At 42.8% G+C, this 57671-nt stretch carries 62 protein-coding genes (1 of these 62 running past the window's edge); 14 read left to right on the forward strand and 48 right to left on the reverse strand.

All coding sequences use genetic code 11. The annotated features are described in order from the left end of the window. Positions 1-3: 3 nt before the first annotated feature. The 4 genes from rplT to I6N95_RS20915 all read right to left on the reverse strand — a co-directional run bounded on the left by rplT (position 4) and on the right by I6N95_RS20915 (position 2137). Entirely contained in the window at positions 4-363 is a 360-nt protein-coding gene (rplT, locus tag I6N95_RS20900) for a 50S ribosomal protein L20 (protein ID WP_209531304.1), read from the reverse strand. A gap of 113 nt (positions 364-476) precedes the next feature. Further along, the gene (gene rpmI, locus I6N95_RS20905; RefSeq protein WP_209531305.1) at positions 477-677 is read right to left on the reverse strand and encodes a 50S ribosomal protein L35; all 201 of its coding nucleotides are present in this window, start codon (positions 675-677) and stop codon (positions 477-479) included. A gap of 30 nt (positions 678-707) precedes the next feature. After that, positions 708-1232 (reverse strand): translation initiation factor IF-3, encoded by a 525-nt coding sequence (infC, locus tag I6N95_RS20910; protein ID WP_209531306.1) that lies wholly within the window; start codon positions 1230-1232, stop codon positions 708-710. Between the two features lie 377 nt (positions 1233-1609). Continuing rightward, positions 1610-2137 (reverse strand): hypothetical protein, encoded by a 528-nt coding sequence (locus I6N95_RS20915; protein ID WP_209531307.1) that lies wholly within the window; start codon positions 2135-2137, stop codon positions 1610-1612. 171 nt (positions 2138-2308) lie between these two features. Here I6N95_RS20915 and I6N95_RS20920 point away from each other — a divergent pair, with 171 nt between their 5' ends. After that, a complete protein-coding gene (locus I6N95_RS20920; RefSeq protein ID WP_209531308.1) occupies positions 2309-2956 on the forward strand; it encodes a pentapeptide repeat-containing protein in 648 nt (215 codons plus the stop codon). A 39-nt stretch (positions 2957-2995) separates the two neighbouring features. Here I6N95_RS20920 and icd read toward each other — a convergent pair whose 3' ends face one another. The 6 genes from icd to rpsO all read right to left on the reverse strand — a co-directional run bounded on the left by icd (position 2996) and on the right by rpsO (position 13580). Continuing rightward, a complete protein-coding gene (gene icd / locus I6N95_RS20925) occupies positions 2996-4258 on the reverse strand; it encodes an NADP-dependent isocitrate dehydrogenase (RefSeq protein ID WP_347340590.1) in 1263 nt (420 codons plus the stop codon). Next, positions 4259-5398 (reverse strand): citrate synthase, encoded by a 1140-nt coding sequence (locus I6N95_RS20930; protein WP_209531309.1) that lies wholly within the window; start codon positions 5396-5398, stop codon positions 4259-4261. 143 nt (positions 5399-5541) lie between these two features. Continuing rightward, a complete protein-coding gene (acnA, locus tag I6N95_RS20935) occupies positions 5542-8241 on the reverse strand; it encodes an aconitate hydratase AcnA (protein WP_209531310.1) in 2700 nt (899 codons plus the stop codon). A 192-nt stretch (positions 8242-8433) separates the two neighbouring features. Continuing rightward, positions 8434-10926, reverse strand: coding sequence for a DEAD/DEAH box helicase family protein (locus I6N95_RS20940; RefSeq protein WP_209531311.1), 2493 nt, complete (start codon positions 10924-10926; stop codon positions 8434-8436). A gap of 59 nt (positions 10927-10985) precedes the next feature. After that, entirely contained in the window at positions 10986-13106 is a 2121-nt protein-coding gene (gene pnp, locus I6N95_RS20945) for a polyribonucleotide nucleotidyltransferase (RefSeq protein ID WP_209531312.1), read from the reverse strand. Positions 13107-13310: 204 nt separating this feature from the next. Then, positions 13311-13580, reverse strand: a complete 270-nt coding sequence (rpsO, locus tag I6N95_RS20950; RefSeq protein WP_209531423.1) for a 30S ribosomal protein S15 — start codon at positions 13578-13580, stop codon at positions 13311-13313. 305 nt (positions 13581-13885) lie between these two features. Between rpsO and I6N95_RS20955 the strand changes: the two genes are divergently transcribed. The 4 genes from I6N95_RS20955 to def all read left to right on the forward strand — a co-directional run bounded on the left by I6N95_RS20955 (position 13886) and on the right by def (position 16794). Continuing rightward, positions 13886-14596: an ABC transporter ATP-binding protein gene (locus I6N95_RS20955; protein WP_209531313.1), complete on the forward strand. Its 711-nt coding sequence runs from the start codon at positions 13886-13888 to the stop codon at positions 14594-14596. Further along, positions 14580-15848 carry a putative ABC exporter domain-containing protein gene (locus tag I6N95_RS20960; RefSeq protein ID WP_209531314.1) on the forward strand — a complete coding sequence of 423 codons (1269 nt, stop codon included), beginning with the start codon at positions 14580-14582 and terminating at the stop codon, positions 15846-15848. Before I6N95_RS20955 ends, I6N95_RS20960 begins: the two co-directional genes overlap by 17 nt. Before the next feature lie 71 nt (positions 15849-15919). After that, a complete protein-coding gene (locus I6N95_RS27910; RefSeq protein WP_488225872.1) occupies positions 15920-16132 on the forward strand; it encodes a hypothetical protein in 213 nt (70 codons plus the stop codon). Between the two features lie 98 nt (positions 16133-16230). Continuing rightward, positions 16231-16794 (forward strand): peptide deformylase, encoded by a 564-nt coding sequence (gene def, locus I6N95_RS20970; protein WP_209531316.1) that lies wholly within the window; start codon positions 16231-16233, stop codon positions 16792-16794. Between the two features lie 42 nt (positions 16795-16836). Here the strand turns inward: def and I6N95_RS20975 are convergent, their stop codons facing one another. From I6N95_RS20975 to ulaG, 7 genes are all read right to left on the reverse strand, one after another. Continuing rightward, positions 16837-17547: an L-ribulose-5-phosphate 4-epimerase gene (locus I6N95_RS20975; RefSeq protein WP_209531317.1), complete on the reverse strand. Its 711-nt coding sequence runs from the start codon at positions 17545-17547 to the stop codon at positions 16837-16839. Beyond that, a complete protein-coding gene (locus I6N95_RS20980) occupies positions 17540-18397 on the reverse strand; it encodes an L-ribulose-5-phosphate 3-epimerase (protein WP_209531318.1) in 858 nt (285 codons plus the stop codon). The genes I6N95_RS20975 and I6N95_RS20980 overlap by 8 nt, the downstream gene beginning before the upstream one ends. Positions 18398-18402: 5 nt before the next feature. Then, positions 18403-19041 (reverse strand): 3-keto-L-gulonate-6-phosphate decarboxylase UlaD, encoded by a 639-nt coding sequence (locus I6N95_RS20985; protein ID WP_209531319.1) that lies wholly within the window; start codon positions 19039-19041, stop codon positions 18403-18405. Positions 19042-19059: 18 nt separating this feature from the next. Continuing rightward, positions 19060-19359 (reverse strand): PTS sugar transporter subunit IIB, encoded by a 300-nt coding sequence (locus tag I6N95_RS20990; RefSeq protein ID WP_209531320.1) that lies wholly within the window; start codon positions 19357-19359, stop codon positions 19060-19062. A 106-nt stretch (positions 19360-19465) separates the two neighbouring features. Then, entirely contained in the window at positions 19466-20938 is a 1473-nt protein-coding gene (gene ulaA, locus I6N95_RS20995; protein WP_209531321.1) for a PTS ascorbate transporter subunit IIC, read from the reverse strand. A 93-nt stretch (positions 20939-21031) separates the two neighbouring features. Continuing rightward, positions 21032-21487: a PTS sugar transporter subunit IIA gene (locus I6N95_RS21000; RefSeq protein ID WP_209531322.1), complete on the reverse strand. Its 456-nt coding sequence runs from the start codon at positions 21485-21487 to the stop codon at positions 21032-21034. A gap of 42 nt (positions 21488-21529) precedes the next feature. Continuing rightward, on the reverse strand, positions 21530-22594 hold the full coding sequence (ulaG, locus tag I6N95_RS21005; protein WP_209531323.1) for an L-ascorbate 6-phosphate lactonase: 1065 nt from the start codon (positions 22592-22594) through the stop codon (positions 21530-21532). Between the two features lie 232 nt (positions 22595-22826). On the opposite strand from ulaG, the gene I6N95_RS21010 reads away from it, so the two are divergent. Together I6N95_RS21010 and I6N95_RS21015 are read left to right on the forward strand one after the other, a co-directional pair. After that, positions 22827-23642 (forward strand): hypothetical protein, encoded by an 816-nt coding sequence (locus tag I6N95_RS21010; RefSeq protein WP_209531324.1) that lies wholly within the window; start codon positions 22827-22829, stop codon positions 23640-23642. Next, positions 23626-24396, forward strand: coding sequence for a DeoR/GlpR family DNA-binding transcription regulator (locus I6N95_RS21015; RefSeq protein ID WP_209531325.1), 771 nt, complete (start codon positions 23626-23628; stop codon positions 24394-24396). Before I6N95_RS21010 ends, I6N95_RS21015 begins: the two co-directional genes overlap by 17 nt. Positions 24397-24432: 36 nt before the next feature. On the opposite strand, the gene I6N95_RS21020 is transcribed toward I6N95_RS21015, so the two are convergent. Genes I6N95_RS21020 through I6N95_RS21035 form a run of 4 tightly spaced genes read right to left on the reverse strand, consistent with a single transcriptional unit; the run spans position 24433 to position 26985 of the window. Beyond that, positions 24433-25209, reverse strand: a complete 777-nt coding sequence (locus I6N95_RS21020) for an HAD family hydrolase (protein WP_209531326.1) — start codon at positions 25207-25209, stop codon at positions 24433-24435. Between the two features lie 26 nt (positions 25210-25235). After that, positions 25236-25877: a DNA alkylation repair protein gene (locus I6N95_RS21025; protein ID WP_347340591.1), complete on the reverse strand. Its 642-nt coding sequence runs from the start codon at positions 25875-25877 to the stop codon at positions 25236-25238. Positions 25878-25895: 18 nt separating this feature from the next. Then, positions 25896-26600 (reverse strand): LrgB family protein, encoded by a 705-nt coding sequence (locus I6N95_RS21030; RefSeq protein ID WP_209531327.1) that lies wholly within the window; start codon positions 26598-26600, stop codon positions 25896-25898. Next, entirely contained in the window at positions 26578-26985 is a 408-nt protein-coding gene (locus tag I6N95_RS21035; RefSeq protein ID WP_209531328.1) for a CidA/LrgA family protein, read from the reverse strand. Before I6N95_RS21035 ends, I6N95_RS21030 begins: the two co-directional genes overlap by 23 nt. Positions 26986-27328: 343 nt before the next feature. Between I6N95_RS21035 and rpsD the strand changes: the two genes are divergently transcribed. Beyond that, the gene (gene rpsD, locus I6N95_RS21040) at positions 27329-27940 is read left to right on the forward strand and encodes a 30S ribosomal protein S4 (RefSeq protein ID WP_209531329.1); all 612 of its coding nucleotides are present in this window, start codon (positions 27329-27331) and stop codon (positions 27938-27940) included. A 66-nt stretch (positions 27941-28006) separates the two neighbouring features. Here the strand turns inward: rpsD and I6N95_RS21045 are convergent, their stop codons facing one another. The 11 genes from I6N95_RS21045 to I6N95_RS21090 form a co-directional block, all read right to left on the reverse strand. Beyond that, positions 28007-28150: a hypothetical protein gene (locus tag I6N95_RS21045; protein ID WP_209531330.1), complete on the reverse strand. Its 144-nt coding sequence runs from the start codon at positions 28148-28150 to the stop codon at positions 28007-28009. 2 nt (positions 28151-28152) lie between these two features. Beyond that, positions 28153-28524, reverse strand: coding sequence for a competence type IV pilus minor pilin ComGG (comGG, locus tag I6N95_RS21050; RefSeq protein ID WP_209531331.1), 372 nt, complete (start codon positions 28522-28524; stop codon positions 28153-28155). Next, positions 28478-28876, reverse strand: a complete 399-nt coding sequence (locus I6N95_RS21055) for a ComGF family competence protein (RefSeq protein WP_209531332.1) — start codon at positions 28874-28876, stop codon at positions 28478-28480. The genes comGG and I6N95_RS21055 overlap by 47 nt, the downstream gene beginning before the upstream one ends. 40 nt (positions 28877-28916) lie before the next feature. Further along, positions 28917-29261, reverse strand: coding sequence for a hypothetical protein (locus I6N95_RS21060; protein ID WP_209531333.1), 345 nt, complete (start codon positions 29259-29261; stop codon positions 28917-28919). Further along, positions 29242-29703 carry a competence type IV pilus minor pilin ComGD gene (gene comGD, locus I6N95_RS21065; RefSeq protein ID WP_209531334.1) on the reverse strand — a complete coding sequence of 154 codons (462 nt, stop codon included), beginning with the start codon at positions 29701-29703 and terminating at the stop codon, positions 29242-29244. The genes I6N95_RS21060 and comGD overlap by 20 nt, the downstream gene beginning before the upstream one ends. Continuing rightward, entirely contained in the window at positions 29684-29998 is a 315-nt protein-coding gene (gene comGC / locus I6N95_RS21070) for a competence type IV pilus major pilin ComGC (protein ID WP_209531335.1), read from the reverse strand. The genes comGD and comGC overlap by 20 nt, the downstream gene beginning before the upstream one ends. Next, complete coding sequence (gene comGB, locus I6N95_RS21075; RefSeq protein ID WP_347340593.1) at positions 29995-31044, reverse strand: competence type IV pilus assembly protein ComGB; 1050 nt, start codon at positions 31042-31044, stop codon at positions 29995-29997. The genes comGC and comGB overlap by 4 nt, the downstream gene beginning before the upstream one ends. Next, positions 31010-32017, reverse strand: coding sequence for a competence type IV pilus ATPase ComGA (gene comGA / locus I6N95_RS27205; protein WP_245249776.1), 1008 nt, complete (start codon positions 32015-32017; stop codon positions 31010-31012). The genes comGB and comGA overlap by 35 nt, the downstream gene beginning before the upstream one ends. Positions 32018-32122: 105 nt before the next feature. Continuing rightward, positions 32123-32470: a DUF6176 family protein gene (locus I6N95_RS21080; protein WP_209531337.1), complete on the reverse strand. Its 348-nt coding sequence runs from the start codon at positions 32468-32470 to the stop codon at positions 32123-32125. A gap of 4 nt (positions 32471-32474) precedes the next feature. After that, positions 32475-33200 carry a YebC/PmpR family DNA-binding transcriptional regulator gene (locus I6N95_RS21085; protein ID WP_209531338.1) on the reverse strand — a complete coding sequence of 242 codons (726 nt, stop codon included), beginning with the start codon at positions 33198-33200 and terminating at the stop codon, positions 32475-32477. A 139-nt stretch (positions 33201-33339) separates the two neighbouring features. After that, on the reverse strand, positions 33340-33852 hold the full coding sequence (locus I6N95_RS21090) for a VanZ family protein (RefSeq protein WP_430727555.1): 513 nt from the start codon (positions 33850-33852) through the stop codon (positions 33340-33342). Positions 33853-33982: 130 nt separating this feature from the next. On the opposite strand from I6N95_RS21090, the gene I6N95_RS21095 reads away from it, so the two are divergent. After that, entirely contained in the window at positions 33983-35785 is a 1803-nt protein-coding gene (locus I6N95_RS21095) for a M3 family oligoendopeptidase (RefSeq protein ID WP_209531340.1), read from the forward strand. Between the two features lie 111 nt (positions 35786-35896). Here the strand turns inward: I6N95_RS21095 and I6N95_RS21100 are convergent, their stop codons facing one another. The 10 genes from I6N95_RS21100 to purC all read right to left on the reverse strand — a co-directional run bounded on the left by I6N95_RS21100 (position 35897) and on the right by purC (position 46952). Further along, positions 35897-36934, reverse strand: coding sequence for an FUSC family protein (locus I6N95_RS21100; RefSeq protein WP_209531341.1), 1038 nt, complete (start codon positions 36932-36934; stop codon positions 35897-35899). Positions 36935-37147: 213 nt separating this feature from the next. Then, positions 37148-38401: a phosphoribosylamine--glycine ligase gene (purD, locus tag I6N95_RS21105; protein ID WP_209531342.1), complete on the reverse strand. Its 1254-nt coding sequence runs from the start codon at positions 38399-38401 to the stop codon at positions 37148-37150. Between the two features lie 13 nt (positions 38402-38414). Beyond that, positions 38415-39962: a bifunctional phosphoribosylaminoimidazolecarboxamide formyltransferase/IMP cyclohydrolase gene (gene purH / locus I6N95_RS21110; protein WP_209531343.1), complete on the reverse strand. Its 1548-nt coding sequence runs from the start codon at positions 39960-39962 to the stop codon at positions 38415-38417. A 52-nt stretch (positions 39963-40014) separates the two neighbouring features. Continuing rightward, complete coding sequence (purN, locus tag I6N95_RS21115; RefSeq protein WP_209531344.1) at positions 40015-40569, reverse strand: phosphoribosylglycinamide formyltransferase; 555 nt, start codon at positions 40567-40569, stop codon at positions 40015-40017. Further along, positions 40566-41600 (reverse strand): phosphoribosylformylglycinamidine cyclo-ligase, encoded by a 1035-nt coding sequence (purM, locus tag I6N95_RS21120; protein WP_209531425.1) that lies wholly within the window; start codon positions 41598-41600, stop codon positions 40566-40568. The genes purN and purM overlap by 4 nt, the downstream gene beginning before the upstream one ends. Further along, positions 41594-43081: an amidophosphoribosyltransferase gene (purF, locus tag I6N95_RS21125; protein WP_209531345.1), complete on the reverse strand. Its 1488-nt coding sequence runs from the start codon at positions 43079-43081 to the stop codon at positions 41594-41596. The genes purM and purF overlap by 7 nt, the downstream gene beginning before the upstream one ends. Further along, on the reverse strand, positions 43057-45282 hold the full coding sequence (gene purL, locus I6N95_RS21130; RefSeq protein WP_209531346.1) for a phosphoribosylformylglycinamidine synthase subunit PurL: 2226 nt from the start codon (positions 45280-45282) through the stop codon (positions 43057-43059). The genes purF and purL overlap by 25 nt, the downstream gene beginning before the upstream one ends. 1 nt (position 45283) lies before the next feature. Continuing rightward, on the reverse strand, positions 45284-45961 hold the full coding sequence (gene purQ / locus I6N95_RS21135; RefSeq protein ID WP_209531347.1) for a phosphoribosylformylglycinamidine synthase subunit PurQ: 678 nt from the start codon (positions 45959-45961) through the stop codon (positions 45284-45286). Between the two features lie 2 nt (positions 45962-45963). Then, positions 45964-46212, reverse strand: coding sequence for a phosphoribosylformylglycinamidine synthase subunit PurS (gene purS / locus I6N95_RS21140; RefSeq protein ID WP_209531348.1), 249 nt, complete (start codon positions 46210-46212; stop codon positions 45964-45966). Positions 46213-46229: 17 nt separating this feature from the next. Further along, positions 46230-46952 carry a phosphoribosylaminoimidazolesuccinocarboxamide synthase gene (gene purC, locus I6N95_RS21145; RefSeq protein ID WP_209531349.1) on the reverse strand — a complete coding sequence of 241 codons (723 nt, stop codon included), beginning with the start codon at positions 46950-46952 and terminating at the stop codon, positions 46230-46232. Between the two features lie 384 nt (positions 46953-47336). On the opposite strand from purC, the gene I6N95_RS21150 reads away from it, so the two are divergent. Further along, the gene (locus I6N95_RS21150) at positions 47337-48368 is read left to right on the forward strand and encodes a CPBP family intramembrane glutamic endopeptidase (protein ID WP_209531350.1); all 1032 of its coding nucleotides are present in this window, start codon (positions 47337-47339) and stop codon (positions 48366-48368) included. A gap of 109 nt (positions 48369-48477) precedes the next feature. On the opposite strand, the gene purK is transcribed toward I6N95_RS21150, so the two are convergent. Beyond that, positions 48478-49599 (reverse strand): 5-(carboxyamino)imidazole ribonucleotide synthase, encoded by a 1122-nt coding sequence (gene purK / locus I6N95_RS21155; RefSeq protein ID WP_209531351.1) that lies wholly within the window; start codon positions 49597-49599, stop codon positions 48478-48480. Continuing rightward, positions 49586-50074: a 5-(carboxyamino)imidazole ribonucleotide mutase gene (purE, locus tag I6N95_RS21160; protein ID WP_209531352.1), complete on the reverse strand. Its 489-nt coding sequence runs from the start codon at positions 50072-50074 to the stop codon at positions 49586-49588. Before purE ends, purK begins: the two co-directional genes overlap by 14 nt. A gap of 311 nt (positions 50075-50385) precedes the next feature. On the opposite strand from purE, the gene I6N95_RS21165 reads away from it, so the two are divergent. From I6N95_RS21165 to I6N95_RS21180, 4 genes are all read left to right on the forward strand, one after another. Continuing rightward, entirely contained in the window at positions 50386-51054 is a 669-nt protein-coding gene (locus I6N95_RS21165) for a response regulator transcription factor (protein WP_209531353.1), read from the forward strand. A gap of 86 nt (positions 51055-51140) precedes the next feature. Further along, positions 51141-52052: an ABC transporter ATP-binding protein gene (locus I6N95_RS21170; RefSeq protein WP_209531354.1), complete on the forward strand. Its 912-nt coding sequence runs from the start codon at positions 51141-51143 to the stop codon at positions 52050-52052. Then, positions 52045-52788: an ABC transporter permease gene (locus I6N95_RS21175; RefSeq protein ID WP_209531355.1), complete on the forward strand. Its 744-nt coding sequence runs from the start codon at positions 52045-52047 to the stop codon at positions 52786-52788. The genes I6N95_RS21170 and I6N95_RS21175 overlap by 8 nt, the downstream gene beginning before the upstream one ends. 54 nt (positions 52789-52842) lie before the next feature. After that, a complete protein-coding gene (locus tag I6N95_RS21180; protein ID WP_209531356.1) occupies positions 52843-53727 on the forward strand; it encodes a sensor histidine kinase in 885 nt (294 codons plus the stop codon). 93 nt (positions 53728-53820) lie between these two features. Here I6N95_RS21180 and lpdA read toward each other — a convergent pair whose 3' ends face one another. From lpdA to I6N95_RS21200, 4 genes are all read right to left on the reverse strand, one after another. Further along, positions 53821-55212 carry a dihydrolipoyl dehydrogenase gene (gene lpdA, locus I6N95_RS21185; protein WP_209531357.1) on the reverse strand — a complete coding sequence of 464 codons (1392 nt, stop codon included), beginning with the start codon at positions 55210-55212 and terminating at the stop codon, positions 53821-53823. A 22-nt stretch (positions 55213-55234) separates the two neighbouring features. Further along, complete coding sequence (locus I6N95_RS21190) at positions 55235-56422, reverse strand: dihydrolipoamide acetyltransferase family protein (RefSeq protein WP_209531358.1); 1188 nt, start codon at positions 56420-56422, stop codon at positions 55235-55237. A gap of 99 nt (positions 56423-56521) precedes the next feature. Then, positions 56522-57505: an alpha-ketoacid dehydrogenase subunit beta gene (locus I6N95_RS21195; RefSeq protein WP_209531359.1), complete on the reverse strand. Its 984-nt coding sequence runs from the start codon at positions 57503-57505 to the stop codon at positions 56522-56524. A gap of 39 nt (positions 57506-57544) precedes the next feature. Continuing rightward, positions 57545-57671, reverse strand: the 3' portion of a protein-coding gene (locus I6N95_RS21200) for a thiamine pyrophosphate-dependent dehydrogenase E1 component subunit alpha (protein ID WP_209531360.1). 863 nt of this gene lie beyond the right edge of the window; 127 of the gene's 990 nt are visible here — the last part of the coding sequence; its start codon lies beyond the right edge, outside the window; its stop codon occupies positions 57545-57547.

Genomic DNA, 57671 nt, shown 5'->3' on the forward strand with positions numbered 1-57671 from the left:
TAATTATTTAGCTAATGCATCTTTAGCTTGGTCAGCTAATGCAGTAAATGCAGGAGCGTCGCTAATTGCTAATTCTGATAACATTTTGCGGTTGATGTCGATTTCAGCTAATTTCAAACCGTGCATCATTTTGCTGTAGTTTAAGCCGTTCATACGAGCAGCAGCGTTGATCCGTGCAATCCATAATTTACGGAAATCACGTTTCTTTTGGCGACGATCTCTGTAAGCGTAGCTGTAAGATTTCATCACTTGTTCTTTTGCTGTTTTGAATAATGTATGTTTTGAGCCGTAGTAGCCTTTCGCTAACTTCAGCACCTTTTTACGACGTTGACGGGTTGTTGAACCACCTTTAACACGTGCCATGATAAATTCCTCCTTGAGTTCTGTTCATCATTTCGGAGTCTTCCTACGAAATGTTCTAATTATAACGTTGTCTCACGTTGCAGCGAGAATCGATTTCAATTGATGTGGCTTGCTTATTTCAAGTAAGCTAACATTTGGCGTACGCGTTTGTAATCGCCTTTTGAAACCATGCTTGGTCGACGTAATTGACGACGTTGTTTCTTAGTTTTTCCGTGGAAACGGTGACTTGTAAATGCGCGGTATCGTTTTAATCCGCCACCACCTGTACGTTTGACACGTTTAGCTAGTCCGCGGTGTGTTTTTTGTTTTGGCATCTTAATTTCCTCCTCAGATCATCTTGCTTGTTACTTACTATCGTTTTTTGGTGCTAACATTAGAAACATGCTTCTACCGTCCATTTTAGGACGTTGCTCGATATCAGCGATATCTTTTGTTTCATCTGCAAATCTCATCAAGACATCCTGACCAATTTGTTTATGAGTAATTGCCCGGCCTCTGAAGCGGATTGACGCTTTAACTTTGTCACCTTTTTCAAGAAACTTCCGTGCATGACGCAATTTTGTATTAAAATCGTTATCGTCAATTGTTGGACTTAATCTTACCTCTTTAACACTGATCACTTTTTGATTCTTGCGAGCTTCACGAGTTTTCTTTTGTTGCTCAAAACGATGCTTTCCGTAGTCCATAATACGGGCTACTGGTGGCTTCGCTGTTGGGGCAACCACTACCAAATCCAACTGGGCGTCTTCGGCGATTTTCAAAGCTTCCGCCTTAGTTTTAACGCCTAACTGCTCGCCTGTTTCTGAGATTAATCGTAGTTCACGTGCACGAATACCGTCGTTTACCATCATATCCTTTGCTATGGTCATTCACCTCTCTGTAATTATTTACGAGTTTTAAGGCAGAAAAAAAGAGTCTTTTGATTTAAAGACCCCGCAAAAATTTCACAAAAATAGCCACGCTATATTTGTAAAAAACTATCTAGCCCAGAGACATGGTCTGCTAAGGCGAGAAGCGGGTGCTTCTGCTTAATTCTCAACTTTATTAGTATAACAAGGTTTTAAAAATAAGTCAAGCCTTTCTTAAAAAGATTAACGTTTTAAATATATACATCCTGTTAAATAATCAAACATATAGTTCCATGGGATAATGCGCATAATCATCCGCCAAGAGTGGTACTTTCAGCTTTTTTCTGGCTGAAAGTTTAACGGGAAAGGATGATTATTTAATGGGAACTAGATAGCAGTTATTCCTTAGGATTTGGACGCAAATGACTGACCTCTGAGAGCTTTATCACATTATTTTTTGACACTCGTTTAGCGGGATTCAACGGATCATTTTCGTCTAGATTAAGCTCTTCAAACACTTCTGGAAACTCATCGTCAAGACTTTGAGAGACCCACGCCAATTTTTGGAAGAAAGGATACATGTTCCCTTGGAAAAACAACAACATCTCCACATATTCTTCTTTAGTCAACAGCTTTTCCGTGTACAGAAAGTCATAATACGACAATAAAGAGACATAGATTTGCGATCCAACATCAGACTGAAAGAAAAACTGAAAGGGAAACTTATCCAAGAGAATCGTTTTTATGACAGCCTTATTCGTAAACCCAACAAATTCACTTTCATTTGCCTGAATTAAACAATTATTTAAGAAAGAAATGACCTCTTGATGGTAGTCATTCTCTAAAACCATTTCCTCACTAATCAACTGATTCAGCTTCAAACTAAAATATTTCCGCTCTAGTAACTTCAATTTTTTGTTGTTCATCGCTTCCTCACCTACTTTAATTTGATAATTGTAGTATATCATTTAACATTAGAGAACAGTAGCGTTGCCATCAAAAAGACTGAAAATTTGTGCTTTTTTTTAACCAGCTATGGTAAACTTAAGCTAGTCATGATTCGTTAATTTTTTCATCAGTTTAATGTGAGGTGTCATATGAGTAAAATAAAAAAACCGATTCAACCAAAGCTGTCAGCGGCTAATTTAAGCCCCTTTTCTGGCTATTTACAAACAGAAGAACTAATCGTCAATCAACTGATCTTGGAACAGGATTTTTCTGATGAAGAAGTGGGCGCTACTGGCTTCCAAGCTTGTCAGATTAGCAAAACCAATTTTAGCGGGTGCCAACTAACCAGCTTTGAAGCCCAAGATGTCATCTTTGAGCATTGTGATTTTTCAAATGCTGTGATGATCGGCGGTTCGTTCCACCGAGTTATTTTTAAAAATTGTAAGCTCACTGGTACAAACTTCGCTGAGTCCTTACTAAAGGATTGTCAATTTATCGAATGTGTCAACGATTTTTCTTCCTATAGCTACAGCAATCTAAAGATCGTTCATTTCCAGGAATGCTCCCTGAAAGACAGTGATTTGCACGAGCTACGCTGGCAGCATCTCCAGCTGACAAACTGCGGGTTAACTGGCTCCAGTTGGTTCAATACTGAGTTGGCCGGACTTAATTTAGCGACTTGTCACTTTGATAAAATCGCCTTATCCCAAGAGCTTATTAGGGGGTTAGTGGTCAATCAGGAGCAAGCCATCGTCATCGCCTTAGGATTTGGCCTGATCATCGATGAACCTTTTTAATAGAAAAACTGCGACTGTCAAAGAACAGTCGCAGTTTTTTTACATATTCGCTATCAGTAAGTCGGCAAATCCTGAGCAACTCACTTTTTCTGCTCCATCCATTAGACGGGCAAAATCGTAAGTGACGGTTTTGTTTTCAATGGTTTTCTCTAAAGAGTTAACAATCAAATCAGCAGCTTCTTGCCAGCCAATGTGCTCTAACATCAAGGTACCTGATAAGATCACAGATGAAGGATTGACTTTGTCTTGACCAGCGTACTTAGGCGCGGTGCCGTGAGTGGCTTCAAAAATGGCGTGACCTGTCTGATAATTGATGTTAGCTCCTGGCGCAATGCCAATACCGCCAACTTGAGCTGCCAAGGCATCTGAAATATAGTCGCCATTTAAGTTCATGGTTGCAACCACGTCAAACTCAGCGGGACGGGTTAAAATTTGTTGCAAGAAAATATCAGCAATTGAATCTTTAATAATAATTTTGCCAGCAGCTTCTGCTGCAGCTTGGGCTTCATTAGCGGCTTCAACACCCTTTGTTTCTTTAAGTTGATCATACTGATTCCATGTAAAGACTTGATCTGCAAATTCACTTTCGGCTAACTGATAACCCCAGTTTTTAAAAGCACCTTCAGTATATTTCATAATATTGCCCTTATGGACCAGTGTCACAGAGCTTTTTTGATGTTCAATGGCGTATTCGATGGCGGAGCGAACCAAGCGTTCGGTCCCTTCTTTGGAAATTGGTTTAACGCCAATCCCACTGGTTTCAGGGAAACGAATGCTGGTAACACCTAGCTCATTTTGGAGAAAGGCGATCAGTTTAGCGGCTTCTGGACTGCCTTCAGCAAATTCAATCCCAGCATAGATATCTTCCGTGTTTTCACGAAAGATAACCATATCCGTTTTTTCAGGATGTTTCACTGGCGAAGGCACGCCGTTAAAATAACGAACAGGTCGCAGACACACATATAAATCAAGCTCTTGGCGCAATGCCACGTTCAATGACCGAATGCCGCCGCCGATGGGTGTTGTCAAAGGCCCTTTAATGGCGATTAAATATTCAGAAATTGTGTCTAAGGTCGCTTGAGGTAGCCATTCGCCCGTCGCTTTAAAGGCTTTTTCTCCTGCTAGGACCTCTAACCACTCAACTTGACGCTGGCCACCATAAGCTTTTTCAATGGCGGCGTCAAATACCCGTTGTGACGCTTGCCAAATATCTGGTCCAATGCCATCTCCTTCAATAAAAGGAATCACTGGTTTATCTGGTGTGATGACGCTGCCGTTCACCATTGTTATTTTATCTGTCACTTATATTACCTCCCGAGTGTCTTGTCGTGCTTCTATTGGCACATATACTAAACCGAGTTCGCCAACGTAATTAGAGCGTGGACGCATTAAACGGCTGTTGTTTTTTTGTTCATAGGTATGAGCTAACCAGCCTGAGACGCGGCTCATGGCGAAAATCATCGTAAAGAGATCGGAATCAATTCCCAAACAGTGGTAGACGGTTGCGGAATAGAAATCGACATTGGGGATTAGCCCCTTTTTTTCACGAATAAACGTCTCAACTTCTACCGATATGTTGTACCACTTGGCTTTATCAGTGCCTTCTGTTAACTCTTTGGCCATGGCTTTCAAATACTGTTGACGAGGGTCAACAGTGGTGTATACCCGGTGACCAAAGCCCATGATTTTTTCTTTTGAATCTAGTTTGGCTTGTAAATATTCTTCCGCATTGCCATGTTCATCAATAGCAACTAACATTTCAAAAACCCGTTCGTTAGCGCCTCCGTGAAGCGATCCTTTTAAGGTGCCGATGGCCGTGGTAATCGTCGAATAAACGTCGGTCAACGTGGAGGCACATACCCGTGCAGCAAAGGTTGAGGCGTTTAATTCGTGATCTGCATGTAAGACTAAAGCCATATCCAATATTTTAATCTCTGTCTCCGTCGGTTCATGGCCGTCTAGCATGTACAAAAAGTTTGCCGTAAAGGAGAGATCATGTCGCGGTGGAATTGGGTCTAAGCCTTGACGCAAGCGTGAAAAAGCGGCGACAATTGTCGGCATTTTGGCTTGTAGCTTAATGTTTTGCAAATAGGTACTGGCGTTATCTGTTAACTCTGCATCTTTATCAAACACCCCGAGTAAGGAAACAGTGCTCCGTAAGACACTCATCGGGTGTAAATTCTCGCGACATTGAATTCGTAAACAAGTTTCCACAGCTGCATCAATGGCCATATGGCTCCTTAAATCAGCTGAGAAATCCGCTAATTCAGCTGCCGTTGGTAAACGTAGATGCCACAGTAAAAAGATGACTTCCTCAAATGAGGCCTCATTATCAACTAACTCCTTAATCGTATAGCCCGCATAGGACAACGTTTCATCGATGATTGAACTAATTCGCGTGTCACACGCAATGGTATCTTGTAACCCACCTTTGATTTCCATCCGTATTACCTCTTTTCCTGTATATAGGTGTGGTGACCAAAGTTGCTACTACAACCATGGTCACCGATCAATCGTGATATGCTATTGGATCACTACAGTAAATCAACCCTTCATTTGGTCAACTGTTCTCTGCTAATTTGTTCTTAGGTGGTTTGCATTTTTTTGCGGATGACCATTGGCAAAATTCCTTGATGTTTGTAATAGCGAATATCTGCCTCTGCGTCAAAGCGCACCACTGCTTTAAATTCTGTAACATTGCCACGGTCGTCTGTTGCTCTGACCGTGACTAACTCTTTGATTCCCGCATCTTTTGGCAAGTCGATGACGATGGTTTCCGAGCCCGTTAAGCCTAGGCTATCGGCATCTTCGCCTGGTTGGAATTGGAGTGGCAAGACGCCCATCATGACTAAGTTAGAACGGTGAATCCGCTCGTAGCTCTTAGCGATGACTGCTTTAACTCCTAACAGACGAGCTCCTTTAGCAGCCCAGTCACGGGATGATCCCATGCCGTAGTCATTGCCGGCAAAAACCACGGAACCGATTTTTTGTGCTTGATAGTTCATGGCTGCCTCATAAATCGATTGGACCTCACCTGTCGGCCAGAATGTCGTATAGCCACCTTCAGTTCCTGCAGCAATTTGATTACGGATGCGAATATTGCCAAAAGTGCCTCGCATCATCACTTCATGATTGCCACGGCGTGAACCATAAGAATTAAAGTCCTTTGGAGCCACCCCTTCTTCTTGTAAATAACTGCCCGCCGGTGAGCGCATGGCAATGGCGCCAGCCGGTGAAATATGATCGGTCGTCACGGAATCACCAAATTTGGCTAAAACCCGCAAACCTTCCAATGCTTCTAACTCCCCAGCTGATTCGCTCATTTCTGCGAAAAATGGCGGATTGGCAATATAAGTAGAGTCTTCTTGCCAAGCATAATTCGCCTCAGTGGTCGTTTCAATGGCGTTCCATTCATCATTTGAACTAAAGACCCCTGCGTAATACTCTTTGAATAGCTCTGGTGTCACGTATTTTTGGATGTAAGCTTTGACTTCATCGTCTTCTGGCCAAATGTCTTTCAAGAAAACTGCTTGCCCTTCTTTGTCAACACCAAGAGGTTCGTTGACTAAGTCAACCATTACATTTCCTGCTAACGCGTAAGCCACTACTAATGGAGGTGACGCTAAATAATTAGCTTTAACTAAAGGATGAATCCGTCCTTCAAAGTTACGGTTTCCACTTAAGACCGACCCGACCAATAAATCATTTTCCGTAATGGCGTCTGAAATCTCTTGTTTAAAGGGACCGGAATTTCCGATACAGGTTGTACAGCCATAACCGACGACATCAAAGCCTAATTTAGCCAAATCTGGTAACAAACCGGCATCATTTAAATAACCTGTCACAACCTTTGACCCTGGTGCCAATGATGTTTTAACCGTAGGCCCTACTGTCAACCCACGTTTAACGGCATTTCGTGCTAATAAACCGGCCGAGAGCATCACAAACGGATTGGAGGTGTTGGTACAACTGGTAATGGCGGCAATCGTAACATCACCAGTTCCCAAGGTGGTAGCTGCGCCTTCAACTGTTAAGTCAACTCGTTTGTCTAGTTCCGCCTGAGCTAAGCCAAATCCTTGGTTGCCTTCTGGTGCGGTAACAGCAGTTTTGAAGCTTTCCTTCATATCTGATAGGGGAATTAAATCTTGCGGGCGTTTTGGTCCGGCTAAATTGGATTCGACTTGACTTAAATCAAGCTCAATCACTGTTGTATAGTCCGCTTCAACGGTCACATCATAAAATAGCGAATTGGCTTTTAAATAGGTCTCAGTTAATTCAATCAGTTCAGGTGAACGACCTGTTAAACTCATGTAGTTTAAGGTCTCTTGATCCACTGGGAAAAAGCCACAGGTCGCCCCGTATTCTGGTGCCATATTGGCAATGGTTGCCCGGTCGGCTAAGGTCAACTCTTGAATGCCTGTTCCAAAAAACTCGACAAACTTGCCGACGACATTGGCTTGGCGCAAGACTTGCGTGACCTTTAAGGCTAAGTCAGTAGCCGTTGCCCCTAGTTGCAAGCGATTCGTTAAACGGACGCCAATGACTTCTGGTGTTGGAAAGTATGAAGGTTCGCCAAGCATGCTGGCCTCAGCTTCGATACCACCAACGCCCCAGCCAAGCACCCCTAAGCCATTGATCATCGTCGTGTGAGAATCAGTTCCCACTAAGCTATCAGGATAGACCAGCTTTTCACCGGCCACTTCCTTCGTCAAAACCACATCTGACAAGTATTCAATGTTAACTTGGTGAACAATTCCGGTAGCTGGCGGTACTACTTTGTAGTTGTCAAAGGCATGTTGCGCCCATTTCAAAAATTCATAGCGCTCTTTGTTGCGTTCAAACTCAATTTTCATATTGGCTTCCAAAGCTTCTGGGCTGCCATATCGGTCCACTTGAACGGAGTGATCGATGACTAAATCAACGGGAATCTCAGGGTTAATTTGTTCTGCTTTTCCTCCCAGTTTTACCACGGCTTCCCTCATTGACGCTAAATCCACGACTGCTGGTACACCTGTAAAATCTTGTAAAATAACCCGTGATGGTTTAAAAGGGATTTCCCCGCTGCTTTGACTCGGGTTCCAATGTGCTAAGGAGCGAATGTGTTCTTCCGTAATATCAATTTGATCTTCTTGACGAAGTAATGACTCCAATAAAATGCGAATCGTGTACGGTACGTTGTCTAAAGAAACACCAAGTTCATCAGCAACCGTTGCTAAATGGAAATAAGTATAAGGTTGTTGATTAATGATAATCCCCTTTTGACTTTTTTCACGAAATGTTTTCATTTCTTTTCACTACTCCTTTCGAAAGTTAGGCTGTGCCTCGATTGTTATCGTCTAATTTACGTCTAATAGGCTTAGTATACACTCTTTCCTTCTAATTGTAAATTAATCGTTTCCTCACTTTTCTTTCCATTTACTCATAAAGGAAGGTTAAAAAAAAGAAGCAAAAGTACCTTGACTTTGCTTCTTTGCGCCTTAATTTGACCATAAGTCCTTGCGAATGATCTCACTTGTTTGGCCGTTTGTTAAGGCTTTTAGTTTATGTTGAATCAATAAGCGTCTTCCTTGCTGACTTTTGGTATAACTAAGGGTGACCTTTTGCTTAAACTGTTTTTGCCAATTCGCCATAAAGACCTGAGCCGCTTGTTTATTTTGTCCAAAAATTGCTGGAACTGGCCAACACTGCTGATCATCATGCAACAAATAGCGAGGCATGGCCAGCTCTTGGAACAATTCTTCCACGCCACGATTAAAGAGTGCTTCTTCTTTTTTTAAGCCGCCTTCCAATGTGCAACTAATTTCCTGGGAGGTACTAACTACCTTCACTTTAGCAGATGATGTGACAAGATGCAGGTCAACTAACGTATCATAAACGCTCTTTGCTCCTAAGTGCCATGTTTTAATGGTCTTTTGCCACTCTCTCTCAGCTTGGAATCGACTCCACCGTTGCTGAATTTTCTCCCTTTGTGCCAAGGCGCCCCCTAGAGCACTACTGACAACAGCGCCGCCTAATGCCGCTAAAGGTGAAATCACCAAAAAACTTACCGGTAAAGCGACTAAGGCGAAGGTCGCCACTACTGAGAAACGGGCATCTTTCTGAAAAGTGCGCTTTTTCTTTAGGCTTTTAGGCTTGCCTTCAAAACGCGTCATCACAACCTGTCGCAAGTGACTTCCTTTGCCTAAAGCTTTTTGCCATTGGGCACTTAACTCGGCTTTTTGACTACTCCAAAAAAGCATTTTCTCATTGTAATTTTCAATGGTCTGCGCTTGATAGTCAAGGGGAAACTCAAATCGTTCCGCGCCTGTTTCAATCACCCCATCTTGTTCAAAGGTAATGCCCGCAATATGGGCCAAACGTTTTGACAAGCGCTTTAGGCCTACTTGCTTTTCAGCCTCGACTTCCACTAAAACCATCCCTAAATGCCAAATCGTTGACGCTTCTTTCCCAGCTGCTTTTCGTAAACTGCGTCCTCTTAATTGTTGGGTTTGAACAAAACCATGACCTTGATTGCCCAAAATTAAACAATTAACTGCTGGGCAATCCCAGCCTTCTCCAAGAAGTGCTACTGTGCCGATTAACACTTGAATTTTCTTTTGATTGACTAAAGCTGTCACATCTTCTAAAATATGTGAACGCTTCTCTTTAATCGGTAACAATACATAATCCTGATTATTAGGATAACGATCCCCTTCCAGATCGGCGAATCTTTCTTCATAAAGCGGCTTCGACACAACAAGCCAATCTCCACAAATCGCGGCTAATTCTAGGTCTTCCTCATAACATAATTCACTTAAGTAATTAAATAGTGGAAATAGACCAAAGCTTGGTGAATCGCCTGTAATCCCTTCCGCTTTAATAAAATCAACCAGGATGACTGCCGATAAATCAGCTTGCAGCTGGTTGGCCTCACGCATTATAATCTGGCGAATCCCTTGTTTTTTCCCCAGAGGATTTTGTTGAGGACTTAGAGGGAAGGCGGCAAATAAATTGACCCAGTGCTCTTGTCCTAATCGTTTTTGATTCACTAACTGACTGATTGCCAACTCAGGCACTTGCTTTGCCACGTAATTGGCAATCACTTCTAAATCTTTCGTGGTAACAGGCGGCACGCCAATGGCTTCGCCTTGTTTTTTCGATACGCCCAACAGTTGCCAATGGGCTTCACCTAAGTCATAATTGCGATGCCACAAATAAAGAAGCGCACTTTGATAGACCGCAAATGACTCATAAATGGTCGCCAATGCTTCTAATGGTGCTTGAATAAACTGACAGTTAATTAAATAATCCCGTAACTCATCGTCTTCTAAAATCAATTGAAACAACGCCTCTTGACTTCTTTCATGCTCGACATAAGAGGCTTGCATCTCTGTTGTTCCAGGAATTAAATAAACAAAATCTTGATGTGGTGCTAACACGTCTTCTTTGACTAAAGAAGGGATACTGATTTCCCCGTCAATAGCGCCACTCACTTCAAGATAGCGGGCCCAATCAGCTGCCTCACTGTCAAAAGGCGGGGTCGCAGTTAAGGAGATTGTCATCAACGTCGGCAATTGCGCTTTTAATGATAACACCGCCTCTGCCCAGCTACGCTTCAAATGGTGAGCCTCATCCAAAAGTAATAGCTCAACTTCCAATGGGGTTTTCTCCCACTGATAGAACTTCTGATAAGTCTCAATGGTAATCAACGACGGCTCATCAATCGTAAATGACACCTCTGATTGGGCCAATCTCTTGTCTTCATATAAGCCGACAATGGTTTGCCCCCACTGATTTTTCAACGCTAAAGAAGGCACCAAAATCAGCGCCTGACCACCATACAAACGGACAAATTCAATGCCCAACAAGGTTTTACCTGATCCCGGCGGGGCTACTATGTGAATCGAACCATCCCTTTTTAACTCGTCAAATTGTGCTAATAATTCCTTTTGATACTCACGCCACACAATCCCCTTTGTCGATAAGTTCATCGCTTCACCTCGATTTAAAAAAGGACAGGGAAAACTGCTCCCCGTCCTTTCAATTTAACTTATTTTGTTTCTGCTTTGTCGTCTTTCAACATCGCTTTACGTGACGCATTGACACGTCCCATTTTATCGATTTCCGTAACTTTGACTAAGACTTCGTCCCCTAGTTTCACCACATCTTCCACGTTAGCCACACGTTCGTTAGCTAGTTGAGAGATATGCACTAAAGCGTCTTTGCCTTTGATTAAGTTAACGAAAGCGCCAAATTTCTCAACGCGAACGACTTTACCTAAGTAAACTTCGCCGACTACAACTTCTTTTGTCAACTCTTCAATGATTTGGATAGCTTTCTTAATCATCGCAGCGTCGGCAGAGGCAATGCTGACATTACCATCTTGGTCGATGTCGATCTTAACGCCTGTTTCATCGATAATACCGTTAATCGTGTCGCCACCTTTACCGATAACATCTTTGATTTTTTCAGGTTTGATTTGAATCATTTCAATCTTCGGTGCGTACTCGCTTAACTCTTCACGAGGCGCCGCAATGGTCGCTGTTAAGACCTCTAAGATTTCCATCCGAGCTTTCTTGGCTTGCGTTAAAGCTTCTGTCAAGATTTGCTCGGTGATCCCTTCAATTTTAATGTCCATTTGCAAGGCGGTAATCCCATCTTTAGTTCCAGCAACTTTAAAGTCCATGTCCCCTAAATGATCTTCTAAACCTTGAATATCGGTTAAAATTGTATAATTATCGCCATCCATTACCAGACCCATGGCAATCCCAGCAACTGGGGCTTTAATCGGCACACCAGCATCCATTAAGGCCAAGATCCCACCACAGATACTCGCTTGTGAAGAAGAACCGTTTGATTCTAATACTTCAGATACGACACGAATCATGTATGGGAAATCCTCTTCCGATGGAATAACTTGCGCCATAGCACGTTCACCTAAGGCACCGTGACCAATTTCACGACGACCTGGACCACGTGACGGACCCGTTGACCCGACTGAGAATTGTGGGAAATTATAATGATGGATAAATCGTTTGCTGTCTTCTAACCCTAGACCATCAATAATTTGATGTTCGCCAAGAGGCGCTAGTGTCACCACTGACAAGGCTTGTGTTTGACCACGGGTGAACAGACCAGAACCATGGGCACGAGGCAAGAGGCCAACTTCGCCGTCTAATGGGCGGATTTCATCAACTTTACGGCCATCAGGACGGACTTTATCGATAGTAATTAAACGACGGACTTCGTTCTTTTCCATGTCCTCTAAAATCTGACGGACTTCTTTTAATTTTTTAGCTGAATCAGCATCGTCTGCTAATTTTTCTTCATATAACGCGTAGATTTCTTCTTTAAGAGCGTCGATGTTTTCTTCGCGAGCTAATTTTTCTTCTGTTTGAATCGCCGCAACCATCTTGCCTTGATAAGCGTCGTTAATTTCGGTCTCTAAGTCTTCTGACACTTGTAACAAGGTGATTTCCATTTTCTCTTTACCGACTTCCGCCGCAATTTTTTCTTGGAATGCTACTAATTCTTTAACTGCCGCATGACCGAATAATAAAGCACCTAACATGTCTTCTTCTGAGACTTCTTTCGCGCCACTTTCCACCATGTTAATCGCATCTTTGGTTCCGGCTACCGTTAATTCAATATCAGATAATTCCGCTTGTTCAATCGTTGGGTTTAAGATGTATTCACCGTTTACACGGCCAACGTTAACGCCAGCAATCGGACCGTTGAAGGGAATATCAGAGATACATAGAGCCAATGAAGACCCTAACATCGCAGACATTTCAGGGGTACAATCTTGCTCAACACTCATGACCACATTGGTAATTTGTACGTCGTTACGGAAACCTTCCGCAAACATCGGGCGAATCGGGCGGTCGATTAGGCGAGCTGTTAAGGTTGCACGTTCACTTGGACGTGCTTCACGTTTGATAAAACCACCTGGAACTTTACCAACGGCATACATTTTTTCGTCATAGTTAACCGTTAATGGGAAGAAATCCACGTCTTTCGGCGCTTTAGACCCCACAGCGGCACTTAATACCACGGTATCGCCATAACGGACAAATACTGAGCCATTTGCTTGTTTTGCTAATTGGCCAACTTCAACTGATAGCGGACGTCCGCCCCAGTCCATCGAGAATACTTTTTTTTCTGAACTCATCTCTTGCTCCTTTTATTTTCGAAAAGCGTGAGTGGGCTACTAAACAAATGTCAACACCCAACAACGGCCTTGTTGACAGCTCTCATTTGCATAGTAGTATCACTAAACACGATTTCGAAAATTTTCATTTTTTTACATACTATTAAGACTAAAAGAAAGCGAGATCCATAACGAACCTCACTTTCTTCAATATGTCCGATTTGATTAACGACGTAATCCTAAACGTTGGATTAATTCGCGGTAACGAGCCACATCGTTGTTACGTAAGTAAGCTAGTAAGTTACGACGGTGTCCAACTTTTTTCATTAAACCACGGTAAGAATGGTGATCTTTCTTGTGTAGTTTAGAGTGATCGTTTAAGTGATTGATTTCTGCAGTTAATACAGCAATTTGCACTTCTGGAGAACCAGTATCTCCTTCGTGACGAGCATACTCTTTAATGATTTCGTTTTTCTTTTCTTTTGACATTGCCATCTTTTCCACCTCTTTCTGATAAATTCGTCCCATAACTGAGTAGGCCGTAGGTGACTCGACGAACCAAGTAATAGGCGGCACAATCTGATAATCGTACAGTAATACTTTACCTGAATCCCCGCCTAAATGCAAGCAGTTTCTCCCTCCCTTTAAAAAAAGAAACGAAAACTTGGGGAATAACTCTCGTCGGCTAACCGTTCAAGGGAAATATTGAACCATTTAAGCAATCAAGGCCCTTTGCCTGACCCTCTTTGTTAGGATTAAGTCAGTCATAAGAAAGACTGACTTAACAAGGAGGAAAAAAGATGATTGAGGTTAAAAACTTAACAAAAGATTACGGTAAAGGCGTCGGGGCAACAGAGGTCAATTTAATCGCCAAACCTGGTGAAATAACGGTTTTACTCGGGGCAAATGGTGCTGGCAAGTCAACTACTATAAAAAGCATTATCGGTTTGCTTAAATATACTGGTGACATTCAAATTTGCGGACACCCTAACTTGAGCGTAGAAGCTAAAAAGTCCTTTGGCTACATTCCCGAAACCCCTGTTCTTTACGATTTATTAACAATTGATGAGCATGTTGACTTTATTGGCAATGCTTATAACATCCCCAATTACCAAAAAGAAGCGACTAAATTTTTAACCCTCTTTAAGCTCTTGGATAAACGCCAATCCATCGCCAAAGAGCTTTCAAAGGGCATGCGGCAAAAATTATCCATGACTCTGGCCTTGATGATTCGCCCTAAAGCTCTTCTAGTCGATGAACCGATGATGGGACTGGATCCCAATAGTATCCAAGATACTTTGGATATCCTAGAAGGCATGAAACACCAAGGCGTTAGTATTTTGATGAGCACTCATATTATCGACATGCTAAACGACATCTGGGATCGAGCTTACATCATGAAAAAAGGCCGGGTGTTACAAGAAGTCACTCGCACCTCTCTTGGTAACCAAAGTCTCAAAGAACTCTTTTTCACCTTAAACGAGGAGGGACAAGATGAAACAGTTAATTAAATTAAATGCCACCAAAAAAAAGGCGAAACTTCGTGACTTACTTAAAAGCCCTCTTTCGGCTATTTTTATGATTCTGATGGTTGGCGGCGCTGCTTTTTCCATCTTACCTGTTTTGTTTAGCAAGCAAGCTCTCTTAGCAGAAGATATGTTTTCCGTCTATACCTTATTAGTGATTGGTTTTTCCTTTGGTTTAGTGATGATGATTTTGCTGCAAAAACGAATGGCCCTCTTTTTTGAGGAAGACTCTTACTACATGTTTATCGGCCCTTTTACCAACCGACAAATCTTAGGCTATGCGGCCTTCGATAGTTTTTTACAAAGTGTGTTAACCGGTCTGTTTTGCGGCCTAATCCCCGTAATTTTTCTCATGTCTGTCGGCCGCTTGACATTCTTACAATTGATAACCGCCTGCACCAGCTCCATTTTATTGATCAATGCCTTTATGATGATTTTACAAATTATTTACGTTAAGGAGCTCATCAATCAGCAAAAAAGTCGCCGAAACCAACTGCTTGGCTTGCTTTTTTTACTAGTCGTCGCAGCCTTTGTCGCCTATAACCTATTTGTCGCCCATTTTGATGTAAGAAAAGGTCTGTTAACCTTTGTTACAAGCGAAAGCTTTTACTGGGTTCCCCTGATCGGTTGGGCAAAACTAGCCATTAACAGCTCTTTTGCCCCTAACATTCTCGGCTTATTTACCGGCCTGGGACTGCCACTTTTAACAAACGGGTTACTTATTTTTTACTTCACCCATCTCAAGGGAGACTTTTATGAGCAAGCCATGATCGATGCAATTGATTACACCGATTACTATAAAAAAGCCATGGCTGGCAAAGATGATTCTCAGCCCAAAAAACTGCAAAAGGTGACGATTAAGTATCAGCAAAATGAAGGCGCCCTGTTTTCTAAAAACTGGCTAATTCTGTTAAAATCACGACAATTTTTATCTAAGGGAGAGATCATTCCCCTCTTCACTGGCTTGATATTCTGTTTTGGGCTAAAAACTAATTTCTATATTTACACAGGTATTTTAGTCTTCTATTTAATCAGTACCGTTAGTTCATCAAGCATCACGGAAGAACTAAAAAGCAACTACCTTTACTTAATCCCTGGTAATCCTTTCAAAAAATTGATCAGCATTTTAGTGATTCCCTTTGGTAAAAGTTTGTTGTTTTGCTTCTTATTCTTACTGCCTGGTTCGCTGTTCTTAAAGACGTCACCTATGACCTTTATCATGACGTTTATTTATTAGCTTCCCTGATCGCGCTCTTCCATTCAGCCAATGTAGTGGCTTTGCGGATACTCAAATCCCGTAGCAATATCATGATGGAAAGTTCCCTGAGAATGCTACTGATTACCGCATCATTAATTCCCAGTGCCTTAATTGCGCTTGGGTGTTATGCCATAACTGGCAATCTCAGCACGACCTTAACGCTCTTAGTTCCACTTATTTCAATCATCAATCTATTATTAACAGGGGGCATCTTTTTCCTCTGTCAAGACATGATGAATGGCAATGCTTATACGGCTGACTAGCTCAGATTGGCAGCAAAACAACCAAGAGCCAATCTATCTTTTTCCATTCTCCTTGTGGTATAATATAGTGATGAAAATGCACAAGGAGTGAAAGTTTAATGATTACAATGGACGATATCATTCGTGAAGGTCATCCGACTTTGCGACAAGTCGCTGAAGAAGTGGCCTTGCCATTAACCGACGAAGAACGTCAACTCGGTGACGACATGTTAACTTTTTTAAAAAATAGCCAAGACCCTGAAATGGCTGAAAAATATGAATTAAGAGGCGGCGTCGGGTTAGCTGCCCCTCAATTAAACGTGTCAAAGCGCATCATCGCCTTGCATGTGCCTAACAATGACCCTGACGCCTCAGCCCCCTCTTTGAGCACGGTCATGGTTAACCCCAAAATTATCAGCCATTCTGTTCAAGACGCCTGTTTAAAAGATGGGGAAGGCTGTTTATCAGTTGACCGCGATGTGCCTGGTTACGTAGTCCGCCACTTACGAGTGACCGTCTCCTACTTTGACATGGATGGCCAACAACATAAGCTTAAGCTAAAAGATTACGAAGCCATCGTGATCCAACATGAAATTGATCACATCAACGGCGTCATGTTCTTCGACCACATCGATGACAGCAATCCTTATGCTGTGAAGAATGACGTAATTATCATTGAATAAAAAAAGCAGTCTTGGTTATTGATAACCCAAGACTGTTTTTTGCTAATTTTGCCCATAATACGCGTTTTCACCATGTTTTCGCCAGTAATGTTTAGCCAATAAACCAGCGGAAATAGGGGTTGCTCTTGGAGTGACCCGTTCCGTTCCAATTGCCATCTCAGCCACTTCCTCAAGAATAATCCCATGTTCCACCGCTTCTGCCACACTCCTCCCCCACACAAAGGGCCCATGTCCCTCAACAATCACGCCTGGTACAGCTAAAGGATCTAGCTGTCGTTCTCTAAAGGTTTCCACAATCACCTGACCCGTTTCTGTTTCATAATCCCCTGTGATCTCTGACTGGGTTAACGGACGAGTGCATGGCACGGCGCCGTAAAAGGTATCGGCATGAGTGGTCCCATAAGGAGGAATATCACGCCCCCCTTGGGCCCACATGACCCCGTGTTTCGAATGAGTATGAACGACTGCGGTGATCGCTGAAAATTGGCGATATAGTACAAGATGTGTAGCCAAATCAGAGGATGGCTTTAGGTCACCTTCCAGCACTTGGCCAGCTAAATCGGTTACCACCATTTGATCTGGCTGTAGTTGCTCATAAGCCACCCCACTAGGTTTAATCACGACCACTTGTAAATCTCGGTTAACCTCGCTGACATTCCCCCAAGTTAGTTTTACTAATCCCCCTTGCGGTAAAGCTAAGTTAGCCTGACAAACCCGTTCCTTCATTTCTCTTAATACCTTTGTTTTAGACATCGTAGCCCGCCTCCTTTAATAATGGGAGTAAATAATCTTGTGCCGTTTTAATTTCCTCCTCAGGCTGCTTCGAGGTTTCACTCCACATTTCAATCAGGAAAGCACCTGAATAATTCAACCGACTTAAGGTCGCTAAGCATCCTTTAAAATCAACACAGCCTTCACCAAAGGGAACTCCCTTAAACTTGCCTGGGAAATCCCCTTTTACAGCTAAGGTATCCTTTAGATGAACATTGGAAATGCACTCAATCCCTTTCTCCAACTCCAAGCCAATATCATTTTCTGGCCATGCGGATAGATTCCCTAAATCAGGGTAAACTTGTAACCAAGGTGAAGGAACTTGCTCCTTAATGGCCAAAAACTTACTGATGGAATTAATAAATGGATCGTCCATGATTTCGATGGCCAACGTGATCCCTTTAGCGGCGGCAATCCCTACTGCCGCTTTTAAATTTTCAATAAAAAAATTGCGAGACGCCACCGTTTTTTCTTCATAATAAACATCATACCCGGCTAATTGGACCGTTCTAACCCCTAAATCAGCCGCCAAATCAACGGCTTTCCTTGTCATTTCCAAAGCTTTTTGCCGTTTTAAGGGGTCCTTAGACCCAAAGGGAAATCGTCGATGGCCACTTAAACAAATTGACATAATCTTGACGCCTGTCTGGTGAATCCCTTGAACAACTGCCAATCGTTCTGCTGACGTCCAATCCAAGCGGGCCAGCCGCTCATCCGTTTCGTCGATAGACATTTCAACAAAATCAAACCCTAAAGAATGAGCCAATTCCAGCCGTTGTTGCCAGCTAAGGTCCTTCGGCAAGGCCTTTTCGTATATTCCAATCGTTGTCATTGCTATCACTCCCAAATTCGCTGGATTTCCTCCTTAAACGCTCTCGCAGCCATAGCCGGATCCGCCGCATTGGTAATCCCTCTCCCGGCAATAAAGGTAAAGACCTTAAGCCCGGCAAACAACTGAAGGGTCTCAACCGTTAAGCCGCCGGTCACCGACACCTTAAAGCCCATCTCAATCAGTCGTTTCACCTTGGCCAGATCTTTTTCTCCCCAACTCTCCCCAGCCAAAAGCGCATCTCTACTCTGGTGGTAAATAACTTGCGTGATCCCGGCTGCTAACCACGATTGCGCTTGAGCAAATGTCCAGTCGCCATATAATTCCACTTGAACTTCTTTGACCTCTTTGGCTGCTGCCACCATGGTTGGTAAGGTGGCACAACAGATAACCGTCATCCAATCGGCCCCAGCCTGCTGACAATTAGCCGCCACAGTCCCGCCGGCATCGGCACATTTCGTATCAGCAATTACCACTTTATTGGGAAATAAGGCCCGCATGCTTTGAAGAGCCACTGCTCCCACCTGCAGGCATAGAATCGTTCCCACTTCAATAATATCGACTTCTGCGCCAACCTTGACCACATCCCCGATTGCACTCGGCAAATCGGAGTGATCCAAGGCGACTTGTAAATTAGGTCTGGCCACTCACAATCCCTCTTTTCTCTATTTAAACTTTTCAGCTAAATCTGTTTCATTGACCCGCTCAACAACTTCTTTGGAAGACATAACATTTTTCACACCCACAATGGTTACGCCTTTTTTCTTGGCATTATCAAACATGTTCAAAAAATTCATCGGGGTAAACACCACATCATACTGAGTCGCAGTGCTTTTCCCTTCAGAAATCGCACAGTGGTGAATATTGGTAATATGAAACCCCAATTCCTTTAAAGCTTTCTCAACACTCTTTTTCATCATCAAACTGGTTCCTGACCCATTGGCACACGCTACTAATACTCTCATTTTTATCTTCCTTTCACTTTTTATTCGATAGACATCCAGTTGTTCGTTACATTGGCTTACCCCATAACGATAGAAAATAATTCTTTAACAGTCAGTATATTGCAACTTAAGCTTTAGTCATAACAGCTTCATATTCTTCATAATCTTCTGTTATTAAGAAGTAGGTGTCAGGCCGTCTGCGATATTGAATTTGCGGAATTGCCAACAGTCCAATCACCACTATCCCAATGCCGACAAACCCCAGATACTTCATTAAAACGGTCATCAGTGGCCAAACGGTCGCCCAATCGAACATCCCTAGATAACCACCATACTGAGACAAACCGATGAAGGTTGCGATTAATGCCGAACCTGCTACCTGAATGATCCCGGAAATAAACGGGAAGAGACAGGCCGCCTTAAAGCCGCCTTTATTATTGGCATAAACGGCGATCGCTGCATTGTCAAAAAACAACGGAATAAAACCAGCGATCACGATGGTTGGTGACTTAAATAGAATCAACAGACCAATCGTGATAAATTGGCCTAAAGCACCAAACAGAAAACCGATGGTCACTGCATTTGGTGATCCAAAACCAAAGGAGGCGGCCACATCAATGCCGGGGACAGCTCCTGGCAATAGTGTATTGGAGATCCCTTGAAATGATTCAGTTAATTCGGCTACAAAGGTTCGCACACCTAATTGTAAAATCGCTAAGTAGACAGCGAAATTAAGCGAGGTTAGCAAAATATAAAAGAAAAAACTTTGATCTGGCAACATAAACTCCGCCCCAACTAAGTAAGGTTTGCCTAATACTAACAAGATAATCCCGAAGAAAAAGAGCATCAGAATCGAGGTGGCAACCATATTTTCATTAAAAATCGATAAAAACCCTGGCAACTCCATGTCTTCAAGCTTCTTATTTTTCTTATCCTGCTTGACCTTTTCAGACAATTTAGAAAAAATAGCAATGCCGAACATCTGCTGATGAGCAATGGCAAAGCCAGCCCCTTCAGTTAATTCCTGGGTAATGTCGACGGTTAAATTCGAGCCAACTGCCCAATAAACACCTAATATCAGCCCCATGATCAACAGCACTGGGATTCTCCCTAGATCAGGAAAACAAAATAAGAGAATCCAAAAGGCCGTGGCAGCTTGCTGTACTTGAACATTTCCTGTGGTAAACACCGCCCGCAGTTTAGTATATTTTTTAAAGCGAACAAGTAAAATATTCATCACAAAAGCAATCAGCAATAACAACATCGTATCGCTAAAGGTTTTGCCAAAGGTTTCTTCAATCCCCACGGTCACCGCGTTTTGCCCAAAGTAAGGGTCAATCACCATGGCATCCAAATTGAAGCGTTCCTTTAAGCCCACGAGTATCGGCCTAAAATTGTTCACCAATCCCCCGGACCCGACAGATAAAATCAAATACCCGACCGTGGCCTTAAGAAAACCAGCAATGCTTTCATATAAGGGTTTCTTTAATAAGATATACCCTAGCAACACAATAAACCCAATCAAAAAAGCCGGTTGTGTTAAAATATTTGCTGCGAAATAACTCCAAATAGCTAATAAAAAATTAAGTACTGCGTCCATCTTTTTCCTCCTTTAGAAAAACTCTGAGACTGTCGGCCTAATCGTCATGGCAGATCACTTACTTCCAACCGCGGTTACTGACTGACACTCCCTTTAACTGAATTGCCTCATCACGTCTTCAAACTCACTTAAATTATTGGTTGCTTCCAATGCACTGATCAAACCGTCAGTCATTAACATCTCTGATAGATTAGCAATGTTTTGCATATGCTCTTCAGGATTTTTGGCTGCCAAGGTAAAAAAAAGGCTGGCATTTTTTTCGGCATCTTGCTCATCAAACACCACTGGTTCCTTCATCTTCGTAAACGAAATCGCCGTTCCAAACACCCCCTGACTTTGTTCCGATGAATGAGGCATGGCAACCCCTGGCACAATCACAATATAAGGACCAAATGCCTCAACGCAAGCAATCACTTCATCAACATACACTTGATTAATGATCTGCCGCTCCATAAGTAGCTGACAACTGACCTTAATCGCCTCTCGCCAATCAGCTGGCTGTTCCTCACAATAGCGAATTAACTGATGATCAAAAAAATACGTTAACATCTCCCTACTCCTTTCATAAAAAATTTAAGTTGACGAGGATCACTATAAAAACGAGGTAAAGGGCACATCATTATCCGTAACAAAGACATCTGCAAAGCCGCGATAAAAATTAAAGGCCAGCTTATCCTGATCTGTAGGGTAGGTGTACTTGCCACCCACTTGCCAGACAAAAGGCTTAAACTCATAATTTAAACGTGCTTTTTTCATCTTCCACAGCGAAACGATCTCTTGGGGATCGGCCATAAAATTTGACCAAATATCGTAATGAACTGGAATAACCACTTTCGCTTTAAGGGATTCGGCCATTCTCAATATATCGACTGATGTTAGCTTATCCGTAATTCCCCGAGGGTTTTCACCAAATGCGCCGAGACAGACGTCCACCTGATAACGATTCCCGTGATCGGCAAATTTATTAGAATAATGAGAATCACCGGCATGATAAATATTGCCGCCAGACGTTTCAAATAAATAATTCACGGCGATGTCATCCATCTCTTGAGGCATTTTCCCAGCCAATAGTTGAGTCTCATCAGGGCAGGTGATCAGGGCCGTCCGATCGAAAGCCTCCAATGCCACAATCTTAATCGACTTAAGGGTGACTTGATCGCCGGGACGGACCACCACCGTTTTTTCCTGAGGAATCCCCCAACTAAGCCACGTGTTTACCACCTCTTGAGGGCCGATAAATTTTGCCTCTGGACAGTTTTGATGAACGGCGGCCGCTGTGTTGATATCTAAATGATCTGAATGAATATGAGTGACGACTAAGGCATCCACCTCCTTAATGGCAAAGGGATCAATCACGAAAGGTTGGGTCCGCAAATTGGGTTGCATGTTCTGAACTCCGCTCATTCTCATCATCTGATGCCCTTTTTTCATTTGACCATTTCCATGGCTGCGTTTCCCTGTGCCACACCACAGATCACATAAAATATTGGTGCCTTCATGTGATTTTAGCCAAATACCTGTACAGCCTAACCACCACATTGAAACTGTCCCTTCAGCCACTACCTCCTGTTCAATTTCTTCATTTAGCCAGGTTCCCCATTCTGGAAACGTGTTTAAGATCCATTCTTCTCGCGTCACTTTTGCAACTTGACTCATGTAACATTCCTCCCACACCATTAATTAGTTAATTCCCATAAAATAATCAACTGCAGCTCTTGAATATTTATCAGGTTATGTGTCACTATACTTCTATTCTAAACAGATTGTTAGCGAATACAATCAGTTTTTATGACTGTTTCCCCATTTTTACGATCATTCGATCATATCTACTCTTTTTTTATAGTTATTAATCCGCTTCCATGATATATTATGATCGAGGTGAATTGAAATGAACAAATTATCTGGCGTTTTAATTAATAATCGCTCCCGCATCAGGAAATGGACTAATTGGCTTTTATATGCTATTTTTGGCGCCTACATCCTCTTTCTGATTGTCACGACGCCCCACCCCATAACCAAACTAGTCTATGGTCTGATAGGACTCATAGTCTTAAGCATTATTCTGCTTTTTGAGTGGCTAACACTCCTATACCAAAAGATGATCTTTGCCTTAACCATGGCGTGTGATCACCAAAAGGCACGTCACCTAAGGAACAAACTAAAACGATTTGACTACTTTAAAGGTTTCGGTCCTTCCTTAAAACTTTTTGATGCCTTACTGTTATTGGACGAAGGTGATTATCAAGCATGCCTTAACCACTTAGATCAGCATCACCACTTTTTTCACGGAACTACAGACTATCTGTTGATCAACTATCGCACCATGTTGCAATGCGCGTATTTCTTAACAAACAGGCCGTTATTTGATGACGCTCTCAAAAAGATCAAGCAATTAAAGTATGGTGTCCAATCGAATAAAGCCCTCTCCCCCCTTTATTCTTGGGAGGAGATACAAGGACTCCAATTCTTTCGGCAAGGACGCTACTCACAATCACTAAAAACATTAAAAAAAGTCAACACGACAAGGTTTAATACGCGCGAAGTGACTTATTTGCTATTTGAACAAGCCCAGGCACTTCACGCCAGTAACAACTTATCGGAAGCTCATCGCTTACTAGAAGACGTCAGCAAACAAGGAAACCAATTACACATCGTCACATTAGCCAAAAATAAGGAGTGGATGACATTTGAAAAATACGAATGAACTGATCCAAAAACGAAAAAATAAAATAGTCTCTCTGCTACAGGAATTTAATGCCTTATCGGTCTTAGAACTAGCCAATCAGCTGGGCATCTCAGAAATAACTGTCCGGCGAGATTTGGCAACTTTAGACCGAATGGGATTAGTCCGACGTTTTCATGGCGGGGCAGAAAAGGTCAACAACATCGATGATTATACCGAAGAAAATCGACAGTTGGATTGCATCAAATTACAGTTAGCCAAAAAAGCCGCCTCCTTTATTCAAGAAAACGACACGATTTTTATTAATACCAGTTCGACTGCCCTTTTAAGTTTAAGCCAGACTGGCGACAAGCGACTAACCGCCATTACGAATAATGTCAAAGTTGCGAATTTAGATCACAACCCTAACTCAACGATCATTCTTTCAGGCGGGGAGATTCGCTTCCCAAAAGAAGCCCTTGTAGGTGATATTGCCATTGATTCATTTTCTAAAATGAAGGCGGATATCTGCATCATTGGTTGTTCTGGAATAACAGCCGAAGATGGCATTACAACGCCGATTTTCCATGAAGCCAAAATAAACAAACTGATCATCGACCGCACGCAAGGGTTAAAAATTGTCGTAGCAGACTACCGTAAAATCGGCAAAACCGTTAGTTTTCTCAGCGGGCGTCTGGAGGAGATTGATTACCTCATTACGGATTCCTTTGCCGATGCTCACATGATTGAAAAAATCGAACAAAAAGGCGTAAAAGTTATCCAAATTCCAATTTAAAAAAAGCCAGACTCTTCTTTCCAGAGTCTGGCTTTTTTAAATTAAGTTCAATTCTTTCGCGGCATGCCAAATGCCATGATCATCGTGACTTTTCGTCACTAAATCTGCATAGCCCTTAACGTAATCCGTCGCATTCGCCATCACAACCCCGACACCGGCAAGCTGAACCATTTCAATGTCATTCTCACCATCGCCAAAAACGATGATGTCAGCGGCCGTAAACCCTTGCTCTTTGGCAATCGCCTCTAAGGTTACCGCTTTTGAACTGTTGCTAGGAACTGCGTCCATGGCTGCATCGCCCCAGCGGGTAAAACGGATCGTTTCAAACTGGCCACTAAACAACTGCTCTTCCACACGATCACAAAAAAGAATGGCTTGATAAATCGCTTCTTCGCCGTCAATGTCAAATTCATAAGAAGGTTGCTCCTTATTAAAGGCTTTTTGCATCTCCGCATTCCGTTCATGGATAAAAGGGCCTTGTTGCTTGACTTGATCAATCGTCTGATACAATAAATCAATTTGCCTGTCATTAGCCATGGCGACCAATTTCTTTAGTTCTTGTTTATTTAATGGGTTACTAAAGACTTGCTGATGGTCCAAAAAGGCATAACCACCATTGCACAGTAGATAATTGCTTAACCCCACTTGATCGATCACCTCTTTCGCAGTCGCTAAACTGCGACCCGTCGCGATCGTCACGAGATGTCCCGCAGCTTTTAACTTATCGATTACTTCCAAAGAACTCGCCAACACCTCATGTTGAGAATTTAGCAGTGTGCCGTCAATATCAAACGCGATTAATTTTCTTTTCAATGATCACCCCTCCTTAAGTCTTGCTTTCATGTTAAATGCTTAGTCGCTTCCCGACTAGCTAGCGGGCTCAACTGATGGTCCTTTAAAAAACTAAGGACCCATTGAGGATCGGTTTTGCTGTATTGGCGCAAAGACCAGCCAATCGCTTTTTGAATAAAAAACTCATCGGTTTCCTGATCCTTTAAAATAGCTTTAGTTAATAACACCAAATCGGTCTTTTCTTTCTGCATTAACTGCAAGTTAATCGCCACTCGTCGCATCCAAAAGTCATCACTGCTATGGAAATGATGGTATATCTCCTGCAGCTCATCTGGAAAATGGTTAATTCGTAAACCGAAAAACTTGCGCCAGGCATCAACGCTGTCCCACCAAGCTTTTTGAGAAACAAACGCTGCTAACTCAAGGGTCTGATTTTTACGCAAACGCTTCACGTTGGCAATCGCTAAATCAATCGCTAAATACTGGTATTCACGTTCCCTTAAGGCATAATAAGCCCCAATCATTTCCAACAAGTCAGGGGTTGGCAGCTGCTGACTATTTTTTATTACCTCTCGGCAAGCCGCCTGACGCTGGGGTGCCTTCAGACCTAAAAAGGGAAATTGATTTTTCATATAGGCTTCCATTGGCTGTTGATTCTCCAAATTAACGGGTAAACTAATTAATTCCACCAAAATCGCTTCCTTCCACTAGAGCAAACTGCTAAACAAATGCAACACCAAAGGCGCTACAAAAACTGTCACTAAGCCGGTCACGCCAATCGCCAGGCCAGACATAGCGCCTTCGACTTTTCCCATTTCCATGGCTTTTGAAGTGCCGATAGCATGGGCTGAGGTCCCGAGGGCAATTCCTTTAGCAACGGGCTCTTCCACTTTGCTCCATTTTAACACAGTTGGACCAAACATCGCCCCGATAATCCCTGTAATGATCACCACAATAATCGTCACCGTTGTAATCCCACCCATTTTAGCTGAAATCTCAATGGCGATTGCCGTCGTCACAGACTTCGGTAAAATCGAGGCCATTAATTCTTGATTATAATGAAATAAGACCGATAGTGAAGCCGTTGTCAGCGTGCTGACCAAGGTGCCAGCAAAAATCCCCGCTAAAATTGAACGAGCGTGGTGTTTTAATAGATGAAACGATTGATATAAAGGAATCGCTAAGGACACGGTTGCTGGGGCAATCAACATGTTTAACATCCCACCACCAACATAATAGTCCTCATAAGAAATACCTGTGAGTTTCAAAATCAGAATGACCACTAAAATCGACACAATTAAAGGATTTAAAATTGGCAGTTTGACACGGGCTGCTAAACGTCGCGCCGCCAAAAAAACAAAAATTGATAACATCAACCCAAATAAGGGATTACTCGTCAATTCGTGTAACATGTCCTGCTGCCTCCTCTTCATCCAATTCAATCAAATCGCCTTCAAATCGACATTTTACCGCTTGAACGATCCGCCCAACAACGGCCATCGTTAAAATTGTCACAATAAAGGTCGCAATCAGCAAACTCCACCAGGTCTCCCGAATCACGGGGAAAAAGACCATAATGCCGACACCTGCTGGCAAAAACAGAATACTTAGGTTATCCAATAAAAAGACACCAACCGTTTCCACATCGTCTACCTTAACTACCTGATAATACAGAGCAGCAAACAGCAGTAACATGCCAATAACACTGCCTGGTATTGGCAACTTAAATAATTTCGACACGATCTCACCAGCATAAGTAAAACTAATAATTAATAAAAACTGCTTAAATAACTTCATTTAACGTTTCCTCCAAACTCTACCCATCCATTATATAGCAGATTCCACTTAATAAAAATGAAATTTTCATTTTTTTTCATATTTATTGCCAACATTCTATTAAAAGTCCATTTTCCAACGAACCCCCACAATCCACTTGACCTGCGACATGATTATGAGGTATACTAGTCTTTGTGTAAAATAAGCAGCTAGAAGATAAGTAACTCGTCAACAGTTTAACGCCCAATTGGGTTCAATTGCGTAACCACGGCTGCAAGGGGTGAAGATTGAAGGTTGAACTGAACGAATACTAAATTTTCAGAAATTATTTTACTCCAAAAAAACATTATTGGAGGAATTTTAAATGTCACGTTATACTGGACCAAGTTGGAAAGTTTCACGTCGCCTAGGTATCTCATTATCAGGTACAGGTAAAGAATTAGCTCGTCGTCCTTATGCACCGGGTCAACACGGACCTAACAGCCGCGGAAAGAAATCTGAATACGGCTTGCAAATGACTGAGAAACAAAAATTACGTAACATGTACGGCATGAACGAACGTCAATTCGTTAACACATTTATCAAAGCTGGTAAAATCAGAGAAGGTAAACACGGTGTTAACTTTATGATCTTATTAGAACAACGCTTAGATAACGTTGTTTACCAATTAGGCTTAGCGACTACTCGTCGTCAATCTCGTCAATTAGTAAACCACGGTCACATCTTAGTAGATGGCAAACGCGTTGATATCCCTTCTTACCAAGTTGAGGTAGGTCAAGTGGTTTCTGTTCGTGAAAAATCTAAAAACTTAGTAATCGTGAAAGGTGCTATCGAGTCAGCTTTAGGCCGTCCTGGATACATCACTTTCGATGAAGAAAAATTAGAAGGTGGCTTAAGCCGCTTACCTGAACGTGAAGAGTTAACTCAAGAAGTTGACGAATCTTACATCGTTGAGTTCTACAACAAAAAACTCTAAGAGTATCAAAAGACTCCAAAGCTGCTCAAGCTTTGGAGTCTTTTTCTCGTGCTTACGACTGGCTTATTAGCAAGTCGCGGATTGTAGAGGACGGCGGCCAGATGATACAACGGAATCTACCTTCTTACCCGCTAGTCCAGTAAAAGGTATCAGGGTCTCCACCTCCAGTCGCCCAGGCGCTCCTACTAACAGTAATTCAGGATACGCCACCATCAGCCACCTGCTAAATTAACCCGTTCCACATAAGTTAAGCCGGAATTTAATTCGATTTCCAGTTCAACATATTGACCACTCATCTTATAAGTGACCACACCAATATTGTAGTAATCCTTCCCAGTAACAGCCTCAACATTGTTATTTAGATAGCGATTTTTGAGCTTTCCTAAGGTCATCGCAGCCACCGTCTTCCCTTGATACAATTGTTTCGTCTGTTGGTAAAGTGCTGCTTCATGGCGATAACTCCTTAAACGTTGCCCGAAAATCAAACTAAAGATCAGCAACAGGACTAATACCGATGGTAAAACCCCACCAACATGCTTACTCTGCCATCCATTGAGGAAAGCTCCCTTGATATTTTTTGCCATCAATAAAGGTCACTTCCATTCTAAAGTCAATTTCACTCGGAAAATAATTAACACTCTCAACATGATCCAGCAATAATTCGACGCCATTATTTTTCCGTTTGCGCAACTGGGAATTGACATGATCGATATAAAAAAGCTGATCATTCTCTCGACCTGTGGCTTCTTTAAACCAAACCTTGCCATCTTCCACTTTAAGAAAACGCCATTTTTGTGACGTATTGTCCAAATTAGAGCTAAATAAATGCCATTCCATTGAAGAGGAAAGCCCACTTGGCTGAGTCGCTAATTGACGCTCAATTTGCAACAACCAGCTAAAAGAATGAATGACAAGGGCCACTACCACTAATGACACAAGACACTCCATCAAGGTAAACCCACCATAAAATTTGCTCTTATTTAACCTCTTCACGTTCTGAAAGCCAGATAATCTCAAACTGCTCACCTGCCATTTCCAGCTCAATGCCTCTCATCTGTTCAACAGTATCAATTACTTGGGCTGAAATTAACAGACCATTGCTCTTTTTACCAGTCAAATCAGCCTTCCCATGAGAATAAAAACCATTGGCAATTTCACTAAAGTAACGATAGACTTCTAGTTTATCGCGATTGTGCTGTTTTTTTTCCTCCATAAAAAGGATTAGGGGGATTAACTGTATGAGGATTAAGGTCGCTACCGCAAAGGCCAGCAGACTCTCGAACAAAATATAACCTGAATACTTAGATCTCTTTAATAACAAAACGTCCACTCCCAATCTGATACACATACTCCAAATATTTGCGATGATAAGGCGTTTGGAATCGAAAGGTATGGGCCTGTTCAACATTTCCCGATCCACCTAAAAAGTTTAAACGAACATCTCGCTGAAGACTGACTCCTTTTGACAATTTTAGCGATTCAACAACAAAGCTGCCGTCGGCCTGAAAAAAAGCAAAACTAATGCTTCTGCCATTTTTTTCTGCTGATACTCTGGTTTGTTTCCGAAAAACGATGGCCGATTGTTGAGTTTGAATCAAGCGCTCTTCAAATTCTTCAATAAAAGCTTGATAGCTAAGCCGCTCGCGCCACTGATTAAGTTGCAACATCGGCAACCCGAAAAAAAGGCTGACAACAAGCAAGACCATCAGCGATTCAACTAAGGTGAAGCCCTGATAAAACGCCTTACTCCCGGAGGGTTTCATCGGTAATTCCTAGTTTTTCCGCTCGTTTTTTTTGTTCCGCTGACAAATATTTTTTCTTGACTAAATTTTCAAGTGAGAGCTGGTTGCCTGCTATGCTCTCGTCCTCATGCTGGGTATACAATTCAACTTGAGTCACCACAACTTTTCTAAAGGCGTCATCACCTTTAGCATTGATTTTTTCCCGCTGCCCCGTTAAATTGGGCACAAACAAAAACACCAAAACAGCAATCACCAGTAAGACAATCAACATTTCCACTAAAGTAAACCCAGCGTACTTCTGTTTTTTCCTTTTCATAAAATCTCTCCCATTTCTTGGTAAATTGGTAGTAATAAGGCGCCATAAACGGCCACAATTAAGACTGCCACAAAAACAAAAATCAGTGGTTGTAGCCATGTTAATAAGCGCTCAACTTTCTGACTTAACTGCCTCCACAACCGGTTGCTATAAATAATTAACTCATCTCCTAATTTCCCCTTAGCTTCACCTTGTTGAATAATGCCTGACAATTCCTTTTGAAAAAAAGACCACTTGCCAATCTGCACGTGAATCCCGTTTCCCTGCTCCAGCTCTAAACTCAAGTACTCTGCCACTTCTCCCATTAATTTTGTACTATCCTCCCCTTTCATAATCGTCAAAATTTGTTTCATCTCCAACCCTAAGTTCAACAACTTCCCTAATTCGCCTGCAAAAAACGAGGTATAATAATAACGTAAAAACACGCCTACTAAAGGGATCTTCATTAAAAAGCGACTTTGCCTAATGGCTGGTTTCCCCTTAAAATAACCTCGCGTCAGCACACAGAGCAAACCGCCAATCACCAGCACCCCTAAAAGGCTCATCGGTCCATACTCAATTACTAAAAAGCCAACATTAGTTGTTGCCTCCTGATCACTATAGGTCCCTAGCTGAGGCAATAGCAACCACTTCATCAAAAGCATCACTGCTGCGAGAAACACTAACAACATCAGCGGATAAGCCAACACTTTGGAAGCTTGCTTTCGTTGTTGATCCCGATCGCTTAATTGACGACCGATTTGAATTAAAGTTCCACTTAAATCGCCATGGACCTCAGACAACCGCAATTGGGTCACGTAGGTACTGGCAAAGTTTAAATCTTGAAAACACTGGTAAAACAAGTTGCCCTGTGCCAAATGTTGCTCAATCAACTCAATCGCCGGTTGTTCTCTGGGAATTAGTTGCTTCATAAAGCGCAAACTTTCTTGTAATGTAAAGCCATTAACTAATAAATCACCTAATAGCAAAACAAAGTCACGCTTTCGCTGGCTGGATAATTTAAGCTTTTTTCTAAGACTCTCTTTGGAACGTTTCCGTCGAAATATACCCCAGAAGCCACGCTTTTTGGAGACTTTTTTGCCATGACTGGGGGGCCTTCTGCGAGAACTTCCCTTCTTTCGTAAAGATGGCATCAAACATCACTCCACTTCCTCCACTTTGACAAAATTGCGAACAACTCCCCAAACAATAGGGACAAACCACTGGCAATAAACGCTGATAGATAATCCCTCGCAAACACTGCCTTAACTCCTCCTTGGCCACACCTAACTCTAACAAGCGCGGGACAATGCTTTCCTTATTTAACCCATGAATCGTCGAAAAAATCGTATGGCCTGTTAAGGCACCACGAATTACCGCTTGAGCTGTTTCACGGTCACGAATTTCACCAACAATTAGCACATCAGGTCGATGTCGCAAACACACTTTAACGAGTTTTTCATAACTTAAGTTAATTTTTTTATTCACTTGCAACTGTAAAAAAGCCGGATCTTCAATTTCCACAGGGTCTTCAATGGTAATCACCTGCCTGTTTTGCCGTCCTAATTGTTTGGCTAAACGGTACATTGACGTCGTTTTGCCAGAACCAGTTGGCCCAGAAAACAAATAAAGCCCTGATTTTTTAACCGCTTCTTCAATCACCACTAGTTGCTTCGGGAAAAATGTCAGATAGTCTTCCTCGCCTGTAAAATCATGCAATAAGCGAATCACTAAACTTTCTCGATGTTGAAAATCACCGACTGTCGAAAAACGCAGTCGCCTTTTCTTGCCTGAGACAACTCTATTACCCGCCCCCACTTGACTTCTTCGCTTCTCCGCCACATCCATATCGGCCATGTACTTAAAGTATAAAATTAATTTCTCTCCTGCTTCTTGAGGCAGCTTACCATAACGAATTTTCCCCAGTTGATACCGAAACGATACTTCGTATCCTTTTTTTTGGGGAAAGATATAAATATCACTCGCCCGATGTTGCACCCCGAACCGCAACAACAATTTGCCATAACTTGAAATGTCCATCCTGTTCTCCTTCCCTATTATATAATTCGCAGACTAGCGTGTTTCTCGTTAAATTCGTAAAAAAAAAAACGATTTTCCCGCTATTGGGAAAATCGTCTGCTTCACTTATTTCATCATGTTTGTAAGATAATCGGGTATCATCGTTAAATTGGTCTGCAACAATACCTCCCCATACTGAGAATCGATGCACGCTTCCCAATACCTTAAATGCTGCTTGTCGACAGCAAAGTCCGAATCGCCAACGTCAACCGCTCCTTCACCTTGGACAGAAAACCAGTAAAGATAGGTAACCCCTGCCAACTCTTCTTGAAAAATAGCCTCGACGTACATTTTTTCTTGCTCCAAGGTCAGCAAGACCTCAGACAGATGATCCTGCAAAAAAGCCATCCATTCTTTCACCAATGCTTCTTTTCCTGCTAAAACGCGATAACGGCTTAACTCCGTCTTGGCCATCTGACTACATTTCTCCAGAGGTATAAACCTCTGAAACATCGTCATCGTCTTCTAAAGCATCAATCAGTTGCTGAACTTTTTGTGCTTGCTTTTCAGCTAGTTCAATAAGCGTTTGGGGAACCATCGTCAACTCAGCCTGGGCTAATTGATAGCCATCTGCTTTTAAAGCATCTCGTACGCTTTGGAAATCACTTGGGTCAGTATAGATCTCAAAAACTTCATCAGAAGTCTCCAAGTCTTCCCCGCCTGCCTCCAACACACTCATCATCATGGTATCTTCATCGACGGTCAACCCCTCCCGATCAATGGCTAGATAGCCCTTACGATCAAACATATAACTGACAGAGCCTGTCTCACCCAAAGAACCACCATTTTTATTAAAGGCTACCCGCACATTGGTTGACGTACGATTGCGATTATCCGTTAAAGCATAGACCAGAATTGCCACGCCTTCTGGTCCATAGCCTTCATAAATCACTTCGTCGTAATTTTCACCTTCACCAGCTGCACTGGCTTTCTTTATCGCTCGCTGGATATTGTCATTTGGCATATTGGCGGCTTTAGCTTTATCCAAGACCATTCGCAAAGAAGGATTCGAGTCTGGATCAGGTCCACCACTTTTCGCTGCCATGTATAACTCTCGAGATAATTTCTGGAAAATTTTACCTCGTTTTGCATCTTGAGCATTTTTTCTGCCTTGAATATTCTTCCATTTAGAATGTCCTGCCATTCTTTACACCCTCTTTCAATTAATGTAGGCAAAACCTACTTGCTCTTCTATTTTAACAAAGATAAGCCATAACAGCAAAGGCTTACAGAAAGATTCGTCATTTTCCTTACGATGCCAAAAAGCAACTAAGATAAACGTCTTAGCTGCCTTTTCTCACTCGCTTGATGAGCATCACGACTAAACAAATAACAATGGCGGTCAATGCCCCCATGCTGTCCAACATCACATCTTGAAACAGTGGCGTCCGTCCACCCGTTAACATTTGATGAAATTCATCTAAACCAGCATAACCCGTGGCGGCTAGCCAGCTGACTAAAGCCGTAAGCCCCATGTTTTTAATCCGTGGCTGTAGCCCTAAAAACCATGAACCACCTAAGATAAAGTAGGTGCCAAAGTGAGCCCCTTTGCGAATAAAAAATTCCACAAAACTAAAATAGCCACTTTCCTTAATACTGACCGGACTCCCTGCATAGCTAAAGCTAATTTGGCTCAAACGCGCTTTAAACGGTTCATTCTTTAATAGTTTCTCCAATAAAGAGAGCTGCGATTGTTGTTCGTAGGTTTGCGACGAACTGATAAAAAGGACGACCATCACCACTATCGCTACGCCAATATAAATATTGCCATTTTTTACATGTTTACTTTTTGCCACAAATTTCATCTCCTTGTCCCTCTCTAATCCTACAAAAAATTTAAGCATTTAGCAATTGATTTCTGCTAATTAGTGCCTATTATGGGTTTTTTATACTATAATAGAAAGTAATTTGAAAGGAGCGACATTAATGACAAACTATTCACTTAATTGGGATTTAGAGGCTATTTTCCCAGGAGGCAGCAACTCACCTGAACTACAAGCTCGCTTAGCTTTATTAAAAGATCAAATTTCGGCTTATGAAACAAATGTCACCGATTGGCAGCCGGCAACAGACTACCCGAACTTCAAATTGTTCGCTGAACTGATTGCGGAATCAGAAGTAATTGAAAAAGGTTTTTCTGAGACAGGAAGTTTCATTAACGCTGTCCAATCAGCAGATGTTCACGATAAGAAAACCAACACCTTGTTCGGCACTTTACATAGCTTAAGTACGCTTTTCAGCAACGCCCAACTCATTTTCATCAAAAAGCTAACGGCGATTACCGACGACCATTGGTCAGCTCTCTTACAAACAGAAGTAGCCCTGCAAGCAGGCGTTGCGTTTAACTTAGAAGAAGCTCGTCGCGATGGGAAAAAACTCCTTAGTGAAGCTGAAGAGAATATCATCAACCACCTGTCAGTAGACGGTTTTAATGCTTGGAGTTCCCATTACGACACGATTGTTAGCTCTATTGAAATTGAATATGGCGGCGAAACACTTTCGGCTGGGCAGACCTTCAACAAAATGATGGGCGATCCAGATGCTCAGGTCAGAAAAGAACTGTTCACGATCTGGGAAAAAACCTGGGCAGACAAAGCGCCGATTTTTGCCGACACGTTAAATCATTTAGATGGTTTCCGCATTACCAATAACCACCTTCACGGAATTGACGATCATCTTGAAAAACCCCTACAATACAATCGAATGAAAAAAGAAACATTGGACGCCATGTGGGGAGCTATTACGGAAAACAAACCATTCTTTATCGACTTCTTAACTCGAAAAGCCCAATTATTTGGCAAAGAGAAGATGGAATGGCAAGATCAAGATGCGCCGATTATTTTAGGGGATTTAAAAGAAAAGCGTTATTCATTTGATGAAGCTGCTGAATTCATTATTGAGAATTTTGCAAAATTCAGCCCTAAAATGGCGACTTTCGCCCAAAAAGCCTTTGAAAACAGCTGGATTGAAGCCGAAGATCGTCCGGGAAAACGGCCTGGCGGTTATTGTACGGGTCTTGGTGAAAGCCAAGAGTCGCGCATCTTTATGACTTACGGTGAATCAATTAACGAAGTCGCAACCCTAGCTCATGAACTAGGTCACGCCTTCCATTCAGAAGTGATGTGGGACATGCCTTTAATGAGTCAAGACTACGCCATGAATGTTGCTGAAACAGCCAGCACCTTTGCAGAATTGATCGTGGCCGACGCCACTCTCAAAAGTGCCGAAACTAAAGAAGAAAAAATTAATTTATTAGACACTAAGATGCAAAACGCCACAGCAATGTTTATGAACATTCACGCTCGTTTTATTTTCGAAAATAATTTTTACACCGCACGAAAAGACAATGTCTTAACTGATGAAGAAATCACGCAATTAATGTTAGAGGCTCAAAAGGAATCTTATCAGGATTCACTGGCAACTTATCACCCGCATTTTTGGGCGAGTAAATTGCATTTCTTTATTGACAGCGTTCCGTTCTACAACTTCCCTTATACTTTTGGTTATTTGTTTAGTAATGGCATCTACGCGTTCGCTCAACAAACTGAAGGTAATTTCGAAGATCAATACATCGCCTTATTAAGAGACACTGCATCCATGACCACTGAAGAATTGGCCATGAAACACCTCAATGTGGATTTAACTAAACCAGATTTCTGGCAAGCTGGGATTGATATTGTCAAAAAAGATATCGCAGACTTTATGGCATTAACTGAAGACTATATTTAGACAAGTTTAAGAGGCAGCTACACGCTGCCTCTTATTTTTTCGTATTGACGTCACGGAAGCAATTGTCTAACAGCTCTCAAACAGACTAACAAATGACACATACTCAGCCGCTTAAAATTTTTCTTTCACTAATGACATGCCGTAATCAACAATTGACATTAAGATCAACGCCAGTGCACTGCCGATTAAAACACCTGAAAAACGATAAGGAACCATCCCTAAAGCAGGGCTGCCAGCTGCAATTGAACTCAATAAAAGAACCTGAGGGTTGGTAAAAAAATTAGCTATGCCATAATTCCGTGGCATAAAGTATTCAACTAAAATATTTAGTATAATCAGCAACCCGAAATTAACAATCAGTGGTAGTTGAAAACCAATTAGTAGCGACCCCAACAACAGACCGATGACACTTCCTAACACGCGCTGAATAAACCGCTCACGAATTTTATCCAACTGTTCCCCTGCTAAAACGGCGGCAGAAGAGATTAAAATCCAATAACCGCTTTGTGCTTGTAATAAATAGGACAGATAAGCCGATATAAAGAGAATCATCGCAAAATGCATCGCCTTGATCAAGACCGTGGGCTCTTGATAAATCGTTAGGTAATACTTATCCCGAAAACTTAAGCGACCATAGTCTGACGGTTCTTGAGTGAATGGTAACTTCTCAATAAACGAAATCAACACCCCTGATAGCAATGACCCCACAACACCAAAAAGTAAATAGCCACTTGTCTGAAAAATTTCAGGTGTCGGCGGAAAATTAGTACCTGTCGCGTAAAGCATAATCACAAAAAAAATATCGGGTTTGGGGATACGATAGATCTTTGTCAGTAGATAACCGCTAAAGGAGATCACACTAATGACCAACGGGATTGTCCATGGCATTAGACCTGAAGACAAACCTAAGCTTAGTGAGGCAAATAAGACTATCCCATGAAGACAAATAGCTTTCACATTATAACAGATGGATTTATATTGAAAAGCCAAATAGGCAAAGGCGCCCATCACACCTAAAGACGCTATTTGCGAATCGCCTAAGAGGATTGCCAATAATAAAGGGATAGCCATGGCAATCCCTGCTCCTAAGGGGCGTAAAAACGAATCTTTACTGTGAGTCGTCGTAAATAATGACTGATAGTTAGTCATGAATCATTCATTCCTTCTGTTCTCAATTTTAGCCTAAACAAGATTACACATAACTTACTAATGCCATCTCGCAAAAAGCCGCTATCTTATATTGTAACACACTAATTTCCGACTTGATTGCCAGTACCTTCCCGCTTGATCTAGCAAAAAAACATGAAATGAACGATTTCTCGCCACTCCATGTTTTGCTAGACCTTCACGCTTTTTTGACTGTTAACTTATGCCCTTAAAGCCAATATCTTTGCGATAGTGGTACTCCTTTAAAGGCAACTGTTCAAGTTCCTGATAAAGAGCTTGCTGAGCCTCGACGATCGTTTTACCTTTACCGACCATAATAAAGACTCGGCCACCAGCTGAGACTAACTCACCGTCAACCAAGTCAACACCAGAGTAATAAACTGCCTGTTGACACTTGCTTAAATCTGGCAAAACCAAACCTTTCGGATAAAGCTCTGGGTAACCCTTAGCGGCAACCATCACCCCAAGATGAACCTGTTCTTCATCCCAGCTAATCGTCGTTTCTCGGTTAGCCAAAATCGCCGTGATAACTTCTGCCAGATCACTGGTCATGTGCTCCAACAAGACTTGGGTTTCAGGATCACCCATCCGTGCATTAAACTCAATCACTTTCGGCCCCTCTTGAGTGGCAATTAAGCCAGCGTATAACACCCCAGTATAATCATAGCCGTCAGCCTTTAAACCAGCAATTGTCGGTCTCACAATCTGTTCAATGGCCACTTCAACAACTTGCGGAGCAATCTGCGGCACTGGACAATAAGCTCCCATGCCTCCTGTATTTAACCCAAGATCCCCTTCAAAGACCCGCTTATGATCCTGAGCAATTTCCAAAGGGTAGATTTTCCCTTGATGAACAAAGGCCAATAAAGAAAATTCTTCTCCTACTAAGAAGTCTTCAATTACCACACGCTTAGAGCTTTCGCCAAAGCGGCCACCTAGCAGCTCTTGTAAGGCAACAATCGCTTCTTCGACTGTTTCAGGGATGATTACCCCTTTACCTTCTGCCAAACCATCAGCCTTTAATACTAAAGGCATGCCCTTCATTTCCATATACGCGACTGCCTCTGCTACCTTGTCAAACACTTGATAATCAGCCGTCGGAATCTCATGACGAATCATTAAGTCCTTGGCAAATTCCTTCGACCCTTCAATTTGTGCACAAGCCTGATTCGGTCCAAAAACAGTTAAGCCCGCCCTTTCAAAATCATCCGCGATCCCTGCAACTAATGGCTGCTCCGGTCCGACAAAGGTCCAAGCAATCTGCTGTTCTTTGGCAAAGTCAATCAATCCCCCATGATCGCTTTGCTGAAGATTCACCAGTTGAATGCCATCTTGACTCATTCCCGGATTACCTGGCGCACAATAGACAGCATCCACTAAAGGACTTGCTAACAACTTCTTGCTGATGGCATGTTCCCGACCACCACTTCCAATCACTAAAAGTTTCATCCTGCCATCCTCTCTAATGTTTAAAATGACGAACGCCTGTGAAAATCATGGCGATGCCTAATTCATTGGCTTTATCAATGGATTGTTGATCTTTAATACTACCACCTGGTTGAATAATCGCGCGAACACCATGTTCAGCAGCGTAACTTACACAATCATCCATGGGAAAGAACGCATCACTGGCCAACACAGCCCCTGTCAGTGAACCGATCGACGTTTCAGCCTGTTCAATGGCAATTTTAACCGAACCAATCCGATTCATCTGACCGGCGCCAATCCCTAAGGTCTGATCTTTTTTGGCGATGACAACCGCATTGCTTTTAACGTGCTTCACAACGTGCCAAGCAAATTCCAACGCTTTAATTTCGTCTGAAGTCGGCGGTGTATCCGTCACGACTTGCCAGCTTTCAACCTGTTCTTTAAGCGTATCTCCAGCTTGAATTAACAAGCCTCCCATAACTGATGTCAGCTCCAACTTCGCTACTTGGTCGGTGGTGGCTGGGAAATCGACGGTCATCAAACGAATATTTTTCTTTTGACTCAAGATGGCCAAGGCCTCTTCTGTAAAACTTGGGGCAATAATAATCTCCAAAAACAGCTCGCTCATCTTTTCCGCTGTCGCCACATCGACCTGACGATTTAAGGCGATAATTCCGCCAAAAATTGAGGTTGAATCGGCTTCATAGGCATGGGTGTACGCTTCAAGAATCGTCTTGCCTAAGCCCACCCCACAAGGATTCATGTGTTTAACTGCCACTACAGCTGGTTCTTGGTATTCATTGACAATTCGCAGAGCGGCATCAGCATCGTGAATATTATTATAAGATAATTCCTTGCCGTGTAATTGTTTGGCTTCTGCAATCGAATAGCTCGTCGGCAACACATCACTGTAAAAACTAGCCTGTTGATGGCCGTTTTCTCCGTAACGAAGGCCTTGTTTTTTCTCATAAGTTACGGTTAATTTTTCTGGATAAGTCTCGCCCACTTCAGCCGTCAAATACGCGGCAATCAGGGCATCATAGGCAGCGGTATGACGGAAAACCTTTGCCGCTAAACGCTTGCGAGTGCCCTCCGTCGTTTGCCCATTGGCTTTAACTTCATCCAAGACTAGTTGATAGTCAGCAGGGTCCACGACAACGGTCACAGCAGCGAAGTTTTTCGCCCCGCTGCGCAACATACTTGGTCCGCCGATGTCAATTTGCTCCACCGCTTCTGCTAAGGTCGTGTCACTTTTGGCAATCGTTTCTTTAAAGGGATACAGGTTAACCACCACATAATCAATCCATTGAATCTCATGTTCCTTAACAGCTGCCACATGGCTAGGCAAATCTCTTCTGCCAAGTAAACCACCATGGATCTTAGGATGTAACGTTTTAACTCGACCATCTAACATCTCAGGGAAATCCGTCACCTCTTCAATCCCGATCGTCGGAATGCCACAATCTGTTAAATAGCTTTTGGTTCCACCAGTTGAAATAATCTCTATGCCAGCCGCCACTAACCCCTTTGCTAAACCTTCAATACCTGTTTTATCAGAAACACTAATCAATGCTCTTTTCATGATAACGCCCTTTCTTTTTTCGCTTTCATCAAACATGTTTAAATCTCGTTTATCACAATTTTTTTAGAACCTCTACATATAAACGATGCTCCACTTGATGAATTCGTTTTTCTAAGGTTGCCAAATCATCCTCAGGCAATATAGTCACTTCTTCCTGAGCGATAATCGGTCCTGTATCGATGCCTTCATCAATGTAGTGAATGGTTACCCCAGTCTTACTGACTCCCGCTTCAAAGGCATCACGAATACCGTGAAGGCCTGGAAAGGCTGGCAATAAAGAGGGGTGAATGTTGATGATCTTCTGCGGATAAGCCCCTAATAAACCAGCGCCAATTAACCGCATATAACCAGCTAAAACAATAAACTCCACTTCGCAAGAGGCTAAAATTCTGATAATTTCTGCCTCATACGTCCCTCTGTCAGAAAACTCTTTCGGTGAAAAAGCTTTAACTGGAATATTCAGCTTTTTAGCTCTTTCAATCACATAAGCATCAGGTTGGTCACAAAAAAGCAAGACGATTTCCAAAGCCAAATCACCACGCTGCACGCCTTGGACAATGGCTTCAAAATTACTGCCACTACCTGAGGCGAAGATGGCAACCTTCATCGTTCCGTCACAAAACGGACAGCCTCATCTGCCGTGACCTTTCCTATGAGATAACTCGCTTCTCCCTGTTCAGCAAGCAAGCCTTGGACTTGCGCCACTTTCTCAGGGGTTACCGCTAATACCATACCGATGCCCATATTAAAAATCTCATACATTTCCGTATACGTCAATGAACCAACCGTTCCTAAGACGTCAAAAATTGGCAAGACAGGCCATGACCCTTCGATAATTTCCACCCCTAAACCAGCTGGCAACATCCGCGGAATATTTTCCACAAACCCACCGCCAGTAATATGGGCAATGCCATTGACCAACTGCTGCTGAATCAAGGGTTTTAAACTTGCCACATAAATCTTCGTCGGTGTTAACAATTCTTCACCAAGAGTGGTCTCTAAGCCATCAAATCGGCTGTCATAATCGTAGTTATGGTCCTTAAAAAACAACTTGCGGACTAAGGAATAGCCATTTGAATGAAGACCACTGGCCGGCAAGCCAATTAACAGGTCGCCAACTTGAACATGATCGGTTTGAATTAACTGACTCTTTTCTGCCATGCCAACAGTAAATCCAGCCACATCATAGTGGTCAGTGTGGTACATATCGGGCATTTCAGCTGTTTCACCACCGATTAAAGCGGCACCAGCTTGAACACAGCCTTCTGCAATACCAGCGACAATTTCTTCAACAATCGCTGGCTCCACTTTACTTGTGGCAATATAATCCAAGAAAAACAGTGGCAGTGCCCCTTGAGCAACGATGTCATTGACGCACATGGCCACACAATCAATCCCGATCGTCTGATGTTTCCCCTGTTCAATGGCAATCAACAACTTCGTGCCAACCCCATCTGTGCCAGAAACCAAGACAGGTTCTTTCAAACTCATCTGTGATAAATCAAAGGCGCCACCAAAGCCGCCTACTTCACCGATCGTTTCCGGGCGTTGTGTCCGATCAATATGCTTTTTCATTCGTTTAACACTTTCATATCCTGCTGTCACGTCGACACCGGCTTTACCATATGCGTTCATGATGTTACCTCCTGCTCATCTTTATGAGCCATAATATACTGAGTTAATTCCGCGACATTTTCCGCTCCTTGAATCGACGCCAAATATTCTTCTTCATAGTCATATAATGGGGTTGGATAATCCCCAGTAAAGTAGGAAAGACACAGACCACCATCCTCGTATTGCGGATAAGGCTTGCCAATCCCTTCGACCAGCCCATCAACACTTAAATAAGCCAAGGAATCGGCACCTATCAGCTGGCAGATCTGGTCAATTGAATAATTAGCCCCAATTAACTCTTCTCGCGTCCGAATGTCAATGCCGTAATAACAAGGGTAAATCAAAGGCGGCGAAGCCACTCTTACATGGACCTCTTTTGCATTGGCTTCTCGTAGCAATTGAACAATCCGTTTGACGGTTGTGCCACGAACGATGGAGTCATCGATGATCACCACTCGCTTGCCTTCCACCACGCCACGAACAGCCGACAACTTCATGCGCACCCCTTGTTCCCGCAATTCCTGAGAAGGTTGAATAAAGGTCCGCGCCACGTAACGATTTTTGATTAAGCCTAACTCATAAGGCAGACCTGCTTCTTCCGCATAACCGATCGCCGCTGAAATACTAGAATCAGGTACTCCGGTGACCACATCAGCTTCCACAAAGGCTTCTTGGGCTAATTTTTTACCACAGCGTTTGCGAGCTGAATGAACATTAATCCCGGCAATATCTGAATCAGGTCGAGCAAAATAGATGTACTCCATACTGCAAATCGCCGGTCGAATCTCCTCAGTAAAACGACTGATATGCAACCCCTGATCATTAATGACCACTAATTCACCAGGCTGAACGTCCTGAATAAACTCAGCCCCCACAGTATCAAAGGCACAGGTTTCTGATGCTACCACATAGGAATCGTTGATCTTCCCGATTGACAACGGGCGAAAACCATTCGGATCAAGGGCCGCATATAAGGCGTCCTCTGTTAATAAGAGATAAGCAAAGCCACCTTTAACCTGTTGTAAGGCGCAACGTAAATTTTCCACAAAACTTTCTTTACCCGCTCGCTTCAATAGATGAGCCAACGCTTCTGTATCAGAAGAGGTTTGGAAAATTGCGCCCCCCTCTTCCAACTCTTTGCGCAAGCTGCGAGCATTGGTCAAGTTACCGTTATGAGCAAGTCCAAAAGAATCCTCTTGAAAATGAAATAAAAACGGTTGAACATTAGCTAAATCCTTATTGCCTGAGGTGGCATAACGAACGTGGCCAATTGCCGCTTTTCCGGTCAATTCTTGAAGCTCGTTAGCCGAAAAGACTTCCGCTAATAGCCCCAGACCACGGTGTCCTTTTAAAGACTTGCCGTCAGTCGCCACAATCCCAGCCCCTTCTTGTCCCCGATGCTGCAGACTGTGTAGGCCATAATAGGTAATATCAGCTGCTAAGGGATTGTTCCAAATACCAAACAAGCCACATTCTTCGTTTAAGCTTTTGATTTCATTAAACACGGAATAGCTCCTTCCCATAAACCTTTCAACTCGTCAATATCAGCTACCACTACACCATCTTTTGTCGCAAGCTTCACGCCAGTATTTCCTTGCACCTTACCAATTAAAGTCCCAGACTTACCAACTAAACTTTCAAACTCCCCTTGATCAGCTGGCTGAATCGTCACTAAGAAACGGGACTGACTTTCAGCAAATAATTCAGCATTGGTCAACTTAACGGCGACATCAAACCCGAGGTTCTGTTCAAAACCAGCTTCCGCTAAAGCCACTCCCAAGCCACCCTCGGCTAGATCGTGAGCACTGCGGATCACCCCTTTGTGAATCCCTTCTAACACAAGGTCTTGATGTTTTTTCTCTTGAACTAAATCCAAGGAAGTTAAAGTACCAAAAATCTCACCAGCTAACATTTTTTGTAGCTCACTGCCGTGATAGTCGGCGCCAGTTTGACCAATCACGTATATCAAATCGCCTGGCGACTTAAAGCCTTGAGTCGTCACGTGAGTCAGGTCACTGATTAAACCAACCATGCCAATAACTGGTGTTGGATAAACGGCCTGACCGTTAGTTTCATTGTACAGAGAAACATTCCCTGAAATGACCGGTGTCTCGAGGGCTTCGCAGGCTGCCGAAATCCCATCCGCTGAGGTCCACAATTCCCAAAAGCCTTCTTCCTTATCAGGACTACCGTAGTTTAAACAATCGGTAATAGCCAATGGCTGGCCACCACTACAGACGATATTTCGAGCCGCTTCGGCGACAGCAATCTGCCCCCCTACTTCCGGATTCAAGTAAAGATAACGGCCATTGCAATCCATCGTCAACGCCAGCCCTTTATTCGTCCCCTTAATACGTACCACAGCCGCATCACTCCCTGGCTTAACAACGGTATTCGTCTTAACTTGAGAATCATAGGTATTATAAAATGACGCCTTTGAAGCAATCGTCGGCTGTTGTAATAACTGTTTTAAAATCGTCGTAGGATCCTTAACCTCTGGAACATATACGGGCATTTCCGCAAATGCCTTGATCCGGGCTGGTTCAGCATACGCCTTGTGATACGTCGGTGCTTCCTCCGCCAAAGCATCCACTGGTAAATCGGCTACCAACTCACCATGGTGATACAATTTATATTGACCGTCGGACGTCACATGACCGATCACCACAGCGTCTAAACCGTAGCCTTCGAAAAGGTCTTTAACGCGAGACTCTGCCCCTTGAGTGACACATAACAACATCCGCTCTTGTGATTCTGATAACATCATCTCGTAAGGGGTCATTTCCGTTTCTCGCTGAGGCACATCATCTAAGTTTAAATGTAAGCCACTGCCAGCTTTCGAAGCCATTTCAGAACTAGATGAGACTAAACCAGCTGCCCCCATATCTTGAATCCCCACCAAAATATCGGCATGATCACGGATCAATTCCAAACAGGCGTCCATCAATAATTTCTCCATAAAAGGATCTCCCACTTGAACTGCCGAGCGCTGACTTTCTTCTTCATCACTAAACTCTTCAGACGCAAAGGTCGCCCCGTGAATGCCATCACGACCTGTTTTGGCACCAACATACATAATCGGATTGCCTTCGCCTTTAGCCTGTCCCTTTTGGATATCCTGATGGTCTATTAACCCGACACACATGGCGTTGACCAAAGGATTACCTTCGTAGCAAGGGTCAAAGGCCACTTCGCCTCCCACCGTTGGAATGCCAATACAGTTTCCGTAAAAAGAAATTCCGGCAACGACTTCTTCAGCGATATAACGAGTCCGTGAATTAGTTAATTCACCAAAACGCAAAGAGTCCAAAATAGCAATCGGCTCCGCTCCCATACTAAAGATGTCACGAATAATACCGCCAACACCTGTGGCGGCTCCTTGAAATGGTTCGATAGCCGAAGGATGATTGTGACTTTCCGCTTTAAATACCACTGCCTGCTGATCGCCAATATCAACGATTCCCGCTCCTTCACCTGGCCCTTGTAAAACCTGTGGGCCTGAGGTTGGAAATTTCTTCAAGACAACCTTGGAATTTTTATAGGAACAGTGTTCACTCCACATTACCGAAAACAAACCTGTTTCGGTATAATTAGGCAACCTCCCTAAGATATCTTCCGCAATTAAGCGGTACTCGTCATCCGTTAAGCCCCACTCAGCATATATTTTTTGTTCTTTGACTTCTTGAGGAGTTGGTTCTGTCTTCATGTTATACGGTCACCTTTCCTAATTGGTTAATAATTGATTGAAAAAACTTAACCCCATCCGTCGAGCCTAACAGTTCTTCCATCGCCCGCTCTGGATGTGGCATCATTCCAAGGACGTTACCCTCTTTATTGATAATCCCCGCAATGTTACTTAAACTACCGTTGGGGTTGTTCTCACGATAGGTAAACACGATTTGGTCGTTGGCTACTAACTCCGCTAACGTCGCCTCATCACAATAATAATTCCCTTCACCGTGAGCGATTGGCAAGGCAATCTCTTCACCTGCTTCATAAGCGTTGGTGAAGAGTGTTTGATTGTTGACAACCTTTAAAGGAGCCGAACCACAAACAAATTTTAACTGTTGATTGGGCTTCAAAGCACCTGGCAAAAGGCCGGCTTCAACTAAAATTTGAAACCCATTGCAGGTACCAAAAACCGGCTTGCCACTTTCGGCAAAGGCCATAATTGCAGGCATAATTGCCGAAAAACGCGCAATTGCGCCACAACGTAAATAATCCCCATATGAAAAGCCTCCAGGCAGTAGGACCACGTCAAACCCAGCGAGACTACTTTCATGATGAGACACAAACTCACACTCCGCCCCCATAACTTCTTTGACGGCATGATAAATATCCTTATCACAATTCGAACCAGGAAAAGTCACCACAGCGAATTTCACGATTAGTTTACCTCCTTGATGTCATAACGATAGGATTCCAATACTTCATTAGCTAAGAGCTGTTGACACAATTCTTCCACAATTTCAGCCACGGGCCGTTGGCTTTTCTCAATCTTCAACTCGAAGTATTTGCCAATTCGAACATCAGCTACTTCATTAAATTCTAAACGATGAACCGCGTTCTTTACCGCTTCACCTTGTGGGTCTAAAATCGATTCTTTATACGTGACAAATACTTCTACTTGATACATGTTGCGCCTACTTTCATTTAGTTATTTTTAGTTAAAGCTCGTTCTAATCGTCTTAGTACTTCTTCGTAAACACCAATTAAATCACCAGTTTCTTTCCGATAGACATCCTTATCTAATGACTTACCAGTCTTAAGATCCCATAATCGGCAAGTGTCAGGTGTTATTTCATCAGCCAGTAAAATCTCGCCAGAGCTCGTTAGACCATACTCCACTTTAAAATCAACTAAGGTTAACTCGATCGACTTAAAAAGTGTGATTAAAGCCTGATTTAAAGCGAGGGTTTGTTCCTTAATCTGAGCTACCTGTTCGGCTGTCGCTAGCCCTAAAACTTCCACATGGGCATCATTCATCAACGGGTCGTCTAAAGCATCATTCTTATAGTAAAACTCGATCAAAGGCGCTAAAACCGTCCCTTCGACTGCAGCGAATTTTTTGACAAAACTACCGGTAGCCACATTACGAACCACCACTTCCAAAGGTATCATCTTAATTTTTTTCACTAACTGTTCATTGGGCGACAAGGCTTTGATAAAGTGATTGTCGATCCCCTGTTCGCTTAAATACTCAAAGACCAAACTGGTGATTTGATTATTCAATTGACCTTTACCGCTGATTTGATCTTTACGCAAGCCATTCAAAGCCGTTGCTTGATCAAGATACACCACTTGTAAGACATCTGGTTCTGAAGTACTGTACAATTCTTTCGCTTTTCCACTATAAACTAACTGACCTTTACTCACTTTCCAGTCTCCTTCTTTTAAAACACGAACGTTATTAACTATAATCAACGATAACGTACGACGTCATTTCTTTCATTCATCTTAACAAGGATCAGCTTCAAAGTCAAAGTAAAATCCACACTTTACACCAATTAAGCGATCTATCGTTCGTCTTTTGCTTAATTAAGAAATAATAGTATTTTCTAAATTTATCAACAAGCTATTTATACGAACTTTAACGGCTTAACCAGAAGTTTAACGTCCCCTTTCAACTACCAGTGTCGCCACAGTACCGTTTAGGACAAAAAACTAACCTTTTGCGGTAGAAAAGACTTTCCCCCTCTTCAACTTGTTAAACTCTATTTAGATGAAACACTCATCAATTTAACTAGAGGAGTTATCAAAATGGAGAGAAAAAGAAGCACTATATTTTTTACTATCAGTTACGGCATCCCCCTCTTATCTGCTATCTTAATGTTTATCGGGTATCAACAAGAGATTGAATTGGGCGCTTTTGCCAGCATGTTTATGTTTTTACCTGCCATGGGTGTCATGTTAGGCGTATTGATGACGAGCCATAATCCCTTGATTCCCAAGCGCTTTTTTAGTGGTTATCTGATTTTATCAATCATCGCCATCGGTATCGCCTGCGCTAGTCTTTTTATGCCCAATGACAATTGGATGATAATCAGTACTGTTGTCAGTATGGCCGGTTCAATCTTAGCAAGCGTCCTCCTCTTCACAGAGAAAAAAGAGAAACGATTGGCCTTCGGTTTAAAAGGAAACAAGTGGAAACTGTCTTTCGGACTCATGGGCTTATTTTTGGCCCTTTACGTCCTGAGATTTATTATTGTTTATGCCCTCAGCGGTGACTTATCTTGGTTAATCAAAAACTTTAGTAAATTGGAAACCTGGGGGGCAGTCGCTTTTACCATCGTCATGTATGTCGTAAACTGGATCATGTATTTCGGTGAAGAATACGGATGGCGTTATTATTTGCAGCCTATCTTACAACATAAATTTGGCACATTAAAAGGAGTCTTAGTCTTGGGTGTAGTTTGGGGACTTTGGCACGCACCGCTAAATTTCTTTTTTTACGCAAAACCGGAAATCGGTATCTTTAGCTTAATGGGTCAAATTATGAACTGTATCGGCTTAGGAATATTTTTTGCTTATTGCTATATGAAAACCGATAACATCTGGTTAGTCTCTATCTTACATTTCTTAAATAACAACCTCTCGCCATTATTCAGCGATGCCTCTGCCAGCAGTGCCAGTGTTTCTAATAGCGACATGATTGCTGGTACTTTGCTAATAACAGGACTATCACTCATTATTTTTGCCATAGTAGGTTTCAGCAAACTCTTCAGATCCCCCTCCACATTGCCAACCTTAGAGGAACGGCTTGCGACAGTCGAAAGACAACTTGACGACTAGCCTGATGATCGCAGATAAGCAGTTCGTCACGTAGGACTCAATCATAGGACTGCCGCTTAAAGACAAAAAACGAAGAGCCACTCTCAAATAGAGAGGGCTCTTCGTTTGGTTAATCCCAAATATGAGTAGCGGCAATTTCCGCCAAGGTCGCTTCACAATCTGTCGTCAAAATGGTCACATGCCCCATTTTACGATTTTCTTTTGCAACCTCTTTGCCATAAAGATGAACATGCCACTCGGGTTTTTGTAACATCCTTTGACAAACAGAAGCCACCTGTTGGCCTAAGATATTGACCATGACCACCGGTTGCAATAATCTTACTTCAGGTAACGGCCGCTGACAAACACTTAGTATGTGCAAATCAAACTGAGAAAAATCGCAGGCTTCAATCGAATAATGCCCTGAATTATGAGGACGAGGCGCTAGCTCATTGATATAAACCTTGTCCCCAATAAAACATTCAATCCCTAATAGTCCACACAAATCAAGCTGCTCGGCCAGTTCTTTTGCCAAGGCTTGAATATCTTCTTGAACCGTCTCTGTGATACGAGCTGGCACGATCGATTGATGCAAAATATTGTGACGATGTTCATTTTCAGATACGGGAAAGACGGCAATCTCACCTGCTAAATTGCGACTGACCATAATAGATGCCTCTTTCTCAAACGCTAGCCACTCTTCAAGGACACAGGTCTGATTCATCAACAACTGGCAGGCTGCCTCTAAATCAGCGGCACTCTTTAGAAGCACTTGGCCATGACCGTCGTAGCCCCCGCGAATGGTTTTTAAAACACTGGGGTAACCGATCGTCTCAATTGCCCGAGTCAGTTCTTCAGGCCTTTCAACTATTTCATAAGCGGCTACTGGAAAACCGTGCTGACTCAAAAAGCCTTTTTCCAACTGACGATTTTGTGTAAGTTCCAACACGTTAACCCCTTGAGGGATAAACACTTGCGCTTGAACACTTGCTAAAGCCGCTGCATCGATGTTCTCAAATTCATAGGTCAAAACGTCGCAGCGTTCTGCCATTTCAGCTAAAGCCATCCGATCACTGTAGTCCCCAACAATTTGCCAGTTAGCTACTTGGCCTGCTGGACAATCGGCTTGAGGGTCCAAGATTCCAACCGTGTACCCCATCGCCTGTGCCGAAAATGCCAACATCCGCCCCAATTGCCCACCGCCGATAATCCCGATGGTTTCTTCTGGTAAAATGGCCTTAGAATAGTTCATCACTAGCCTCCAAAACTTGCTTTGCCCGCTCTTGTCGCTTCATTAATAAGCTTTCTTGAAGTTGAGCGTCATGAGTGCCTAAAATTTGGGCAGCAAGCAGTCCGGCATTAGTAGCGCCCGCTTCTCCAATCGCCACCGTTGCCACCGGCACACCACCAGGCATTTGAACAATAGACAACAAGGAATCTAAACCATTTAATGTTCGGGATTTAATCGGCACGCCAATAACAGGCAAAATCGTTTTGGCCGCGATCATTCCTGGTAAATGGGCCGCTCCACCTGCACCCGCAATAATCACCTGAACGCCTCTTCCTTGGGCCTGTTCAGCAAATTCAAACATATAATCTGGTGTCCGATGAGCCGATACTACCTGTTTTTCATAAGCAATTCCATATTCTTCCAATACTTGGCAAGCAAGTTTCATTGTGTCCCAATCTGACGTACTGCCCATAATAACCGATACTTTCACTGACATGATATAGCCTCCTCTGAAAACTTTTTGATTCTCTTCGCTGTCAATTAACTCAGACGAAACAATGGCCTTGGCTCGATCGTTTCATTAATTTCCAGAAGCTTGAACCAGAAAACTCTCACTCTAAAATCACTTCTAGTTTAACAAGTCTAACACCATTCGTCAACATTTTAACGAACAATACTTGGTTACAAACAGATAAAGTTCGCCTTTATCAGATTCAGCTGATATTCTAAAAAAATGACACTCACTTTTCGAACTATTTATGTTAAACTAGCACTAATTACCCCACTAATTCCCTAAGGAGGCCCTTCATGACAAAACTTTTATTAGTTGAAGATGATTTAGATCTACATTTCATTATTTGTAAATTTTTAATGACCAATCACTATACGGTCCAAAGTGCTTATTCCGGTGACACTGCTTACGAACTTATTCAGCACAATCACTATGACTTAATAGTATTAGACTTGATGTTACCAGGCATCACTGGCGAAACCTTTCTGGTTAACATTCGCCAATTTACCCAAACCCCTGTGATGATTCTCTCCTCAAAAGCCAGTGTTTCTGACCGCGTCTGGACATTACAGCAGGGAGCAGACGATTACCTAACCAAACCATTTGAAAAAGCGGAACTTTTAGCTCGCATTGAGGCACTGTTAAGAAGAAGTCTCTCACATCAGGAAAAGAGCCCTTTAGTTTATAAAAACATAGCGCTCGATCAGACTAGCCGAGTATTTAAGGTCAATGAGATACCTGTTGATTTAACCAGTAAAGAATTTGCTTTAATGAGCCTGTTAATGACTGAACCTAGTAAAGTTTTCACTAAAAATGAACTATTTCAGACTGTCTGGCAAGAAGCCTATCTCGTGGAAGAAAACTCTTTAAATGTCCATATTAGCAATCTACGAAAAAAAATCAAGCCATATGATGACCACGACTATATTGAAACCGTCTGGGGAATCGGCTTTAAGCTTACCTAAAGAAACTTTAAGCTTTCTTTATGATTAGCCAAAGCCTTCTTAAGACTCTTTTCGCTATACTTGATGCTAAAGGAAGGTGACCTCAGATGGAAACAATTGTAAACTTAACAAATATCTCAAAAAACTATGGCAAAGAAAAGGCTTTGGCGACTATTAATTTATCGATTAGTAAAGGTGCAATTTATGGCTTAGTCGGCCAAAACGGCGCTGGAAAAAGTACCATTTTACGCTTGATAGCAGGTCAATCTGCGCCTAGTTCTGGCAACATTCAGTTATTCGGAACGCTTAACTCAGCCGCTGCTCGCAGGCGAATTGGTAGTTTAATCGAACAGCCGGCATTTTTCCCAAATTTGAGCGGCTATGATAACTTGGAGTATTACCGAATTCAGCGTGGCATCCCGGAAAAAGAGCGCGTGGCTGATGTTATTCACGACTTAGGCCTAAGTCATTACGCTGATAAGAAATTTCAACACTATTCGATCGGCAATCAACAACGACTGGGGATTGCTTTAGCACTGTTAAGCAACCCGGATTTCTTAATTTTAGATGAACCAATCAACGGCTTAGATCCCTTTGGTATTGCGGAAATCCGTCGTCTTTTACTGAACCTTAACCAACGTAAACATCTGACTATTTTATTATCCAGTCATATCTTACCTGAACTTGAACACTTGATTAACCAAGTTGGCTTCTTGCACCAAGGAAAACTGATCGAAGAATTGAGCATGGCAGAACTCCAAGCAAAATGCCAAGGTCACATCGAACTTAAAACCACGCGACCAGAAGAAACTCTGGCAATACTTGAAGAAAAGCTTAACATTAGCCATTACCAATTATTGCCTGACAAGACCATTCATATTTTTAAAGCTCAAAAATGGATTCCAATCATCATTAAAGCGCTAAACGATGACCAACTACAAATCCTCAGCATTGCTGAGAAGAGCCAAACCTTGGAAGACTATTTTCTTGAAATGATCGGTGGTGCCCAAAATGATTAATTATTTAAAAAGTGAAAGCTTTCGGTTAAGAAAAACCCGCAGTACCTATTTAATCGGGTTACTTATTTTACTAATCCCATTACCGCCCTTGATCATGTCTTATTATTACGGCACCATTGATGACAGTTTCCTCTATAATAATACGGCTTTTTTCTTCCGTTTTACCCGGCTGTCCCTTGTCAGCATTCCTTTTTTTATTCCTTTTATCGCCAATACCTTATTCGCAAATGTTCAACGGTATGGCGTTCTTAAAAACGATGTTGCCTACGGAATCAGTCGCAGAACGATCTACTTTAGCAAGTTTTTGATGACTGCCCTTTTCTCCTTTGCCATCGGCGTGCTCGTTCTGATTATCTTTACTGGCACCAGCTTATTATTGCTGACCCGAAATGGTCAAGTTGAAGGTCCAAACTTTGCCAAAGCTGTTTTTGCTGCTACCCCTCTATTGCTCGCTGCTCTAGCAGTTAATCATATGATGGTCTTTGCTTGCACCAAAATTGAAAACAGCTATTTAGGTTATTATTTAATCGTGATTATTATCCCGATTCTGTTAGGCTATTTAGCTCAAGTCATGCCCGCTATTGATAAAATCAGTGGTCTGTTTCTCTACATTCGTCTAAGCGAGAATTATTGGCAACAACCACAAGATATCCTGATTAATTGGTTGTATTTTATCGGTTATTTCGTCCTTTTTAGTTTTATCGGCATCAAACAATTTAATCAACAAGAAATTTAAGACCTCCACCGACAGTTAGTAGACACTAAAAAAAGATGAAAGGAGCGCTGAGTGATGATGATTGCTATCAGTCTAATTTTTACCATAATACTCTTATGTCGATATCTCTTATTACGTCAGGATGCTCAACATCTGGAAACTCAGCTAAAAAAAATCAATCATCACTCACAAACCAATCAACTGCTGACAAATCCCCATCATTTCAGAGAACTGTCAGGGTTAATTCAGCAAATTAATCAAGAGATCTCCGTAAAAAATCTGGCCATTGAAGAATTAGAAGAACGAGAGCGCCAAATCAAAGAACAATTCACTAATATTTCCCATGATTTAAGGACTCCTTTGGCTGCGATGCTAGGCTATTTAACCCTACTCGAGGAAGAAGAGGAACAAAGCCAACAGGATTATTACCGACAATTAATTCAACAGAAAGCTCGACAGCTTCAACAATTAATTGACACGTATTATGACTTCTCCCGCATTGCGTCCTTTGATTTACCTCTCGTGATGACAACAGTTGAGATTAACTCAATGTTAACCCAACTGTTGGCAACCTATTACACTCAGTTTAAGGAACAAGAGATTCGGCCAACAATCACATTATCGGATGGCCCTTGGCTAATATTAGCTGATGAACAGGCTTTACAGCGCGTGTTTACCAATCTCATACAGAATTGTCTAAAATACGGCTATGGCGAGTTTATCCTCAGTCGACCCAATGAGCAACAACTAAGCTTACAAAATAAGCTTAGAGAACCGTCAACCCTCAATATCAATCAGGTTTTCCAACGGCTCTATACCTCTGACGGCACCAGAAATCAACGTTCCACAGGGCTCGGTTTAACCGTTACGAAACAGCTGCTAGAACAAATGGGCCACAGCATTAGTGCTTCGTTGGAAAAAGACCTTTTTACGATTACCATTACATGGCACCAGACGTAATTCACGACAACAATCCCCCATAGCTAAAGGTTGAAGCGACTGAGACAAAAGACTCAGCCGCTTCAACCTTTAGGCAAATAGAATCACGACCACTTAAATATGAATTGGCAAACCTTGAGCCAGTTCTGCCACATCCATCACAGCCTCAGATAAAGTCGGATGACCATGAATTGTCAAAGAAAGATCCTCGACAGTCAAACTAGCTTCCACTGCGAGACTAATCTCTGTAATCAATTCACTGGCGTTGGCCCCAACAATTTGTCCACCAATAATTCGTTGATCTGCTGCGACAATCAACCTGATAAAGCCCTCAGTCTGATTGAGTGAGATTGCTCGACCATTGGCTTGTAAGGGAAACTCATAAGAAGTAGCAGATAGCGACTGTTTCTTAGCCTCTGCTAATGTTAAGCCTGTCGTTGCCAACTCTGGTGTTGTGAAACAAATAGCTGGCATCGCCTGATAATCCTTTTGGACCTTTCTACCAACGATCACTTCCGCCACAACTTTTGCGTCGTAACTGGCCTTATGAGCCAGCGCCAACCCTTCAACCACATCGCCAATGGCATAAATAGCTGGATTAGCACTACGGTATTGAGAATCCACGGGAATTAAACCGCGAGCATCCACTGAAATCCCCGCTGTATCCAGTCCTAAACGATCAGTGTTTGGTTGACGGCCCACGGTCACCATCACATAATCAGCCGTCACCGTCTGTTGTTGCCCTGCGGCTTCATAAGTGACCTCCACATAAGTATCAAAGCTGACAGCCTTTTGAGCCACAGCATTAGTCACGCTTTCTATGCCTTTTTGCTTAAAACTCTTTTCCACGGCTAAGACCATGTCCTTTTCGTAACTAGGCAATAACTGATTAGAGCCTTCTAACAACGTGACCTTACTTCCCAAATCAGCATAGGCACTTCCTAGTTCTGACCCGATGACCCCACCGCCAATAATCACAAGTTTCTTAGGAATCTCCTTTAGATTCAGTCCGCCAGTCGAATCTAAAATCCGACCACCAAAAGGAAAGCCTTTAATTTCGATTGGTCGACTGCCTGTTGCAATGACAGCTTCTTGAAAAGAGTAATGCTTTGAGTCATGAGCCGTCACGATTTCCACTTGTTGCCTGCCAGTAAATCGAGCGGTCCCTTTAATCACTTTAACGTTATTTTTCTTTAACAGTTGCCCAATTCCAGCCGTTAAGCTGCGAACAACCGTCTCATTTTTCCAACGTTGGGTCTGTGAGAAGTCCATCTCGGCTTCTGCCACATGCAAACCGAGAAATTGAGAAGTCTGACTTTCTTGATAGCGATGCCCCGCCGTGATTAAGGCTTTGGAGGGAATACATCCCACATTTAGACAGACACCGCCGATTGCCTCTTTTTCGACAATTGTGACGGCTTTCCCCAGTTGGGCTGCTCGAATCGCGGTCACATAACCACCAGGACCAGAACCTATTACCAGTGTTTCAATCTCTTCCTTCGTCAAATTGTTTCACTCCCTTTCTCCCTTACACTAACAATTTGTACGGGCACTCTAATAACTCAACTAACACCGATAAAAATGCGGCAACAGGAGCACCATCAATCGCCCTGTGATCGAAAGATAGACTAAGCGTTAAGCATGAACGCATTTCCAAACCGCCACTTGCGGTTTGATACGGCGCCTCATAGATACTGCTTACCCCTAAAATCGCAACCTCTGGCGCATTGATGACCGGGTTAAACTGTCTAACAACACCAGGCCCTAGAGAACTAATGGTAAAGGTACCGTCAGCTAGTTGATCACCTGTTAACTGTCCATTTCGAGCCTTAGCAGCCGCTTGTTTCACTGCTGTGGTCAACTCAGACAGCCTCAATAAATCAGCGTTTTTTATGACAGGAACGACTAAACCATCCTCAAGTGAGACTGCTAGGCCCATATTAACGTGAGAAAACTCATGAATGCCATCGGCCATCGCCCGCGCATTCAAACGTGGAAACTGCTTTAAAGCAATCGTGACAGCTTTGATCAGAATCTCCGTATAACTCACGCGTTGCGAAGTCTGTTCTTCAATGATTGGCAGTAATTGTTGACGCAGTCGAACGACTTCCGTCAGATCAACATGTGCGTCCATCGTCACATGTGGCAAGTTATTTTTACTGGCAGTCATCCTGTCAGCGATAACCCGTCGCATTCCTCCCCAAGGAATTACCACTTCTTCATTAAACGTCACGGCTTCCTTATTTGCAGGTGAACCAGCTTGGACATCGCTTAAGTGGATTCTACCATTGGTGCCACTGCCAATTATTTGGGACAAGTCGAGTCCTTTTTCGCGAGCTAACTTGCGAGCAGCAGGCGTTGCGCGAATCCCTTTACCAACGCTGATGACAACAGGACTGGTGACGACTTTATCTTCCCTTTCTGGCAAATCAGACTCGGTCGTATGGGAGATTTCAGGAACTTCCGGTACCTCTTCTCCAAATTCACCGATGTAAGCCACCACCGAATTAATCGGGGCACTTTGATCAATCTCATAATATCGTTTCAACAAAATGCCTTCTTCATAAGCCTCTACTTCAATGGCAATTTTGTCTGTCATCACTTCAAAAATAGCCTCACCAACTTCAACTGGGTCGCCTTCTGCTTTAAACCACTGGGTAATACTGCCTTCGGCCATGGTCGAACTAAGCTTGGGCATCAATACTTCATGAGCCATTATTTAACCTCCTGATTAACACGCTTTTTAATCCTAAACAACTGTCGCATTTCTGCTTAGATGATCTTTCACTTTCATCATACATTTCCCACTATCCTACTAGCCTTTTGCCATCATTTTTTGACAGGCTGCCACAATATCCGCTACTTGAGGCACGGCCATTTTCTCTAAATCCGGGTGATAAGGAATGGGAACTTCTTCCCCAGCTAAACGAATAATCGGTGCATCCAGAAAATCGAAAGACTCATTTTCCACAATCACACTGGCTAACTCTGCGCTAAAGCCACTCCGTTTAACAGCCTCTGTCACCACAATTGCTCGACCGGTTTTCTTAACTGACTCAATAATCGTCTGCTTATCTAAGGGGACAATCGTCCTTGGGTCAACAACTTCAACGGCAATCCCTTCTTCCGCTAATAGTTCCGCTGCCTCCAAAGCCTTATGGACCATAATCCCTGTGGCAACAATCGTAATGTCTTCCCCTTGACGTTTGATATCTGCCACACCTAAAGGAATCGTGTACTTTCCTTCTGGAACATCGCCACTGGTTTTATAACAGAGCTTATGCTCGTAGAACATCACCGGGTTATCATCTTCAATGGCCGCATGTAACAGACCTTTCGCGTCATAAGCGGTCGCTGGCTGAACCACTTTCAACCCAGGAATATGAGCGGTCCAATTTTCCAAACTTTGGGAGTGCTGAGCAGCAGCCCCAGTTCCTGAACCACCTGGGGTTCTCATTACCAATGGAATTTTAGCTTTCCCACCATACATGTAGTGTATTTTTGCCGCTTGATTGACGATTTGATCGAGGGCAATCGTAATAAAATCGGAAAACTGTAACTCATAAACAGGACGCATCCCTGTCATCGCCGCACCAACTGCCGTACCAGCTATGGCACTTTCAGAAATAGGCGTTGAGCGGACTCGTTCTTCACCAAACGCTTCAACTAAACCACGCGTCACACCAAAGGCCCCACCATAGACACCGATATCTTCTCCCATCAAAAAAACATCTTGATCTGCCGTCATCGCCTCTGTTAATGCCTCTCTGACTGCTTCTAAATAGGTTATCTCACGCATTAAACTTCCTCCTGTTTAAACAAACTTTTCGACTCACCCTTACTTGGCATAGACGTCCTCATACAAGGCACTCGCTTCAGGCATCTCGCCTGCTTCTGCAAATGCCACCGCCTCTTCAATGGCTTCCTTGGCCTTTACACGAATCACTTCCGCTTGCTCTTCCGTT

It is taken from the genome of Vagococcus allomyrinae, from assembly GCF_017829975.1.
Classification (GTDB): domain Bacteria; phylum Bacillota; class Bacilli; order Lactobacillales; family Vagococcaceae; genus Vagococcus_D; species Vagococcus_D allomyrinae.

What these genes read in the sequence shown, in the direction of transcription:
- comGD (WP_209531334.1), bottom strand. Translation starts at nt 29,703, where the DNA reads ATGAAACCCTCCGGGAGTAAGGCGTTTTATCAGGGCTTCACCTTAGTT.
- rplT (WP_209531304.1), bottom strand. Translation starts at nt 363, where the DNA reads ATGGCACGTGTTAAAGGTGGTTCAACAACCCGTCAACGTCGTAAAAAG.
- I6N95_RS21195 (WP_209531359.1), bottom strand. Translation starts at nt 57,505, where the DNA reads ATGCGTGAGATAACCTATTTAGAAGCAGTCAGAGAGGCATTAACAGAG.
- I6N95_RS21150 (WP_209531350.1), top strand. Translation starts at nt 47,337, where the DNA reads ATGGAGAGAAAAAGAAGCACTATATTTTTTACTATCAGTTACGGCATC.
- I6N95_RS21190 (WP_209531358.1), bottom strand. Translation starts at nt 56,422, where the DNA reads ATGGCTCATGAAGTATTGATGCCCAAGCTTAGTTCGACCATGGCCGAA.
- I6N95_RS21030 (WP_209531327.1), bottom strand. Translation starts at nt 26,600, where the DNA reads ATGTTACACGAATTGACGAGTAATCCCTTATTTGGGTTGATGTTATCA.
- rpsO (WP_209531423.1), bottom strand. Translation starts at nt 13,580, where the DNA reads ATGGCAATGTCAAAAGAAAAGAAAAACGAAATCATTAAAGAGTATGCT.
- infC (WP_209531306.1), bottom strand. Translation starts at nt 1,232, where the DNA reads ATGACCATAGCAAAGGATATGATGGTAAACGACGGTATTCGTGCACGT.
- I6N95_RS20960 (WP_209531314.1), top strand. Translation starts at nt 14,580, where the DNA reads ATGAAACAGTTAATTAAATTAAATGCCACCAAAAAAAAGGCGAAACTT.
- comGA (WP_245249776.1), bottom strand. Translation starts at nt 32,017, where the DNA reads ATGGACATTTCAAGTTATGGCAAATTGTTGTTGCGGTTCGGGGTGCAA.
- I6N95_RS20930 (WP_209531309.1), bottom strand. Translation starts at nt 5,398, where the DNA reads ATGGAAATCAAAGGTGGGTTACAAGATACCATTGCGTGTGACACGCGA.
- I6N95_RS20975 (WP_209531317.1), bottom strand. Translation starts at nt 17,547, where the DNA reads ATGTCTAAAACAAAGGTATTAAGAGAAATGAAGGAACGGGTTTGTCAG.
- I6N95_RS20920 (WP_209531308.1), top strand. Translation starts at nt 2,309, where the DNA reads ATGAGTAAAATAAAAAAACCGATTCAACCAAAGCTGTCAGCGGCTAAT.
- I6N95_RS21095 (WP_209531340.1), top strand. Translation starts at nt 33,983, where the DNA reads ATGACAAACTATTCACTTAATTGGGATTTAGAGGCTATTTTCCCAGGA.
- I6N95_RS21010 (WP_209531324.1), top strand. Translation starts at nt 22,827, where the DNA reads ATGAACAAATTATCTGGCGTTTTAATTAATAATCGCTCCCGCATCAGG.
- purL (WP_209531346.1), bottom strand. Translation starts at nt 45,282, where the DNA reads ATGAAGACAGAACCAACTCCTCAAGAAGTCAAAGAACAAAAAATATAT.
- I6N95_RS20955 (WP_209531313.1), top strand. Translation starts at nt 13,886, where the DNA reads ATGATTGAGGTTAAAAACTTAACAAAAGATTACGGTAAAGGCGTCGGG.
- purH (WP_209531343.1), bottom strand. Translation starts at nt 39,962, where the DNA reads ATGAAAAGAGCATTGATTAGTGTTTCTGATAAAACAGGTATTGAAGGT.
- rpmI (WP_209531305.1), bottom strand. Translation starts at nt 677, where the DNA reads ATGCCAAAACAAAAAACACACCGCGGACTAGCTAAACGTGTCAAACGT.
- I6N95_RS20915 (WP_209531307.1), bottom strand. Translation starts at nt 2,137, where the DNA reads ATGAACAACAAAAAATTGAAGTTACTAGAGCGGAAATATTTTAGTTTG.
- purD (WP_209531342.1), bottom strand. Translation starts at nt 38,401, where the DNA reads ATGAAACTTTTAGTGATTGGAAGTGGTGGTCGGGAACATGCCATCAGC.
- comGG (WP_209531331.1), bottom strand. Translation starts at nt 28,524, where the DNA reads ATGGCAAAAAATATCAAGGGAGCTTTCCTCAATGGATGGCAGAGTAAG.
- I6N95_RS21165 (WP_209531353.1), top strand. Translation starts at nt 50,386, where the DNA reads ATGACAAAACTTTTATTAGTTGAAGATGATTTAGATCTACATTTCATT.
- I6N95_RS21000 (WP_209531322.1), bottom strand. Translation starts at nt 21,487, where the DNA reads ATGTTAACGTATTTTTTTGATCATCAGTTAATTCGCTATTGTGAGGAA.
- purK (WP_209531351.1), bottom strand. Translation starts at nt 49,599, where the DNA reads ATGAACTATTCTAAGGCCATTTTACCAGAAGAAACCATCGGGATTATC.
- I6N95_RS20990 (WP_209531320.1), bottom strand. Translation starts at nt 19,359, where the DNA reads ATGAGAGTATTAGTAGCGTGTGCCAATGGGTCAGGAACCAGTTTGATG.
- acnA (WP_209531310.1), bottom strand. Translation starts at nt 8,241, where the DNA reads ATGAAAACATTTCGTGAAAAAAGTCAAAAGGGGATTATCATTAATCAA.
- pnp (WP_209531312.1), bottom strand. Translation starts at nt 13,106, where the DNA reads ATGAGTTCAGAAAAAAAAGTATTCTCGATGGACTGGGGCGGACGTCCG.
- purE (WP_209531352.1), bottom strand. Translation starts at nt 50,074, where the DNA reads ATGTCAGTGAAAGTATCGGTTATTATGGGCAGTACGTCAGATTGGGAC.
- purN (WP_209531344.1), bottom strand. Translation starts at nt 40,569, where the DNA reads ATGAAGGTTGCCATCTTCGCCTCAGGTAGTGGCAGTAATTTTGAAGCC.
- I6N95_RS21100 (WP_209531341.1), bottom strand. Translation starts at nt 36,934, where the DNA reads ATGACTAACTATCAGTCATTATTTACGACGACTCACAGTAAAGATTCG.
- I6N95_RS21080 (WP_209531337.1), bottom strand. Translation starts at nt 32,470, where the DNA reads ATGGCCAAGACGGAGTTAAGCCGTTATCGCGTTTTAGCAGGAAAAGAA.
- I6N95_RS21180 (WP_209531356.1), top strand. Translation starts at nt 52,843, where the DNA reads ATGATGATTGCTATCAGTCTAATTTTTACCATAATACTCTTATGTCGA.
- comGC (WP_209531335.1), bottom strand. Translation starts at nt 29,998, where the DNA reads ATGAAAAGGAAAAAACAGAAGTACGCTGGGTTTACTTTAGTGGAAATG.
- def (WP_209531316.1), top strand. Translation starts at nt 16,231, where the DNA reads ATGATTACAATGGACGATATCATTCGTGAAGGTCATCCGACTTTGCGA.
- ulaA (WP_209531321.1), bottom strand. Translation starts at nt 20,938, where the DNA reads ATGGACGCAGTACTTAATTTTTTATTAGCTATTTGGAGTTATTTCGCA.
- I6N95_RS21175 (WP_209531355.1), top strand. Translation starts at nt 52,045, where the DNA reads ATGATTAATTATTTAAAAAGTGAAAGCTTTCGGTTAAGAAAAACCCGC.
- I6N95_RS21085 (WP_209531338.1), bottom strand. Translation starts at nt 33,200, where the DNA reads ATGGCAGGACATTCTAAATGGAAGAATATTCAAGGCAGAAAAAATGCT.
- ulaG (WP_209531323.1), bottom strand. Translation starts at nt 22,594, where the DNA reads ATGAGTCAAGTTGCAAAAGTGACGCGAGAAGAATGGATCTTAAACACG.
- I6N95_RS27910 (WP_488225872.1), top strand. Translation starts at nt 15,920, where the DNA reads ATGATGGAAAGTTCCCTGAGAATGCTACTGATTACCGCATCATTAATT.
- I6N95_RS21170 (WP_209531354.1), top strand. Translation starts at nt 51,141, where the DNA reads ATGGAAACAATTGTAAACTTAACAAATATCTCAAAAAACTATGGCAAA.
- I6N95_RS21035 (WP_209531328.1), bottom strand. Translation starts at nt 26,985, where the DNA reads ATGAAGTTATTTAAGCAGTTTTTATTAATTATTAGTTTTACTTATGCT.
- purS (WP_209531348.1), bottom strand. Translation starts at nt 46,212, where the DNA reads ATGTATCAAGTAGAAGTATTTGTCACGTATAAAGAATCGATTTTAGAC.
- I6N95_RS20940 (WP_209531311.1), bottom strand. Translation starts at nt 10,926, where the DNA reads ATGAACTTATCGACAAAGGGGATTGTGTGGCGTGAGTATCAAAAGGAA.
- rpsD (WP_209531329.1), top strand. Translation starts at nt 27,329, where the DNA reads ATGTCACGTTATACTGGACCAAGTTGGAAAGTTTCACGTCGCCTAGGT.
- I6N95_RS20980 (WP_209531318.1), bottom strand. Translation starts at nt 18,397, where the DNA reads ATGACAACGATTGGAATATACGAAAAGGCCTTGCCGAAGGACCTTAGC.